At 38.0% G+C, this 55392-nt stretch carries 66 protein-coding genes and 1 riboswitch (1 of these 67 only partly in view); of the genes, 28 read left to right on the forward strand and 38 right to left on the reverse strand.

Going from position 1 to position 55392, the window contains the following annotated elements; all coding sequences use genetic code 11:
* Nucleotides 1-380: 380 nt before the first annotated feature.
* From AC1VNJ_RS18450 to AC1VNJ_RS18460, 3 genes are all read left to right on the forward strand, one after another.
* Nucleotides 381-575, forward strand: a complete 195-nt coding sequence (locus tag AC1VNJ_RS18450) for a hypothetical protein (RefSeq protein WP_432517732.1) — start codon at nucleotides 381-383, stop codon at nucleotides 573-575.
* Between the two features lie 243 nt (nucleotides 576-818).
* A complete protein-coding gene (locus AC1VNJ_RS18455) occupies nucleotides 819-2405 on the forward strand; it encodes an AMP-binding protein (RefSeq protein ID WP_482641169.1) in 1587 nt (528 codons plus the stop codon).
* A gap of 119 nt (nucleotides 2406-2524) precedes the next feature.
* A complete protein-coding gene (locus AC1VNJ_RS18460; RefSeq protein ID WP_013059577.1) occupies nucleotides 2525-3202 on the forward strand; it encodes an MgtC/SapB family protein in 678 nt (225 codons plus the stop codon).
* 27 nt (nucleotides 3203-3229) lie between these two features.
* Here AC1VNJ_RS18460 and AC1VNJ_RS18465 read toward each other — a convergent pair whose 3' ends face one another.
* From AC1VNJ_RS18465 to AC1VNJ_RS18495, 7 genes are all read right to left on the reverse strand, one after another.
* A complete protein-coding gene (locus tag AC1VNJ_RS18465) occupies nucleotides 3230-3838 on the reverse strand; it encodes an NAD(P)-binding protein (protein WP_047749626.1) in 609 nt (202 codons plus the stop codon).
* On the reverse strand, nucleotides 3819-4586 hold the full coding sequence (locus tag AC1VNJ_RS18470; RefSeq protein WP_033580478.1) for a sirohydrochlorin chelatase: 768 nt from the start codon (nucleotides 4584-4586) through the stop codon (nucleotides 3819-3821). Before AC1VNJ_RS18470 ends, AC1VNJ_RS18465 begins: the two co-directional genes overlap by 20 nt.
* Nucleotides 4587-4599: 13 nt before the next feature.
* Nucleotides 4600-5379, reverse strand: coding sequence for a uroporphyrinogen-III C-methyltransferase (gene cobA, locus AC1VNJ_RS18475; RefSeq protein ID WP_033580477.1), 780 nt, complete (start codon nucleotides 5377-5379; stop codon nucleotides 4600-4602).
* Nucleotides 5380-5470: 91 nt separating this feature from the next.
* Entirely contained in the window at nucleotides 5471-6070 is a 600-nt protein-coding gene (gene cysC, locus AC1VNJ_RS18480; RefSeq protein ID WP_028412601.1) for an adenylyl-sulfate kinase, read from the reverse strand.
* Between the two features lie 12 nt (nucleotides 6071-6082).
* Nucleotides 6083-7234: a sulfate adenylyltransferase gene (gene sat / locus AC1VNJ_RS18485; protein ID WP_014457931.1), complete on the reverse strand. Its 1152-nt coding sequence runs from the start codon at nucleotides 7232-7234 to the stop codon at nucleotides 6083-6085.
* Between the two features lie 52 nt (nucleotides 7235-7286).
* A complete protein-coding gene (locus tag AC1VNJ_RS18490) occupies nucleotides 7287-8366 on the reverse strand; it encodes an inorganic phosphate transporter (RefSeq protein WP_482641170.1) in 1080 nt (359 codons plus the stop codon).
* Between the two features lie 19 nt (nucleotides 8367-8385).
* Nucleotides 8386-9099: a phosphoadenylyl-sulfate reductase gene (locus AC1VNJ_RS18495; RefSeq protein WP_028412604.1), complete on the reverse strand. Its 714-nt coding sequence runs from the start codon at nucleotides 9097-9099 to the stop codon at nucleotides 8386-8388.
* Between the two features lie 254 nt (nucleotides 9100-9353).
* Nucleotides 9354-9456: riboswitch (SAM riboswitch) on the reverse strand.
* A 313-nt stretch (nucleotides 9457-9769) separates the two neighbouring features.
* On the opposite strand from AC1VNJ_RS18495, the gene cdaS reads away from it, so the two are divergent.
* The 3 genes from cdaS to AC1VNJ_RS18510 all read left to right on the forward strand — a co-directional run bounded on the left by cdaS (nucleotide 9770) and on the right by AC1VNJ_RS18510 (nucleotide 11733).
* The gene (cdaS, locus tag AC1VNJ_RS18500) at nucleotides 9770-10396 is read left to right on the forward strand and encodes a sporulation-specific diadenylate cyclase CdaS (RefSeq protein ID WP_028412605.1); all 627 of its coding nucleotides are present in this window, start codon (nucleotides 9770-9772) and stop codon (nucleotides 10394-10396) included.
* A gap of 97 nt (nucleotides 10397-10493) precedes the next feature.
* Entirely contained in the window at nucleotides 10494-10877 is a 384-nt protein-coding gene (locus AC1VNJ_RS18505; protein WP_482641171.1) for a VOC family protein, read from the forward strand.
* Nucleotides 10878-10944: 67 nt separating this feature from the next.
* Nucleotides 10945-11733 (forward strand): potassium channel family protein, encoded by a 789-nt coding sequence (locus AC1VNJ_RS18510; RefSeq protein ID WP_033580474.1) that lies wholly within the window; start codon nucleotides 10945-10947, stop codon nucleotides 11731-11733.
* Between the two features lie 9 nt (nucleotides 11734-11742).
* On the opposite strand, the gene AC1VNJ_RS18515 is transcribed toward AC1VNJ_RS18510, so the two are convergent.
* Nucleotides 11743-12147, reverse strand: a complete 405-nt coding sequence (locus AC1VNJ_RS18515) for a YugN-like family protein (protein WP_033580473.1) — start codon at nucleotides 12145-12147, stop codon at nucleotides 11743-11745.
* Nucleotides 12148-12247: 100 nt separating this feature from the next.
* Nucleotides 12248-13597 carry a glucose-6-phosphate isomerase gene (locus AC1VNJ_RS18520; RefSeq protein ID WP_013059589.1) on the reverse strand — a complete coding sequence of 450 codons (1350 nt, stop codon included), beginning with the start codon at nucleotides 13595-13597 and terminating at the stop codon, nucleotides 12248-12250.
* Between the two features lie 708 nt (nucleotides 13598-14305).
* Between AC1VNJ_RS18520 and AC1VNJ_RS18525 the strand changes: the two genes are divergently transcribed.
* From AC1VNJ_RS18525 to mnhG, 7 genes are read left to right on the forward strand one after another with little or no spacing between them, the layout of a single operon-like run.
* A complete protein-coding gene (locus AC1VNJ_RS18525) occupies nucleotides 14306-16711 on the forward strand; it encodes a Na+/H+ antiporter subunit A (protein WP_182028580.1) in 2406 nt (801 codons plus the stop codon).
* A complete protein-coding gene (locus AC1VNJ_RS18530; RefSeq protein ID WP_013085301.1) occupies nucleotides 16708-17130 on the forward strand; it encodes a Na(+)/H(+) antiporter subunit B in 423 nt (140 codons plus the stop codon). Before AC1VNJ_RS18525 ends, AC1VNJ_RS18530 begins: the two co-directional genes overlap by 4 nt.
* Nucleotides 17130-17471: a Na(+)/H(+) antiporter subunit C gene (locus AC1VNJ_RS18535; protein WP_033580470.1), complete on the forward strand. Its 342-nt coding sequence runs from the start codon at nucleotides 17130-17132 to the stop codon at nucleotides 17469-17471. The genes AC1VNJ_RS18530 and AC1VNJ_RS18535 overlap by 1 nt, the downstream gene beginning before the upstream one ends.
* Nucleotides 17461-18945: a Na+/H+ antiporter subunit D gene (locus AC1VNJ_RS18540; protein ID WP_115655021.1), complete on the forward strand. Its 1485-nt coding sequence runs from the start codon at nucleotides 17461-17463 to the stop codon at nucleotides 18943-18945. The genes AC1VNJ_RS18535 and AC1VNJ_RS18540 overlap by 11 nt, the downstream gene beginning before the upstream one ends.
* A gap of 6 nt (nucleotides 18946-18951) precedes the next feature.
* The gene (locus AC1VNJ_RS18545) at nucleotides 18952-19428 is read left to right on the forward strand and encodes a Na+/H+ antiporter subunit E (RefSeq protein ID WP_013059594.1); all 477 of its coding nucleotides are present in this window, start codon (nucleotides 18952-18954) and stop codon (nucleotides 19426-19428) included.
* Nucleotides 19429-19713: a Na(+)/H(+) antiporter subunit F1 gene (locus AC1VNJ_RS18550; protein ID WP_013059595.1), complete on the forward strand. Its 285-nt coding sequence runs from the start codon at nucleotides 19429-19431 to the stop codon at nucleotides 19711-19713.
* Nucleotides 19697-20059, forward strand: coding sequence for a monovalent cation/H(+) antiporter subunit G (gene mnhG / locus AC1VNJ_RS18555; protein WP_013085304.1), 363 nt, complete (start codon nucleotides 19697-19699; stop codon nucleotides 20057-20059). Before AC1VNJ_RS18550 ends, mnhG begins: the two co-directional genes overlap by 17 nt.
* Nucleotides 20060-20103: 44 nt before the next feature.
* On the opposite strand, the gene AC1VNJ_RS18560 is transcribed toward mnhG, so the two are convergent.
* Entirely contained in the window at nucleotides 20104-21267 is a 1164-nt protein-coding gene (locus AC1VNJ_RS18560; RefSeq protein ID WP_013085305.1) for an iron-containing alcohol dehydrogenase, read from the reverse strand.
* Between the two features lie 220 nt (nucleotides 21268-21487).
* On the opposite strand from AC1VNJ_RS18560, the gene AC1VNJ_RS18565 reads away from it, so the two are divergent.
* The gene (locus AC1VNJ_RS18565) at nucleotides 21488-21718 is read left to right on the forward strand and encodes a DUF378 domain-containing protein (RefSeq protein WP_013059598.1); all 231 of its coding nucleotides are present in this window, start codon (nucleotides 21488-21490) and stop codon (nucleotides 21716-21718) included.
* Between the two features lie 42 nt (nucleotides 21719-21760).
* Here the strand turns inward: AC1VNJ_RS18565 and yugI are convergent, their stop codons facing one another.
* From yugI to AC1VNJ_RS18580, 3 genes are all read right to left on the reverse strand, one after another.
* The gene (gene yugI / locus AC1VNJ_RS18570) at nucleotides 21761-22162 is read right to left on the reverse strand and encodes a S1 domain-containing post-transcriptional regulator GSP13 (RefSeq protein WP_013059599.1); all 402 of its coding nucleotides are present in this window, start codon (nucleotides 22160-22162) and stop codon (nucleotides 21761-21763) included.
* A 207-nt stretch (nucleotides 22163-22369) separates the two neighbouring features.
* Nucleotides 22370-23530, reverse strand: a complete 1161-nt coding sequence (locus tag AC1VNJ_RS18575) for an aminotransferase (RefSeq protein WP_482641172.1) — start codon at nucleotides 23528-23530, stop codon at nucleotides 22370-22372.
* Nucleotides 23530-24030, reverse strand: a complete 501-nt coding sequence (locus tag AC1VNJ_RS18580; RefSeq protein ID WP_013059601.1) for an Lrp/AsnC family transcriptional regulator — start codon at nucleotides 24028-24030, stop codon at nucleotides 23530-23532. Before AC1VNJ_RS18580 ends, AC1VNJ_RS18575 begins: the two co-directional genes overlap by 1 nt.
* A 158-nt stretch (nucleotides 24031-24188) precedes the next feature.
* Between AC1VNJ_RS18580 and AC1VNJ_RS18585 the strand changes: the two genes are divergently transcribed.
* Together AC1VNJ_RS18585 and AC1VNJ_RS18590 are read left to right on the forward strand one after the other, a co-directional pair.
* The gene (locus AC1VNJ_RS18585) at nucleotides 24189-25037 is read left to right on the forward strand and encodes an alpha/beta fold hydrolase (RefSeq protein ID WP_033580468.1); all 849 of its coding nucleotides are present in this window, start codon (nucleotides 24189-24191) and stop codon (nucleotides 25035-25037) included.
* Nucleotides 25038-25206: 169 nt separating this feature from the next.
* Nucleotides 25207-26379 (forward strand): MalY/PatB family protein, encoded by a 1173-nt coding sequence (locus AC1VNJ_RS18590; protein WP_033580467.1) that lies wholly within the window; start codon nucleotides 25207-25209, stop codon nucleotides 26377-26379.
* Between the two features lie 35 nt (nucleotides 26380-26414).
* Here the strand turns inward: AC1VNJ_RS18590 and AC1VNJ_RS18595 are convergent, their stop codons facing one another.
* Together AC1VNJ_RS18595 and AC1VNJ_RS18600 are read right to left on the reverse strand one after the other, a co-directional pair.
* On the reverse strand, nucleotides 26415-26939 hold the full coding sequence (locus tag AC1VNJ_RS18595; RefSeq protein ID WP_033580466.1) for a superoxide dismutase family protein: 525 nt from the start codon (nucleotides 26937-26939) through the stop codon (nucleotides 26415-26417).
* Nucleotides 26940-27042: 103 nt separating this feature from the next.
* A complete protein-coding gene (locus AC1VNJ_RS18600) occupies nucleotides 27043-27240 on the reverse strand; it encodes a hypothetical protein (RefSeq protein ID WP_033580465.1) in 198 nt (65 codons plus the stop codon).
* An 85-nt stretch (nucleotides 27241-27325) separates the two neighbouring features.
* Between AC1VNJ_RS18600 and kapB the strand changes: the two genes are divergently transcribed.
* Nucleotides 27326-27706, forward strand: coding sequence for a kinase-associated lipoprotein KapB (kapB, locus tag AC1VNJ_RS18605; protein WP_033580464.1), 381 nt, complete (start codon nucleotides 27326-27328; stop codon nucleotides 27704-27706).
* A 36-nt stretch (nucleotides 27707-27742) separates the two neighbouring features.
* On the opposite strand, the gene kapD is transcribed toward kapB, so the two are convergent.
* Together kapD and AC1VNJ_RS18615 are read right to left on the reverse strand one after the other, a co-directional pair.
* The gene (kapD, locus tag AC1VNJ_RS18610) at nucleotides 27743-28357 is read right to left on the reverse strand and encodes a 3'-5' exonuclease KapD (RefSeq protein ID WP_013085312.1); all 615 of its coding nucleotides are present in this window, start codon (nucleotides 28355-28357) and stop codon (nucleotides 27743-27745) included.
* 345 nt (nucleotides 28358-28702) lie between these two features.
* Nucleotides 28703-29086 (reverse strand): hotdog fold thioesterase, encoded by a 384-nt coding sequence (locus AC1VNJ_RS18615; RefSeq protein WP_033580463.1) that lies wholly within the window; start codon nucleotides 29084-29086, stop codon nucleotides 28703-28705.
* A gap of 106 nt (nucleotides 29087-29192) precedes the next feature.
* Between AC1VNJ_RS18615 and AC1VNJ_RS18620 the strand changes: the two genes are divergently transcribed.
* The 3 genes from AC1VNJ_RS18620 to AC1VNJ_RS18630 all read left to right on the forward strand — a co-directional run bounded on the left by AC1VNJ_RS18620 (nucleotide 29193) and on the right by AC1VNJ_RS18630 (nucleotide 30582).
* The gene (locus AC1VNJ_RS18620; protein WP_033580462.1) at nucleotides 29193-29561 is read left to right on the forward strand and encodes a YuzC family spore coat inner layer protein; all 369 of its coding nucleotides are present in this window, start codon (nucleotides 29193-29195) and stop codon (nucleotides 29559-29561) included.
* A 176-nt stretch (nucleotides 29562-29737) separates the two neighbouring features.
* Nucleotides 29738-30274 carry an HD domain-containing protein gene (locus AC1VNJ_RS18625; RefSeq protein ID WP_013059610.1) on the forward strand — a complete coding sequence of 179 codons (537 nt, stop codon included), beginning with the start codon at nucleotides 29738-29740 and terminating at the stop codon, nucleotides 30272-30274.
* 116 nt (nucleotides 30275-30390) lie between these two features.
* Nucleotides 30391-30582, forward strand: coding sequence for a hypothetical protein (locus AC1VNJ_RS18630; protein ID WP_033580461.1), 192 nt, complete (start codon nucleotides 30391-30393; stop codon nucleotides 30580-30582).
* A gap of 52 nt (nucleotides 30583-30634) precedes the next feature.
* Here AC1VNJ_RS18630 and AC1VNJ_RS18635 read toward each other — a convergent pair whose 3' ends face one another.
* Both AC1VNJ_RS18635 and AC1VNJ_RS18640 read right to left on the reverse strand, forming a co-directional pair.
* Nucleotides 30635-31954 carry a Na+/H+ antiporter family protein gene (locus tag AC1VNJ_RS18635; protein WP_033580460.1) on the reverse strand — a complete coding sequence of 440 codons (1320 nt, stop codon included), beginning with the start codon at nucleotides 31952-31954 and terminating at the stop codon, nucleotides 30635-30637.
* Nucleotides 31955-32222: 268 nt separating this feature from the next.
* Entirely contained in the window at nucleotides 32223-33716 is a 1494-nt protein-coding gene (locus AC1VNJ_RS18640) for a leucyl aminopeptidase (RefSeq protein WP_098627020.1), read from the reverse strand.
* A gap of 245 nt (nucleotides 33717-33961) precedes the next feature.
* Between AC1VNJ_RS18640 and AC1VNJ_RS18645 the strand changes: the two genes are divergently transcribed.
* Nucleotides 33962-34438, forward strand: a complete 477-nt coding sequence (locus AC1VNJ_RS18645; protein ID WP_013085319.1) for a divergent PAP2 family protein — start codon at nucleotides 33962-33964, stop codon at nucleotides 34436-34438.
* Nucleotides 34439-34480: 42 nt separating this feature from the next.
* Here the strand turns inward: AC1VNJ_RS18645 and AC1VNJ_RS18650 are convergent, their stop codons facing one another.
* From AC1VNJ_RS18650 to AC1VNJ_RS18660, 3 genes are all read right to left on the reverse strand, one after another.
* Nucleotides 34481-35128, reverse strand: a complete 648-nt coding sequence (locus tag AC1VNJ_RS18650) for a 3D domain-containing protein (RefSeq protein ID WP_034264182.1) — start codon at nucleotides 35126-35128, stop codon at nucleotides 34481-34483.
* Nucleotides 35129-35209: 81 nt separating this feature from the next.
* Nucleotides 35210-35533, reverse strand: a complete 324-nt coding sequence (locus tag AC1VNJ_RS18655) for a YuiB family protein (RefSeq protein ID WP_482641173.1) — start codon at nucleotides 35531-35533, stop codon at nucleotides 35210-35212.
* Nucleotides 35534-35656: 123 nt separating this feature from the next.
* Nucleotides 35657-36871: an NAD(P)/FAD-dependent oxidoreductase gene (locus AC1VNJ_RS18660; protein WP_367072201.1), complete on the reverse strand. Its 1215-nt coding sequence runs from the start codon at nucleotides 36869-36871 to the stop codon at nucleotides 35657-35659.
* 493 nt (nucleotides 36872-37364) lie between these two features.
* On the opposite strand from AC1VNJ_RS18660, the gene AC1VNJ_RS18665 reads away from it, so the two are divergent.
* Nucleotides 37365-38357, forward strand: a complete 993-nt coding sequence (locus tag AC1VNJ_RS18665; RefSeq protein ID WP_013059618.1) for an NAD(P)/FAD-dependent oxidoreductase — start codon at nucleotides 37365-37367, stop codon at nucleotides 38355-38357.
* Nucleotides 38358-38384: 27 nt separating this feature from the next.
* Here the strand turns inward: AC1VNJ_RS18665 and AC1VNJ_RS18670 are convergent, their stop codons facing one another.
* The 4 genes from AC1VNJ_RS18670 to AC1VNJ_RS18685 all read right to left on the reverse strand — a co-directional run bounded on the left by AC1VNJ_RS18670 (nucleotide 38385) and on the right by AC1VNJ_RS18685 (nucleotide 40889).
* On the reverse strand, nucleotides 38385-38903 hold the full coding sequence (locus tag AC1VNJ_RS18670; RefSeq protein ID WP_033580455.1) for a hypothetical protein: 519 nt from the start codon (nucleotides 38901-38903) through the stop codon (nucleotides 38385-38387).
* Between the two features lie 149 nt (nucleotides 38904-39052).
* Complete coding sequence (locus AC1VNJ_RS18675) at nucleotides 39053-39418, reverse strand: HesB/IscA family protein (protein WP_025752687.1); 366 nt, start codon at nucleotides 39416-39418, stop codon at nucleotides 39053-39055.
* 74 nt (nucleotides 39419-39492) lie between these two features.
* A complete protein-coding gene (gene dapF, locus AC1VNJ_RS18680; protein ID WP_098627080.1) occupies nucleotides 39493-40347 on the reverse strand; it encodes a diaminopimelate epimerase in 855 nt (284 codons plus the stop codon).
* 302 nt (nucleotides 40348-40649) lie between these two features.
* Nucleotides 40650-40889: a YuzB family protein gene (locus AC1VNJ_RS18685; RefSeq protein WP_033580454.1), complete on the reverse strand. Its 240-nt coding sequence runs from the start codon at nucleotides 40887-40889 to the stop codon at nucleotides 40650-40652.
* 381 nt (nucleotides 40890-41270) lie between these two features.
* On the opposite strand from AC1VNJ_RS18685, the gene AC1VNJ_RS18690 reads away from it, so the two are divergent.
* A complete protein-coding gene (locus tag AC1VNJ_RS18690; RefSeq protein WP_028412619.1) occupies nucleotides 41271-42335 on the forward strand; it encodes an NAD(P)/FAD-dependent oxidoreductase in 1065 nt (354 codons plus the stop codon).
* Nucleotides 42336-42378: 43 nt separating this feature from the next.
* Here AC1VNJ_RS18690 and AC1VNJ_RS18695 read toward each other — a convergent pair whose 3' ends face one another.
* Nucleotides 42379-42705 (reverse strand): YuzD family protein, encoded by a 327-nt coding sequence (locus tag AC1VNJ_RS18695; RefSeq protein WP_033580453.1) that lies wholly within the window; start codon nucleotides 42703-42705, stop codon nucleotides 42379-42381.
* 193 nt (nucleotides 42706-42898) lie between these two features.
* On the opposite strand from AC1VNJ_RS18695, the gene AC1VNJ_RS18700 reads away from it, so the two are divergent.
* Nucleotides 42899-43129, forward strand: coding sequence for a NifU family protein (locus tag AC1VNJ_RS18700; protein WP_013059625.1), 231 nt, complete (start codon nucleotides 42899-42901; stop codon nucleotides 43127-43129).
* 89 nt (nucleotides 43130-43218) lie between these two features.
* Here AC1VNJ_RS18700 and thrB read toward each other — a convergent pair whose 3' ends face one another.
* The 5 genes from thrB to yutH form a co-directional block, all read right to left on the reverse strand.
* Nucleotides 43219-44133 (reverse strand): homoserine kinase, encoded by a 915-nt coding sequence (thrB, locus tag AC1VNJ_RS18705; protein WP_047749611.1) that lies wholly within the window; start codon nucleotides 44131-44133, stop codon nucleotides 43219-43221.
* Nucleotides 44127-45188 (reverse strand): threonine synthase, encoded by a 1062-nt coding sequence (thrC, locus tag AC1VNJ_RS18710; RefSeq protein ID WP_025752680.1) that lies wholly within the window; start codon nucleotides 45186-45188, stop codon nucleotides 44127-44129. Before thrC ends, thrB begins: the two co-directional genes overlap by 7 nt.
* Entirely contained in the window at nucleotides 45188-46489 is a 1302-nt protein-coding gene (locus AC1VNJ_RS18715; RefSeq protein ID WP_482641174.1) for a homoserine dehydrogenase, read from the reverse strand. Before AC1VNJ_RS18715 ends, thrC begins: the two co-directional genes overlap by 1 nt.
* A gap of 241 nt (nucleotides 46490-46730) precedes the next feature.
* A complete protein-coding gene (locus tag AC1VNJ_RS18720) occupies nucleotides 46731-47720 on the reverse strand; it encodes a 2-hydroxyacid dehydrogenase (RefSeq protein WP_033580451.1) in 990 nt (329 codons plus the stop codon).
* A 117-nt stretch (nucleotides 47721-47837) separates the two neighbouring features.
* Entirely contained in the window at nucleotides 47838-48839 is a 1002-nt protein-coding gene (gene yutH / locus AC1VNJ_RS18725) for a spore coat putative kinase YutH (RefSeq protein ID WP_028412623.1), read from the reverse strand.
* A gap of 176 nt (nucleotides 48840-49015) precedes the next feature.
* On the opposite strand from yutH, the gene AC1VNJ_RS18730 reads away from it, so the two are divergent.
* Nucleotides 49016-49516, forward strand: coding sequence for a phosphatidylglycerophosphatase A family protein (locus tag AC1VNJ_RS18730; RefSeq protein ID WP_013059631.1), 501 nt, complete (start codon nucleotides 49016-49018; stop codon nucleotides 49514-49516).
* A gap of 37 nt (nucleotides 49517-49553) precedes the next feature.
* Here AC1VNJ_RS18730 and AC1VNJ_RS18735 read toward each other — a convergent pair whose 3' ends face one another.
* Nucleotides 49554-50324, reverse strand: coding sequence for a TIGR01457 family HAD-type hydrolase (locus AC1VNJ_RS18735; RefSeq protein ID WP_013059632.1), 771 nt, complete (start codon nucleotides 50322-50324; stop codon nucleotides 49554-49556).
* Between the two features lie 74 nt (nucleotides 50325-50398).
* The gene (locus tag AC1VNJ_RS18740) at nucleotides 50399-50836 is read right to left on the reverse strand and encodes a DUF86 domain-containing protein (protein ID WP_013085332.1); all 438 of its coding nucleotides are present in this window, start codon (nucleotides 50834-50836) and stop codon (nucleotides 50399-50401) included.
* A 162-nt stretch (nucleotides 50837-50998) separates the two neighbouring features.
* On the opposite strand from AC1VNJ_RS18740, the gene AC1VNJ_RS18745 reads away from it, so the two are divergent.
* Nucleotides 50999-51265, forward strand: coding sequence for a DUF3055 domain-containing protein (locus tag AC1VNJ_RS18745; RefSeq protein WP_033580450.1), 267 nt, complete (start codon nucleotides 50999-51001; stop codon nucleotides 51263-51265).
* A gap of 48 nt (nucleotides 51266-51313) precedes the next feature.
* Here AC1VNJ_RS18745 and AC1VNJ_RS18750 read toward each other — a convergent pair whose 3' ends face one another.
* Nucleotides 51314-51589, reverse strand: a complete 276-nt coding sequence (locus tag AC1VNJ_RS18750) for a YutD family protein (protein ID WP_013059635.1) — start codon at nucleotides 51587-51589, stop codon at nucleotides 51314-51316.
* Nucleotides 51590-51785: 196 nt separating this feature from the next.
* On the opposite strand from AC1VNJ_RS18750, the gene AC1VNJ_RS18755 reads away from it, so the two are divergent.
* Nucleotides 51786-52427, forward strand: coding sequence for a YhcN/YlaJ family sporulation lipoprotein (locus tag AC1VNJ_RS18755; RefSeq protein ID WP_033580449.1), 642 nt, complete (start codon nucleotides 51786-51788; stop codon nucleotides 52425-52427).
* A 120-nt stretch (nucleotides 52428-52547) separates the two neighbouring features.
* Here AC1VNJ_RS18755 and lipA read toward each other — a convergent pair whose 3' ends face one another.
* Nucleotides 52548-53447, reverse strand: coding sequence for a lipoyl synthase (lipA, locus tag AC1VNJ_RS18760; protein WP_013059637.1), 900 nt, complete (start codon nucleotides 53445-53447; stop codon nucleotides 52548-52550).
* A gap of 316 nt (nucleotides 53448-53763) precedes the next feature.
* Between lipA and AC1VNJ_RS18765 the strand changes: the two genes are divergently transcribed.
* Nucleotides 53764-54765 (forward strand): M23 family metallopeptidase, encoded by a 1002-nt coding sequence (locus AC1VNJ_RS18765; protein ID WP_028412626.1) that lies wholly within the window; start codon nucleotides 53764-53766, stop codon nucleotides 54763-54765.
* Nucleotides 54766-54795: 30 nt separating this feature from the next.
* Here the strand turns inward: AC1VNJ_RS18765 and AC1VNJ_RS18770 are convergent, their stop codons facing one another.
* Together AC1VNJ_RS18770 and AC1VNJ_RS18775 are read right to left on the reverse strand one after the other, a co-directional pair.
* Nucleotides 54796-54912: a methionine/alanine import family NSS transporter small subunit gene (locus AC1VNJ_RS18770; RefSeq protein WP_141483520.1), complete on the reverse strand. Its 117-nt coding sequence runs from the start codon at nucleotides 54910-54912 to the stop codon at nucleotides 54796-54798.
* Nucleotides 54912-55392, reverse strand: the 3' end of a protein-coding gene (locus AC1VNJ_RS18775) for a sodium-dependent transporter (protein WP_482641175.1). 1034 nt of this gene lie beyond the right edge of the window; 481 of the gene's 1515 nt are visible here — the last part of the coding sequence; the start codon falls outside the window, past its right edge — the gene reads right to left on this strand; it ends in the stop codon at nucleotides 54912-54914. Before AC1VNJ_RS18775 ends, AC1VNJ_RS18770 begins: the two co-directional genes overlap by 1 nt.

Genomic DNA, 55392 nt, shown 5'->3' on the forward strand with positions numbered 1-55392 from the left:
CCTGAGCCAGGATCAAACTCTCCGAAGAAGTGTTTGACTTGCTCATTTAAAAAATAAAAATTAACGTTGACGTTTGTCGCTTTGTTCAGTTTTCAAAGTTCAACCGCCGCTCTTAGGCGACTTTACTATCATAACAAGTTGCAATCTAGTTGTCAACAAGTTTTTTATTTGTTTATCACTTCGATGTTTGCTTTAGCAGTTCATCTTAGCGACATTTAATAATATACCATGCCTTCTTTTATTGTGCAATAGTTTTTCGATATATTTTTAAAAACTATTTTCTTGTACACGAAACGTTAGCCAATTAATAGATACTAGCATATCTAGACCTAAGCTAGCATAATGTCTATTAAATCATTATCCGCCAAGGAGGCGTTCACTTGGATACCTTAATTGCAGCTGCACTCTATTTGTCCTTTTGTATGTCTATTCTCTTAATTTCACTTGCTTATTGGGAATCAATTGAAATGTCTAATAAAGAAGGCAAAGTCAACGGCCTTTCATTTATTTCACTTTCAACATTCAGCATAATTTTTTGTTTGTTTACTTCATATTTTTATACCATTCTTTATTAACATGATGCTACGTTGTCTTCTTATAATAAGGAGACATTTCTTTATTTTATTACAATATTCGCATTCGGTATACTTACTTATTGAAATCAATACGATAAACTCAGCTCCCCCCTTCTTCATACGTGCGATGGACAGTGAAGGAATTTGTCGAATGATTTTTTGGAACACTTTCTTTAAATTTGATAAACTACTTTTAGAAAGCGCTTTCATATATACTTTAACATTATTCAAGGAGGAAACCAAATGAAACCATTGCTTGAAGTAACGGTTGGAGAACTTTTAAAAGAAAGTACAAAAAAGTTTGGGCATCAAGAAGCGGTTATCTACTCTGAACAAAATATTCGCTATACGTACGCAGAGTTTTATCAAGAAACCTCTCGAGTTGCAAAGGCACTTCTAGCCACCGGTCTCAACAAAGGCGATCATATCGCTATCTGGGCTACAAATGTGCCGGAATGGTTACTTCTGCAATTCGCAGCAGCTAGAATAGGCGCTGTTTTGGTTACCCTTAATACAAGCTACCAATCCTCTGAATTAGAGTATGTATTGAGGCATTCTGATACAGCAGCGCTATTTTTCATTGATGAATTTAAAAGCACTTCTTATACGTCTATTATCACCGGTATTGAACATAATCTTCCCAATCTAAAACATCTTATAAACTTAAGTGAATCAAGCGAACATACTTCTTGGAACGAGTTCTTAATGAGTAGCTCAACGGTATCGGATGAGGTGCTCGATAAGTATGAGCAATCCCTACATATCCATGAAGTTATCAATATGCAATATACTTCCGGAACAACAGGTTTTCCAAAAGGAGTTATGCTAAGTCACCATAATATAGTAAATAACGGCTTTTTAGTTGCTCAGTCTATGAAACTGACTAACGAAGACCGCTTATGCATCCCAGTTCCTTTCTTTCATTGTTTTGGATGTGTACTGGGCGTTCTAGCATGCGTATCCGTAGGTGCTACTATGCTACCGATTATTGAATTTCAGCCTTCCTCTGTTTTACGCACCGTAGAGAAAGAAAAATGTACAGCGCTTCACGGTGTACCAACTATGTTTATTGCGGAATTAAATGCACTTGAGTTTAATCAATATGACTTATCTACTCTTCGCACAGGAATCATGGCTGGTTCTAATTGTCCAGCAGAAGTAATGAAACGAGTCATAAATGACATGGGTATCAGCGAAATTACCATCGCCTATGGTCAAACCGAAACATCTCCTGTAATCACCCAAACAACCCCAACTGATTCTATCGAGCGGCGAGTACAAACGGTTGGCAAAGTACATGATCATGTACAGATTCAAATTATTAATCCAATTACAGGTAAACAAGCTTCTTTTGGAGAACAAGGAGAACTTTGTGCAAAAGGATATTTAACAATGAAAGGATATTACAAAATGCCGGAAGAAACAGAAAAAACAATTGTAGAGGGCTGGCTACATACAGGAGATTTAGCTACCATCGATAAAGATGGCTATGTAAAAATTACAGGACGTCTAAAAGATATGATTATTAGAGGTGGAGAAAACATTTACCCAAGAGAAATTGAAGAGTTTTTATATAGATTACCCGAGGTAGAAGATGTGCAAATTGTCGGTATTCCTGATCCAAAGTATGGAGAACGAGTTGCTGCATGCATTAAACTCAAGCAAGATTCTTTTCTTACCGCTCAAGAAATCAAAGACTTTTGCAAAGGTAAGCTTGCTCATTTCAAAATTCCCGAACATATTTATTTTATAGACGACTTTCCCATGACGGCATCCGGCAAGATTCAAAAATATAAATTAAAAGAAACGATCGTAGCGCTTTATAAATAATCAGATTTTTTCGAATTTCACCTGTCATTATGAAGAAAAGTTTACTATACTGATACATATCTGTTTTTCTTCTTTCATACAGATATAAACAACAATGTCTATTGAAATAGGTGAAAATAATGGAAAATGAAATGTTGCTCAAATTAGGTATTTCTGCTGTACTTGGTCTTATTATTGGAATTGAAAGGGAACTAAAACGAAAGCCTGTTGGTTTAAAAACATCTCTCGTAATTTCCATTATTAGCTGTTTACTCACGATTGTTTCGATTGAGTCTTCTCAAATTTTTAATAAAGGTGATCATATCACAATGGACCCGCTTCGTCTGGCTGCTCAAATTGTTTCTGGAATTGGTTTTTTAGGAGCGGGTGTTATTTTACGAAAAGAAAATGACAGCATCTCTGGGCTTACAACAGCCGCTATTATCTGGGGGGCAGCAGGTATAGGTATTGCTGTAGGTGCAGGGTTTTATCCCGAAGCTATTACCGGAGTTGTACTGCTCATCATCAGCGTTGAACTTCTCCCTTTCCTTATTACTATTCTAGGGCCTAGGCAACTGCGCGAGAAAGAGCTTATTCTTCAACTTAAGCTGGCTGATAAGCACAATATTTTTGATACAACTAACAGCATTAGAGAAAAGAATATTACAATAAAAAATATTCGAATCAAAGATTTAGACACCAATGAATTATATATACGTATGAAAGTGTCAGTTAATAATCAGCGTCCTACTACAGAAGTGTATTACGAGATTCAAAAAATCAGCGGTATTCGTAGCATTGAAGTTGAAAATGTATAAATGAAAAACGGCCAATTGGCCGTTTTTTTATTTATATTTTTCAATCTGTTGTAAAAATTCCCTCTGTTTTACTAGAGACAGCCGGTATTGATCATCGATAATTTCTGTTAACAACTCATGTTTACGGCTCTTTGACACATTCAATCTGTGGATAAGAACTCTGCATTCGTACAAAAACTGTGTATACTGTGTGTAACTCTCATCATAATTCGAAGATAATTCTTCTTTTATTCGTTTTGTCAACAAAGGACTAGCGCCATCTGTGGATATTGCTAGCGATAATCTCCCTCTAGAAAACTGTGCAGGAATTTGAATATTTCCATCGGAAAAACCGCTGGCCATATTAACCAACTGATCATTTTTAATATGCTGCTTAACGAACTTATTCACAGCTTTATCATTTGTAGCTACAACAATAAAAAAAACATTAAGTAAGTCTTCTTCTCCTACTTTTTTTCTTTTTACACACAGCTGATTCTTAGCTTCCCACTCATTTATTTCAGCTGAAACAGTTGGAGCAACCACTGTAATGGCTGCTCCTTCTTGTAAAAAACCTTTAATTCTACGAGTTGCGATTGTTCCGCCTCCAACTACTAAGACCGAACGATCCTTTAAATCAAGCATAACGGTATACATCGTATTGATTTCCTCTACTCGATAATAACGTTTTTACTTGATGACTTAAAATGTGTGCAAGTCCATCATGATAACCTAGGTAGTTTGCTAAGATAAACTGCTGGTCATCTGTTGATAACTGCTCCAATTCTTCCTTAATTTCGTTCATTAAAATACCGGTAAATAAAAGGTACGGGAGAACGAATACTTGCTTATACGAAGTTTGTTTAGCAAGGTGCAGGCCTTCTTTTAAATTAGGGGCAGCGGCAGCTAAATAGCATGTGCTCACTTCTTTAAAAGCTCCTTTACCTTTTAGCAGTTGAGCTATTTCGTTAAAATCTTTTTTTACAGCAGGATCACTGCTTCCTCTGCCGACCAGCAATACCATCGAATCTTCATGCTTATCCACATTGGTTTCATTGATTCTCTCTACTAAGATATCAACAATTCGTTCGTCTACGCCGAACGGTTCTCCGTACAGTACTTCTACTTGTGGATAGCGTTCATATACTTTGTGTATTTCTTCAGGTATATCATGTTTTGCATGGGCAGCTGTTAATAACAGCAGCGGCACAATGGCAATACGAGTAGCACCTTGTTCAATACACGCTTCAAATCCTTGTTCAATAGTAGGGTAAGCTAGCTCTAGGAAACAAACTTCTTGAATCGGTACATCTAGATTTTTTTTACATCTTTCAATAAAAGCAACTGCCTGATCAGCGCCTTCTTTTACGCGGCTGCCATGGCAAACATATAAAACTGCATCCATATAATCAACCTCTTTAGTAAGCTTCTTGTGCATACGAATAGTAATGCTGTCCAGTCTTCTCAAACCAATTCAATCGGTCATGAAAATTTACAACTTCACCAACGATAATCATACTGGGATTTTCAATTTGTTCTTCTTTAACAATATCAACAATTGTACCAAGAGTTCCAGTTACAGTGCGCTGGTCCGCACATGTGCCCCAGTGAATCAATGCAATTGGCGTAGCTGAGGTTTTTCCATGTTCCATTAACTGTTGGCAAATGTACGGTAAGTTCCTCACTCCCATATAAATGGCAAGAGTATCTACACCTTTGGCTAGGCTATCCCATTTGATTGCATCATGCTCGCTGTCTTTACGGTGTCCTGCTACAAAAGCAAAGCTTGCGCTGTATTCCCGGTGAGTGACAGGGATTCCTGCATAAGCAGCAGCTGCGATACCTGATGTAATTCCTGGAACAATTTCAAATGAAATGCCCTGTTGCACGAGAGCTTCTGCTTCTTCCCCTCCGCGTCCGAAAACAAATGGATCTCCGCCTTTTAAGCGCGTTACAATTTTCCCCTTTTTAGCGAATTTCACTAAAAAGTTATTGATTGTTTCTTGCTTGAGGGTATGGTAGTTTGGAAGCTTTCCGCAGTAAATAATATCAGCATCACTTTTAGCATACTCCAGCAGGTCCTTATTCACTAAACGATCATATAAGATAACATCTGCTTGCTGAATTGCTTTCAACCCTTTTAATGTAATTAAATCTGGATCTCCTGGTCCTGCACCGACTAGATATACTTTCCCCATGAATGCCTTTCACCCTTCCATCATTTCCACGTCTCCGCAGCGCTCCCAAATTTTAATTTGAATTAGAACAGCGGACAAAGTCCGCTGTCATTTAGATGAATTTTCGGTTAGATAAATATTCAATAACAGTTTGTACACATTCTTCTACAGACTGTGTGCTTGTATTAATTGTTACTTCAGGATTAGCAGGTGACTCATAGGGAGAATCAATTCCTGTAAAATCACGGATTTCTCCGCTTCTTGCTTTTTTGTAAAGGCCTTTTGGATCTCTTTTTTCACATTCTTCTAACGGACACTCTACGTATACTTCCAAAAATTCATTCCCCTCTAAGATCTCACGCACTTGAGCGCGATCTTCTTGGAATGGAGAGATAAATGCTGTTAGTACCACTTGACCGCTGTCTACGAACAGCTTAGAAACCTCACCGATACGGCGAATATTTTCTGTACGATCTTCAGCAGAAAACCCTAAATTCTTGTTTAAGCCAAAACGAACATTGTCACCATCTAATACATAATTGCGAATATTTTTATCAAAAAGCGCTTTTGCCACTGCGTTTGCTACGGTAGATTTACCTGAACCCGAAAGGCCCGTAAACCATAATACAAAACTGTGATGATTATTTTGCTCGCGTCTTTCCTGTTTTGTAATTCCAGCATCATGCCACGTAATGTTTGTTGATTTACTCACTTCAACCGCTCCTTATTTTGAAGATACTTTTTGTTTTGCTAATCCCTTAATTAACACTTCAATTACTTCTTTACGGCTGAATGTGCTTGGTGGCACTTCTCCGTTACGAAGCATTTCACGTACCTTGGTACCAGATAGAATCATATGATCTTCCTTGCTGTGAGGGCATGTTTTCGTTGATGCCATCGCTTCACACTTCTTGCAGTAGAAGCTGTGTTCAAAAAATAAAGGTGTAATTCCTAATTCATCTGCCGTAAAGTTACTGAAGATTTTTTGTGCATCATATGTTCCGTAGTAGTCACCAACACCAGCGTGGTCACGGCCTACAATGAAATGCGTGCATCCAAAGTTTTTTCGAACCATTGCATGGAAAATAGCTTCTCTAGGTCCAGCATAGCGCATTGCAGCAGGGAAAACTGCCAAAGCTACACGATCGCTAGGATAATAGTTCTCTAAAAGTACTTCATAACTTTCCATACGGATATCTGCTGGGATATCATCTGACTTTGTTTCTCCTACAAGTGGATTTAAAAACAGGCCGTCTACAATTTCTAATGCTGTTTTTTGAATATACTCATGCGCACGGTGAACAGGGTTACGAGTTTGGAATCCAACAACCGTTTTCCAACCGCGCTCTTCAAATGCTGCTCTTGTTTCAGTTGGATCTAGGTAATACTTTTCAAAACGCGTTTTAGGTGTACGTTCTACAAGTACGATTGGACCTGCTACATATACATTTGGGCGTTCCATCATTTTCTTCACACCAGGGTGGGCAAGTTCTGCTGTGCGGTACACATTTTCCGCTTCTTTTTCTTTATTTGGCGTATATACTTCAGAAACTTCTAAAACACCATATGTCACACCGCTTTGAACTAGTTTTACTTTGTCGCCAATGTTTAATTCTTTAGCCTGCTCTTCTGTTACGGGAAGAGTAATAGGAATACTCCATACAGTTCCATCTGCTAGACGCATATTTTCAACAACTGATTGATAATCTTTTTCTCCTAAAAACCCCGTAATTGGGCTATAAGCACCAATTCCAATTAGTTCTAAATCGCTTAGAGCCATGTTGTCTACTTCAATTTCTTTTGTTAGTGACGTGTAGTCATATGTTGGTTGATATAAATTAATTAATTCTCCACCGTGTGCTTGAATTGTTGTCATTTTGTAAAATCCTCCTTAAGTAATTAACACAATATAATAAAAAGCACTTGAATCACGCAGTCATTTTTTCTTTTTCCGACTGCAGGCTTGCTCTTTTTCTTCTAGTCGTTCTAGCTAAGCTTAGAATACCTCCTGTAGCAATACATCCACTAGCTAGCACCACAAATGAATATAAGTCGCTTTCAAGTACTAATTTCACAAGAACATATGAGATTACGAGTGAAAATACAGGGGATACCACCCAAACCTTTAACATTTGAATGACCACTTCTCGCTGTTCTTTCGTAAATCCCGTTTTCGCTGCGCCTATTCCAATAATAGAAGACGTAGTGACCTGTGTAAGCGGTACTGGCAAACCAAACAGTGAAGCGACTGTAACAAGAGAAGCACCAGTACCCGAGATAATACAGCCTTCTCCTACAGAATAGCGAGTAATTTTTTTTCCGTTTGTTTCAATAACTCGGCCTCCTAGTAAAAGAGCTCCGAGCGCCACCGCCAATCCTCCTGCTATGACACCCGTTGTAGCATCCATTAATCCAGCTCCTACTAGAGGACCGACAGCATTTGCCACATTGTTCATTCCAGCTGAGAAGGCTTCAAAGAATCCCGTTGCAATAACTAAAATCGTTAAAACTCTTTTCCACTTTCCCTCTGCTTCTTTTTTATGCGCTCTGCGCTTTATCAATTTCCCAATCAAAAAAGCAATAACAAATGAAACTAGCGGAACAATAATCCAAAAAGACATGACAATTAAAAGTTTTTCTACATACAGAGATTGATAAGCTACCCCTACTCCAACAACTGAGCCAACTGTTACTTCACTTGTTGATAAAGGGATACCAATCAAATTCGCGAAAAAGAGTGACAGCGTTGCAGCAGCCAGAATGATAATAACTAATTCTACTGACAGCAGTTTTTCAGGTATGATACCTGAACTGATGGTTTTTACCACCTCACCGCCTCCGGTAACAGCTCCGAGCACAATTCCTACAGCACAGATGAACAGGGCCACTCTTCGCTTTTTAATTGCACCGGAGCCGTATGAAACGCCCATAGCAGCTGCTGCACCGCTTGCCCCAATATTCATTGCAAAAAAAAGCGCAATGATAAAGGCAACATATAAAAGCATCATTTATTCAGCTCTTTCGTATTTAAGATTCGTGTAATCCGCACTCCACTTTTTGTGTACCTGCCCATCTTCCTGAACGTAAATCGTCTACATTATAGGCAGGTGCGGTACAGGGCTCACAGCCGATACTTGGGTAGCCTTGATCATGAAGTTTGTTGTATGGCAAATCATGCTTATACACATAACGCCAAATTTCTTTCCATGACCAATGAATTAACGGACAAACTTTCACCTTCTTGAATTTCTCATCTTTATTAAAATAATTCGTGTTGGCACGAGACTCAGACTGCTCACGTCTCAAACCGGAAATCCACGCATCATAAGGAGCAAGGGATTCTCTTAGCGGAATGATTTTTCGAATTTGACAGCATAGGTTAGGCTGACTCTTCCAAAGCTCATCTCCATGTTTTTCAGCTTGTTCTGCAAGAGTTAAATCCGGCTTTTTCATATGAATACGTAAATCAGGGAAGCGTTCTTTAATTGCATCAATCACTTCATATGTTTCTTTAAAATGAACCCCTGTATCTAAAAAGACAATTTCAGCATCTTTTTTCACTTTTGAAATTAAATCAATTAACACGATTCCTTCGATCCCAAAGCTTGACGCATAAATAATTGAATCTCCATAGGTATCATACGCCCACTGCAATGCTGAAAGGGCTCCTTTTGTTTCATCTTTACTGTCGAACTCTGGAAATGTATCGCTCCAGTTTTCGTACGTATATAAGTCTGCCATTTTCTCCACTCCAATTCTTAGTTATCCGCGTTATCCAATAAAAAAAGACGGTTTTACCCACTAGAATTGGATAAAACCGCCTCTAGTGTGTCTAGTCAGCGAAACTATTTAATTCTTACTTTGCTTCGGCGTGTTCAAAGGTTTGTTTTAAGTCGGGGGTTTACAGTCATCGTTGTCCCTCCTCAAAATATCTCTTGCGCTATATCAAAATAAAAAGTCTTCCGTATTGAAAGACTGGGTAGGCAATAATTTTCACCTTATCTTTCAAAATGATACACACTTTGCTGGAATTAGCACCTTGCTAAGCAGGTTGCCGGGGTTCAGCGGGCCAGATCCCTCCACCACTCTTGATAAGCATTTTTTAAAAATTTTAGCATATTTAGAATATTTGTCAACATTAAAAATTATATATCCGATAAGAAAACTATACTTTAAATTCACAGAAATATCTATACTTTTATTTAAAACAACATATGTAAATTTAACCCAAATGTGAACATATCAGTTTATAAAACGCTTTCTTTTTTCCCCGACTTTTTATGTTCTCTTGCTAAATAAAATGCAAAATCTCTCTATAAAATTAATAACGGATTTATGAGCTTTACGGATAATTCACCCACATTAGCACACATTACAGATAACACTGACTGACAGATAGGAGCTATATAAGATGGAGAGACAACCCTTTCAATTAGACGATACAATTAAAAATAATGTGCGAACATATTTACAGCAGATTTCAACTGAAGCCTCTAATTTAATTAAACATTTAGACACGAGTGATCATTGTATTTTATGTGATTTTGAGGAGATGAGAAGGTTATTTCAAGATGTTCAAGCTACGGCCGCCTCTTATTACTTGCGTCATTACTTATCGCCTTATACATTTGAATACGCTGCTCTGTCCCTAGCTATTCATAACCTCTCTGAGAAACGTCACGGCGCTTTAATTGTCATTGAACGGGAACAAAATGTTGATCCTCTTATTCAAAAAGGAATGCCTATTCAAGCTCCTGTCAGCGCTACGCTAGTTGAGACACTGTTCTATCCAGGGACACCCTTACATGACGGAGCCGTCCTAATTAGAAATAATCAGCTTATTTCAGCTGCTAATGTTTTACCTCTCTCGTCTATTATTTCAACGAACAAAAAGTTGGGAACACGTCACCGTGCAGCAATTGGAATGTCGGAAAAATCGGATGCATTAATTTTAGTTGTATCTGAAGAAACAGGTAAAATTTCGTTTGCTCTTGATGGAAGCCTCTACCCTATTCACTCCAGCAAAAATATGATTTAAGAGCCCTTTCCTGATAAGCAGCCCTATCTTGACTTATCTATCCTTTCTCTTTAATATATTTCATAGTTTTTACATACTATAGATACGGGTGATGCATATGGCAATTTTAAAATTTGAACATGTAGGCGTTCAAGTAAAGGATATAGAAGAATCTATTGAGTTCTATACACAAAAAGTGGGATTGGAGCTCATCGAAACACTACCACATACCGATCCGTCTTTGAAGCTAGCTTTTCTAGGTTTAGAAGGCAATGTAATCGTAGAGTTAATTCAAGGGTATAACTCAAGCTTACCTAGTGAAGGTAAAGTTCATCATTTTGCGCTGGCAGTAGATGGAATTGAAGAGGAGTTTGAGCGTTTAAAATCAGCAGGCGTTTCATTTGTGGAAGAAAACATTGTAACTTTGCCAAATGAAGCAAGATACTTATTTTTCTACGGTCCAGACAAAGAATGGATTGAATATTACGAAGTAAAAAGATAAAGATATCTTATACCTTCAGTGAAAAATGGTCATACTGTGGCTATGACTAATCACTGGAGGTTTTTTTATGATGGAATGGCTATTATTCCGACTTTTTCGTCGTTCTATTTTAGTGCGGCTTCTTTTTATTATCGGCTGCCTTGTTTTACTTTTCGGCATGCTTATACATTTCCTAGAGCCGCAAACGTTTGGGAATGTGTTTGAAGGAATTTGGTGGGTTATTATTACAATCTCTACTATAGGATACGGTGATTTTGCTCCCACCACTACGATTGGAAGGTTAGCTGCAATTATTTTAGTCCTGGTTGGAACGGGATTTATTACTACTTATTTTGTCACGCTTTCTAAAATTGCTGTTTCCGCTGAGAGCGCTTATTTGGAAGGGAATTTAAAGTTTTATGGAAAAGATCACTTCATCGTTGTGGGGTGGAATGAGCGCGCCAAACTCGTGCTAGAGTCTTATCGCGACGCATTTCATAAAGAAGACATTGTTCTTATCGACGACTCTCTGACTAAAAACCCCATGATCTGTGATCGCGTTCATTTTATTAAAGGAAGTCCCTCTCACTATGAGGTATTAGAACTTGCCAATGCTCGGTGCGCAAAAAAAGTGCTGATTACTGCCGATCAGCATAAGACAGAAGAATATGCAGACATGAATACGATTGTTACGCTAGTCGCTCTGCAAGGATTGAACCCTTCTATTTACAGCATCGTTGAACTGTTAACAAAAAAGCATATTCAAAATGCGCAAAATTTGGGGGTAAATGAAATGATTAAAACAAACGAGTTGATTAGTCAGGTCATGTACGAACATATTTTTGTGAAAAAATTAGAGAGTTTAAGAAAAGAATAATCCTTTCAATTATTGAAGCAGCGCCTCTTCTGCCTCTCTAATTAGCTCTTCTCCTAAGCTGATATACTTTTCTGGAAATGAAGCGTCTGCGTCTTGGGGTTCTGCAAACTGGTTAAATGAAGCACCCACGTTTCCATTGTGAACATTGTCATCTAAGCCAATTTGATACTTATGTGAAAGTAAAAATGGCGTACCAATCTGTACGGTTGTTCCTTTAGAATCCAGTTCTCCATTCGTAGCTGTAAACGGGATGCGTAAAAACTGATAGCCGACTTCATCATTCATCTTATAGTCGAATGAACCATGATCATAATCCCAATTTCCTCCAATGTTATACCCAAGCGGCTTAAGCGTTTTTTCTAATTCATAAAGCTTGAATAATGTGCCGTCTAATCTTGAAGATAATTCAATCATCTTATCCCTCCTCTGTTTTAACATGTCCTTTTTCCAGCTTTTTATCCTTTATCTCAAAAGCAAAAAAGTTCACCTTCTAACAAGAAGGTGAACTTTTTATTTATTTCAAACGCTTTTCTAATTCTGCTTTTTTCTCTTCAAAACCAGGTTTTCCAAGAAGAGCAAACATATTTACTTTGTATGCTTCTACTCCCGGCTGATCAAATGGGTTTACGCCTAATAAATAGCCGCTGATTGCGCATGCTTTTTCGAAGAAATATACAACATATCCAAATGTATACTCATCTAGCGCTGGAATGTTCACAACTAAGTTTGGAACGCCTCCGTCTGTGTGAGCAAGCATTGTACCTTGGAACGCTTTTTTATTTACAAAGTCAACTGTTTCACCAGCTAAGTAATTTAGTCCATCTAAGTCCGCTGCATCTTCTTCAATTGTTAGCTCATGACGAGAATCTTGAACTTGTACAATTGTTTCAAAAATATCGCGACGACCTTCTTGTACATATTGACCTAAAGAATGAAGATCCGTTGAGAAGTTAGCAGATGAAGGGTAAATACCTTTTTGGTCTTTTCCTTCACTTTCACCAAATAACTGTTTCCACCACTCAGCAAAGTACTGAAGAGCTGGCTCATAGTTAATCAGCATTTCAATTGTTTTTCCTTTATTATAAAGAACATTACGAGCTACAGCATATTGATAAGCTGGGTTCTCTTCTAGCTCTGATGATGAAAATGCTTCTTGAGCATCAGCTGCCCCTTTCATCATTTGTTCGATATCAAGACCTGCAGCGGCGATTGGTAATAAGCCAACCGCTGTTAATACAGAATAACGGCCGCCTACATCATCTGGAATAACAAATGTTTCATAGCCTTCTTCGTCCGCTAATGTTTTTAATGCGCCGCGCGCTTTATCTGTTGTTGCATAAATACGCTTGCGTGCTTCTTCTTTCCCGTATTTCTCTTCTAATAATTTACGGAAGATACGGAAAGCAATCGCCGGTTCTGTTGTTGTACCAGATTTTGAAATAACATTAATAGAGAAATCTTTATCTTGTAAAACATCCATTAGGTCTTTCATGTATGTTGAGCTGATGTTGTTACCAGCAAAAATAACTTGCGGAGTTTTACGCTGTTCTTTTGATAATGTGTTATAGAATGAATGCTGAAGCATTTCAATAGCAGCACGAGCACCTAAGTAAGATCCTCCAATACCAATAACAATCAATACATCTGAATCCGATTTAATTTTTTCTGCACTTTTTTGAATGCGTGCAAATTCTTCTTTGTCATACTCCGTAGGAAGGTCTACCCATCCTAAAAAGTCGTTCCCAGCACCTGTTTTTTCATGAATTGAATGGTGAGCTACTTTCACGGCATCACGTAAGTATGTAAGTTCATGTTCACCAAAAAATGATAACGCGTTTGAATAATCAAAACGAACATGTGTCATAGTCTGTTCCTCCATTAAAATATCTTTATTTTCCACTTTATCGAAACTGTTAGCTGAATTCAAGGGAATCCACTTACAATTTGACACAATCATTATAGTTTGTTGAAACTGCAATCATTGTATGTACCCTTTTATTTAACGATAAATTCAGTTATGAAGTCAACTAATGTTCTTTGATTAAAAAACGTAATTCATGCACGATTACGCAAATAATAAGCAAATAAAAAACGACTAAAGAGTGGTCTTCAATCGTTTTTCATTTACTTACCGGATGGTGCAATATAGTTCATTTCACCTATCTTTACATATTGTCTCGGTTTATAAGAGGCTTTTAACAGGGAAGAGTCTATTGATATAGAATTTTCAGCTTCGTTTTTAGAAGTGAGTAGCATCCTGTTTTCTTCTTTCATTTCTAAGTGATTATTCAGTACAAATCCGCTCATACATAATGCGCTAAAAATGAGAAAACTGATGGTTATTTGTTTCCTATACATTTCCATCACCTCACTCTTAGAGTGACAATTTCACCTGATTTTTATACGTCTAAAAAAATTTTTTTATGTTTTTTTTATGGATTTTGTGACGAGTTTCTATTTATTTAATAAGGTTTGAAAAATCCGCTGATACTAAGAATTAGCATGGATGCATGCATAATTAAATTATTATATAATCGGTTACAGAATTGAATATCACAAGGAGGTTTGTCTTTTGTCGTGGTTGCACTTGGTGATTTTATCGCCTTTTTTATTAGCCTTTTTTGTCCCGCTTCTGTATAGGAAATTCCAGCGTATTCATACAGGGTGGTTCGTTTTACCTCTCCCACTTGTGTTGTTCATTTATTTCACACAATATATCAGTGGTGTTTCTAAAGGGGAAACCTACCTACATTCAATGAAATGGATACCTAGTCTGGGTATTAACTTTGATGCTTATGTGGATGGACTCGGTCTTCTATTTTCTCTGTTAATCACTGGAATTGGGACACTTGTTATTCTTTACTCCATTTATTATCTTTCTAAGACAAAAGAAGCGCTGCATTCGTTTTATGTCTATTTGCTTCTTTTTATGGGGTCTATGCTAGGAGTTGTATTATCAGACAACTTAATGAGTCTTTACAGCTTTTGGGAATTAACAAGCCTTTCATCTTTTTTATTGATTGGTTATTGGTACAAACGAGAGAAATCTCAATACGGAGCCTTAAAATCTATGCTCATTACCGTATTCGGAGGACTTTCCCTATTAGCAGGAATTGTACTTTTATATGTCATGACAGGTACTTTCAGCATACGCGAAATTATCTCAAACGTAGATGTGGTTACATCAAGTCATCTATTTATTCCAGCTCTAGTCCTCATTTTATTAGGGGCCTTTACAAAATCTGCTCAGTTTCCTTTTCATATTTGGCTGCCAGATGCAATGGAAGCTCCAACCCCAGTGAGTGCATACCTTCATTCAGCTACAATGGTAAAAGCGGGAATTTATCTTTTAGCAAGACTCAGCCCTGTTTTTGCTATAAGCGCCACTTGGTTTTTTGTTATTTCAACCATAGGACTAATTACACTGTTTTGGGGCTCGTTTTCAGCAGTAAAGCAACAAGACTTGAAAGGGATTTTAGCTTTTTCAACAATTAGTCAGCTTGGGATGATTATGTCACTTATAGGAGTAGGTAGCGCAGCTATTCACTATGATTTTTTAGACGATAATATCTACTTAGTGGCTCTTACTGCAGCAGTTTTCCATTTGATTAACCACGCTACCTTCAAAGGCAGCTTGTTTATGGTAGTAGGCATTGTCGATCATGAAACAGGCACGCGTGACATTAGAAAGTTAGGCGGGTTAATGAGCTTCATGCCTGTCACATTTACCATTGCTATCATTGGGGGATTTTCAATGGCAGGTCTCCCTCCCTTTAACGGATTTTTAAGTAAAGAGATGTTTTTTACAGGCATGGTAAACGTGACAAAAATGGATATGTATAGCATGCAGACGTGGGGAATTTTGCTGCCTATCATCGCTTGGGTGGGAAGTATTTTTACGTTCGTCTATAGTATGATTCTTGTCTTTAAAACCTTTACAGGCAAATACCAGCCCGAAAAGTTGGAGAAGAAGCCGCATGAAGCACCCGTAGGCATGCTGATTTCACCGGTTATTTTAGCATCATTGGTTGTTATTTTTGGCTTTGCTCCTAATTTATTAGAATCAACTCTTATTGAGCCAACAATGGCCTCTATCGCACCTAGCCTGCTAGAGGCAGGTAAAGAATATCAAGTGCATATTAAATTTTGGCACGGCTTTACGCCAGAATTATTTATGACGCTAGGGGTCATCACATTTGGTATTTTGTTATTTATGACGCTTCAAAAGTGGTCAAAAATTTATACACGATTCCCTTCTTCTTTAACGCTTAACAACGGATATAATTATGGCATTAAAGGGATGGAAAAAGGCTCAACGCGCATCATGAAAACATTAATGACAGGATTTATTAGAGACTATCTTTTAATCATTTTTACTTTCATAGGCATTTTACTTCTCGTAACGCTCTTTTCTCAGAATGCCTTTGCGATTGATCTAAAAGATACTGCTTCTATCGGCGTTTATGAAGCCATACTAGCAGTTGTAATGGTTGCGGCTACTATTACAACTTTATTGGCAAAATCACGCCTCACAGCCATTATTTCGCTCGGAGTTGTCGGGTATACACTTTCTTTATTTTTCGTATTATTCCGCGCTCCTGACTTAGCTTTGACTCAATTAGTTATTGAGACTGTATCCGTATCACTGTTTTTACTATGTTTCTACTACTTGCCGGAGTTTCGGAAGCGAAAAGTAAGGGTGAAGTTTCAACTGCCAAATTTACTGGTTGCCCTTCTTGTAGGAACGACCGTTACATTGCTTGGCATATCAGCAAACAGTACAAAACTATTTGAATCCATTTCACATTACTTTATTGAAAACAGTTATGAAAAAGCAGGCGGCGAAAACATGGTGAACGTGATCCTTGTTGATTTCCGCGGATTTGATACATTATTTGAAATTACCGTACTTTGTATAGCAGCTCTTGCTATCTATGGCATGATTCGTCTTCGGTTAACAAAGGAGGAAGAAGAGTGAAAAAAAATGATTTGATACTACAAACAACAACGAAAGTAGTCACATTCATTATTATCATTTTTGCCATTCATCTTTTCTTTGCAGGTCATTATACACCTGGAGGAGGGTTTGTTGGGGGACTTACTACCTCAGCTGCCCTTGTATTACTACTGCTGGCTTTCGATATAAAAACCGTATCGAAAGTCATCCCATTTGATTATAAGAAGGTTGCGGCTTCCGGTCTGCTGCTAGCTATTTTAACCGGGCTGGGATCATTTATTTTCAAAGTTCCCTTTCTCACTCACACGTACAGCTACTTTAACCTTCCCCTTCTCGGGAAAACATCTTTAGCTACCGTTGTACTGTTTGATTTAGGCGTATATCTAGTAGTTGTTGGTGTTACGATGACCATTATTCAAACGATTGGAGAGAGTGAATAGTGGAAATATTAATGTCCGTAGTGGCAGGGATTCTATTCACTGCCGCTGTATATCTCATGTTATCCCGCAGTTTACTGCGAATTATTATTGGAACAGGCTTATTAAGCCACGGTGTTCACCTGTTGATTTTAACGATGGGCGGATTAAAAGGGGGGAGTGTTCCCCTTCTGGGAGAAAAGGCTTCTTCTTATACAGATCCTTTACCTCAAGCCCTCATTTTAACTGCCATTGTCATAAGCTTTGGCGTCACTTCTTTTTTCCTTGTACTAGCTTACAGGGCTTATCAAGAACTCGGAACAGACGATATGGACAAGTTAAGGGGAAATGAACATGACGAGTAATTTTGTAATCATCCCACTGCTTATCCCGTTTGTTGTAGGTGTTGTGCTCATTTTTTTCAAAGACAATATTAAACTTCAAAGGATAATCAGTGTTTTATCATTAATCACCACCACTGCTTTTGCTGCATATTTGGTACAGTTGGTTCAATCAAAAGGTGTTTTAACTCACGAGCTTGGGAACTGGAAACCTCCTTTTGGAATTATTCTAGTAGCGGACATGTTCGCTTCCCTTCTCGTGCTTACTGCTAGTATCGTAACACTATGCTGCGTTCTTTTTGCTTTTCATACAATTGGCGAAAGACGTGAACGCTTTTACTTTTATTCGTTTGTACAGTTTTTATTAGTAGGCGTATTTGGCGCTTTCTTGACAGGTGATATCTTTAACTTATTTGTCTTTTTTGAAGTCATGCTTATGTCTTCGTACGCTCTTATTGTAATTGGCGGTACAAAAGCACAGCTTCGAGAGTCTCTTAAGTATATTTTAGTCAATGTCATTTCATCTGCTTTGTTTGTAATTGCTGTTGCTTATTTGTACGCCGTAACAGGAACTCTCAACATGGCAGACCTTTCGCAGCGAATTGCAGAGGCTAATCAGCCGGGAATTTTAACAACCATTGGCATGCTTTTATTTATTGTATTTGCATTAAAAGCAGCTTTATTCCCAATGTATTTTTGGCTTCCAGGTTCGTACAGTGCGCCTCCACCCGTTATCATCGGGTTGTTTGGTGCGTTGCTCACAAAAGTAGGCGTTTATTCGATTTTCAGGACTTTCACTTTACTGTTTTACCATCATCCTGAATTCACTCATCAAATTATCGGCTACGTTGCGCTTTTGACTATCGTTGTTGGTGCAGTAGGCGCCATTGCTTATTCGGATGTGAATAAAATTTTAATTTATAATATTATTATTGCTGTCGGAGTCATTGTCTACGGTGTAACTTTAACAACAAAAGCAGGTTTTGAAGGAGCCATTTATTATTTAATTCACGACATGATTATTAAAGCAGCTCTCTTCCTTCTTGCTGGAAGCATCATTCGAATAACTGGAACAACAAAATTAAAGAAAATGGGTGGGTTAATTAAAGACTATCCGCTGCTTGGCTGGATGTTTTTTATCGCTACTATTTCGTTGGCAGGAATTCCTCCCCTAAGCGGCTTTATTGGAAAATTCCTTTTAGTTCAGGGCGGCTTAGAATCAGAGAGCTACACGTTTGTAGGAGTTTTACTCGTTTCAAGCCTGCTCGTTTTATATTCTGCCATTAAGATTTTCATGAGCTGCTTCTGGGGTGAACCTAAGCTTTCTTCTGAGCATGAAAAAGTATCCCTTAAAGGTATTCTATACCCATCCGCTATCTTACTTGCTGTTTCTGTCTTTTTAGGACTAGGTGCAGAAGCTGTTATTCCTTATGTGTCAACAGCCGCTCAAACGCTTATGGATCCTTCAATTTATATCCAATCGGTGTTAAAGGAGTAGATCTGCATGTCATTTCAACTATTATTAAACGTAATCATTGCATTCACATGGATGTTTTTGAGAGGGATTTGGACACTACCTTCCTTTATTATAGGATTTTTCTGGGGAGCGGTACTGCTGTTTGTTTTCCGCCGTTTTTTTCACAGACGTTTTTACCTGCATAAAGTATATGCGATCATTAAGCTGCTGTTTATTTTCATACGAGAATTATTCAAAGCCAATATTGCAGTGACGAAAGACGTATTGCGCCCTAAATTAAATATTCAGCCAGCCATCTTTGCAATGCCAACCCGTCTGGAGAGTGAATGGGAAATTACCATTCTTTCTCTTTTAATTACGCTAACGCCAGGCACACTGGTAATGGATGTGTCAGATGACAATTCTACTATCTATATTCATGCAATCAATACCGACGATATTGATGACATTATTACAGATATTCAGCAAACATTCGAAAAAGCTATTATGGAGGTGAGTCGTTAAATGCTCGATATTTTTCTAAACGTTTCGCTCATTCTCATTTCTGCTTCAACTATTGGGTTTGTTTACCGAGTGGTAAAAGGTCCGTCAACTGCTGACCGAGCAATGGCCCTTGATGCTATTGGAATTAACATCATTGCTATCACGGCCATCATCTCGATTATTTTTCGAACTCAGGCTTTTTTCGAAGTCATTTTACTGCTAGGCATCATAGCCTTTGTAGGTACCGTTGCTTTTTCTAAGTTTTTAGAGAAAGGAGAAGTGATTGAATATGAACGTGATCAGTGAAATCATTGTAGGAGCTTTGGTACTCATAGGGTCTCTTCTGACAGTTGTGACCATGATTGGGCTTATTCGTTTGCCTGATACGTACACAAGAAGTCATGCTGCCTCCAAAAGTGCTACCTTAGGCGTCCTGTTTATATTAGTGGGCTGCTTACTCTACTTTTGGATTGACACTGGCCATATTAGTGCACGGTTAATTTTAGCGATTGTCTTTGTGTTTATCACCTCTCCTATTGCTGGGCATTTACTAGGAAGAGCAGCTTATTACAGCGGAGTTCCTCTTTCTGATAAAACCGTTCGGGATGATTTGAAAACCAAACAGCAGAAAAAGCTTACCCATCATGAATAAAAAAAAACGCCGTGCGGTTTGCACGGCGTTTTTTATCGAGAATCTTATAAAGAAGCGCGTAGGATTGCTAGTACATCTTCTTTGTTTAATTTTTTAAATTTACCAAATTCACCTTTGGCCATTGCACGATCAGCCATAAGATCTAATTTGTCTTCGCCAATATCATAATCAGCTAAGCGAGTTGGTGCACCTAGGCTTGACCAGAATTCACGAAGCTTATCCACACCTTCAAGTGCTACTTCTTTATCTGTCTTACCTTCCGTATCTACGTTAAATACGCGTACAGCTACTTGCTTGAAGCGATCTACGTTCTCATCCATTACGTGTTTCATCCAGTTCGGGAATAAAATTGCGAGTCCACCCGCATGTGGAATATCATATACAGCTGATACCGCATGCTCAATATTATGAGTAGCCCAATCGCCTTGGTGTCCCATTTGTAACATACCGTTTAATGCGATGGTACCATTGTATAAAATCGTTTCACGTAACTCGTAGTTTTCTAAGTCGTTTAATAATTTTGGTCCCGTTTCAATAACCGTTTGTAGCACACCTTCACACATACGATCTTGAAGCGGCGTATTTGTTGCAGCATGGAAATATTGTTCAAATACGTGGCTCATCATGTCAACCATGCCATAAACTGTTTGATTTTTTGGTACAGTAAATGTATTAACCGGATCTAAAATAGAGAATTGAGGGAATGTTGCCGGACTGCCCCAGCCGTATTTTTCTTGTGTTTCCCAATTTGTAATAACAGAACCAGCATTCATTTCTGAACCTGTTGCTGCTAATGTTAGCACTGTTCCAAATGGAAGAGCTTCAGCTGCGAATACGTCGCGGTTAATGATGTCCCATACGTCGCCATCATATTTTGCGCCAGCTGCGATTGCTTTTGTACAATCGATTACGCTTCCTCCACCTACTGCAAGTAAAAATTCAATACCGTTTTCTTTACAAATATCGATTCCTTTGCGAACAGTTGTCAGACGAGGATTCGGTTCTACTCCCGCTAACTCATGTACTTCTGCATTCATGTCATTCAGTACATCCATTACTTGATCGTATAAACCGCTGCGTTTTACACTTCCTCCGCCGTATACTAATAATATCTTTTTACCAAAGCGACTTGCTTCTGTTTTTAATTGCTCTAATTGACCTTTACCAAAAATTAATTTTGTAGGATTATAAAATGTAAAATTGTTCACTATAAACTCCTCCTTACGAGCTTGATTACATGCATCATTATGAAGAACAACTTTTTGATTGTAAAGAAAATTGACTTCCTAAAGATTATTCCCTGTTGGCTAGATGCTCACCCCATCCAAATGAACGTTTATTTGTCTGTATCTTCCAAAAGCAAATATGCATATTTCCCTCTAAAAAAAGCAGGCTAATAAGTGAACTACAAAACAAGGAGGGTTCATCATGAGTGGTATTCAACGTATTGCGCTCGTATTAACGATTATTGGAGCAATTAACTGGGGACTTATTGGCTTTTTTCAATTTGATTTAGTAGCAGCAATCTTCGGCGGTCAAACATCTGCTTTCTCCCGCATTATTTATGGATTGGTTGGAATCGCAGGACTGATTAACCTAGGTCTATTATTTAAACCTTCTGCTGAAGTAGAGCGTACAGAACCTAGAACGGAACATTAAAAAAGAAGGATAGCTAAGCTATCCTTCTTTTTTTCTTATTTCTTATTTCTTAATTAGATCTTCGCGGTTTGATTGCTCAATCCACTCTTCTAATTTTTCTTTTAATGTGTTGAATCCTTGAGTAGATTCAGTATGAACTGTTGCTTGACCTTGACGCTTTTTAGCAGGTTTTTTAGGTGCAGAAGCTTCAGTTTTTTCTGGAGCTGGCTCAGTTGCACGAATAGATAAACCAATTTTACCAGTTGACTCATCAACAGATAAAACTTTAACGTTTACTTCGTCTCCTACTGATAAATGTTCGTTAATATCTTTAACGAAGCCATGTTTTACTTCTGAGATATGAACTAATCCTTGAGTTTCTTCATTTAATGCAACGAATGCACCGTATGGTTGAATTCCTGTTACTTTACCTTTTGTAACAGTACCGATTTCAAATTTTGACATATAAACACTCCTAGATACCTTATTATTTTCACCATTATAGCCAATTTAAAATTATAGCACAGTTCATAGATTGAATCAAAAAGTAGTTATACTATATTTATTATTTACCAATTTCGTCACAAATATAAACTAACACTACATTTCATCATAGCAAAAAAGATATTATATCAAACCGTCTATACGATATGACATAATATCTTATTTTTATTATAACTTATTTTCAACAAAACGGCTAATCCGTTTTATGGATTCTTCTAATGATTCCATTGAAGAGGCGTATGAACAGCGAATATGTCCCTCTCCGCCTTTTCCAAATACATTGCCTGGTACGACGGCTACTCGTTCTTCAAGCAAAAGCTGCTCAGCGAATTCTTCCGATGACAATCCCGTTTTCTTGATAGACGGGAATACATAAAACGCTCCTCCGGGAGAATGGCATTCCAGACCAATTTGATTTAATGACTTCACCATATAGTTCCGTCTTCTGCGATAGCTTTTTCTCATCTCTTCTACGTCATGCTGCCCGTTTTGTAGTGCTTCAATTGCTCCATACTGGGCCATGGTAGGCGCGCACATCATTGTATACTGATGAATTTTCAGCATTGCTTTAGCAATCTCAGTTGGTGCACATATGTACCCAAGACGCCATCCAGTCATAGCAAACCCTTTAGAAAAGCCTGAAATAATAATAGTTCGTTCTTTCATTCCTTCTAAAGAAGCAATAGATGTAAATTCTTCATCATATGTTAATTCTGCATATATTTCATCCGTGATAACAAGCAAGTCATGCTTGATTACAATATCCGCAATAGCCTTCAACTCTTCTTTAGATAGCGAACTTCCTGTTGGATTATTAGGAGAACATAAAAGAAGGGCTTTCGTGTTACTTGTAATGACTTCTTCAATCTGTCTAGGCTGTAGTTTAAACTCTGTTTCCGCCGTTGTTTCAATTGCCACAGGAACTCCTCCTGCTAGCGAAATTAACGGGCTGTAAGACACAAAGTTTGGCTCCACGACAATAATCTCATCTTCAGGGTTAATCAAAGCTCGCATTGTAATGTCTAAAGCCTGACTTCCTCCAACGGTCACAATAATATCATCTTTATAATCATACGAGACGTTAAAATTTCTTTTCATATACTTCATAATTTCAAAGCGGAGCTCTAAAAGCCCCGCATTTGCTGTATAAGAGGTATATCCTCTTTCCAACGATAAAATACTCGCTTCTCGAACAGCCCAAGATGTGACAAAATCAGGTTCACCTACTCCAAGAGAGATGACGTTATCCATACTTGCTGCTAAATCAAAAAAGCGGCGAATACCTGAAGGTTTCAGCTGTTGTACAGTTGTTGACAAGCGCTCTTTCATTACGGAGACACCACGATTCTGCGATCTTCATCGCCTTGGTCGTAGATGGTACCATCGTGCTTGTATTTTTTCATAATAAAGTGAGTCGTTGTAGATAAAACAGAGTCTAGCGTAGAAAGCTTTTCAGAAACGAAAAATGCTACTTCAGACATTGATTTTTCTTCAATAATAACAGACAAATCATATGCTCCTGACATTAGGTACACGGATTTTACTTCTTGAAAACGATAGATGCGCTCCGCAATCTCGTCAAAGCCTACTCCTCGCTTTGGTGCAACTTTTACATCTATCATAGCTGTGACGCCCTCATGTCCATCTACTCGTCTCCAGTTAATATCAGCTGAATATTGCACAATTACTTTTTCTCTCTCTAACTTTTTAACAATATTAGAGGTTTCTTCAAACGTTAAATCCACCATTTTTGAAATACTATCTATTGAAATACGGCTATTTTTTTCTAGAATTTCTAAAATTTCTAACTCTTTTTCTTCTAAGAACACCGCGTTCCCCTCCTACACCGATTAAATTTTTTCACTTTTTCCATTATATCAAATTTAAACACATCTTTAATGTGAAATCTATACCGGTAATTGAGTTTCATTTTATAGATTGCTGGAAATTAGGACAGACTAGAAAGAAAAAGATGGAGTGAAACAAATTGACTGACTCTAAAATTACTTGCCACCAGCGTACTTTTAATGGCGTCAATGTTTACTACGAATGCCATAACTATCACCCTGATAAACCAGCTATTGTATTTATTCACGGCTTTTTATCATCCAGTTTTAGCTTTCGGCGTTTAATTCCTTTATTTGAAGATACGTTTTCTATCATTACGCTGGACCTTCCGCCATTTGGGCGAAGTGAAAAATCGTTAACCTTTCAATACTCGTATAAAAACTTAGCCAAAATTGTCATCGAGTTGATTGAATACTTAAAATTGAAAGATGTTGTACTATCGGGACACTCAATGGGAGGACAGGTTTGTTTAAACGTAGCAAAATTAAAGCCTTCTTGTGTATCAAAACTCGTTCTTCTGTGCAGCTCAGCTTATTTAGGCCCTTCACATTATGGGTTGGTCATGTCTTCTTATGTTCCCTTCTTTTATCTGTGGGTAAAAACGTGGCTGTCTCGCAAAGGTGTATTAGGTAACTTGCAAAATGTCGTATTTGATCATCAGTTAATCGACGAAGAAATGATTGATGGCTATACTGAACCCTTTTTGGATGACCGTACGTTTATGGCTTTGACAAGAATGATTCGTGATCGAGAAGGAGACCTCTCCTCAAAGGATTTGCAGCACATAAAAAAACCAAGTTTACTCATTTGGGGAGAAGAAGACCGAGTTGTCCCTTTACATCTCGGACGTAAATTAAAAGATGATTTGACAGACTCTACCTTTATCTCGTTAAAGGAAATTGGACATCTTTTACCAGAAGAGTGTCCCGACATTGTGCAGTCTCATATGGTCGATTTCTTGTACAGTGAAAAAGCCCTGTCTCAATAATGACGGAGCTAGTTCATATATTTCACACGAGGCGCTAACTTTAATAAAAAATTTATTAGTGGTGCTTCAGCCAATTTTCCCACTTTCTTTATTGACTTCACAAGTTAACTTCGTTGACAAACGTATTAAAAATAAGCAAACTATTATATTAAAAAAGGGGGTACTTTTATTGTCTACTTTTTCTTTTGATCAATTAATTAATCGTACAGGTACGCAGTCCGTAAAGTGGGACAAAACGGATCTCGTTTTTGGAGCAAAAGATGTTCTGCCTTTTTGGGTAGCTGATATGGATTTCCAAGCGCCGCCTAATGTTCTTCAAACCATTAATGAGCGTGTCAAACACGGTATTTTCGGCTACACTTCCCCTACTGAATCTACGGCAAATGCTTTATCATCTTGGGTAAAAAACAAGCATCAGTGGACCATTGATCATGAATGGATTACATACAGTCCAGGAGTTGTATTTGCCCTGAGTATGGCTATTCAAGCATTTACGGAACCTGGAGATTCAATTTTAATTCAACCGCCAGTTTATACTCCGTTTTTCAACATGATAGAGGTAAATGATCGAGAAGTTGTTGAAAATCCGTTAAAACTTGCGGGCGATAAATACGAAATTGATTTTGCAGATTTAGAGAAAAAATTTGCAGAAGGCGTAAAATTAATGATTCTTTGCAGTCCTCATAATCCAGTAGGACGCGTGTGGACAAAAGAAGAACTGAAGAAGCTTGCCGATCTTTGTCAAAAATACAATGTATTAATTGTTTCAGATGAAATTCATTCTGATCTAATTTACCATCCTTATAAACACATTCCCATCAGCATGGTGAGTGAAGATGCAGCCAATCGAACCATTACGTGTATGGCCCCTAGCAAAACATTCAATATACCAGGACTTCAAGCTTCAGCTATTATTATTCCAAATGAGAAGCTGCGCACACAGTATGTTCAGCAGCAGCAAAAACAAGGTTTCTCTAATTTAAATACATTTGGAATCATTGGTTTAGAAGCAGCTTACAGCGAAGGTGGCGAATGGCTAGAAGCACTGCTTGTGTATCTGAAGAAAAATGTAGATCTCGTGACAGGGTTTATAAGTGAACACTTACCTGAACTGCGAGTCATTCAGCCGGAAGGAACTTATCTACTATGGATTGACTGCAACAAGCTGCACTTATCAGAAGAAGAATTACATGAACGTTTATTAGAAAAAGGCAAAATCGCCGTAGAAAAAGGCGAAAAATACAGTTCCACATATGGAAAAGGTTTTATTCGCTTGAACATTGGCTGTTCACATGAACAACTTCAAGAAGGATTAAATCGCTTAAAAATAGCTTTAACGTAAAAAACAGCGTTCTTTCTCACGAAAGAACGCTGTTTTTAATGTTTTTTTGAAATAACTCCGCACGCGATTCGCTTGCCAGAATTACCTGATGGCTCTGTCATTCCATCATCACCTTGTTCAGTAATGACAAGAGAGGAACCATCCATACGCTTAACGAGAGACGTCTTTCCTTCTTTTAACGTGACTTGAGGAACCATATCCGTTCCTTTATACGTCTGATCGTCTTCTACCACAATATTTTTCATATCGCCTAAATGTGGTCCTTTTGGATTTAACAGTCCGTGTTTCTTTTTATCAGGATCAAGGTGATTTCCTGCACTTTTAAAGTTAGGAGCTTTGCAAATCCCCATTTCATGAATATGTACGCCGTGTTCGCCAGGTGGAAGTCCGCTTAAATCGTACGTAAACTCAATTCCATCAGCCTGCTCTTTCAATTTGACTGTACCGATGCTATCTCCATCTGCGTTATAGACTTTGACTTCTTTATTGGATATTTCTTTTTCCATACACCCCGTTAACAAGAAAAAAGGCACGGTTCCAATGAGTAGTAGTTTTTTCATGTTGCCCTCCAATCGCATACGCACTAGCGAAAGTTTTAGATGTCTTTCCATAGATTGTCCAGCAACATATCATTTTAAACGCTTACATTTTATTTGCATTTCATTAGAGTGACTTCTTATTTTCTTGTTCTTTCAACTTTGCTTCTAATTCCTTCGTTTTTTCTTCTTCTTTTTTAGACACCTTGATGATGAACCGCCAGACTGCAACTGCTGCTAGTACAAAAATCGCCATTGTAGCAAAAGCAGGAATATATTCTGTTTTATCTTCCGGAAAATAAAGCAAAAACATTAAATACATCATGTACAACATCCTTTCATAGAAACGGTAGTAGGTTTTGATTTATACTGTTTATAACAAACACTTTACTTAAAGGAGATCTGGCAATATGACATTTACAATTGGTCAAACCGTTACAGCACTTTATAAAACCGGGAAATACATCGGTGAAATTACACAAGTTCGAGATCTGCATTATGTTGTACGAATTCAAGCTGTGTTGAAGCATCCAGAACAAGGTGACTTACATAATCCTGGACAAGTGGACGTACCTTTTTTTCACGAGCGAAAAGCACTTGCGTTTCGAGAGCAGGCCAACATTCCTCAAAAAATGGTTCATCTCTATGAAGACAGCGTTCCTGATTATAAGCATTCACTAAAAAAAGCCCTTGAATTAAAGATAGCTGAACAACAAGCCAAAGATAGCGCTTTTGCTCAAGCAAGTATTGACTGTTTAGAAGAGTTAAAAAAAGAGTACGGTATTCATTAAGCAAAAAGCCAAATTCACATAGAAGTGATTTGGCTTTTATAATGCAAATTTATTTAATACTTTTGAAAAATCGATTCGATCTCCTATGGTCGTTGGCTCCGGCTTTTGAAGGTACCGCTTATCTTTTTCTACAAGCTTAAAGATGTTGAGTGTCGTCATCGCATCATCAAGCGCGCAGTGGTGCTTTCCAGTTCCTTCTTTACCATACTCTTGCACAGCTTTCCAAAGGCCGGTTTGATTTTGATCTCCAAAAAAGCGCTTATACTCCATTGAAAGATCAATTTCTTTACCTGTAAAAGGAAACGGCACCTTATTTTTTTGACAGCACTGCCTTAATACTTTCATATCCATGTTTCCCCATGTAATAATCGTGCTGTTTTTATACATGCCCAGTCGCTGTACAAGCTGCTCTAGCGTAATTCCTTCATTTACTTGATTTTGTTCGATATGGAGAAATGATTTACAGCGCTCAGTTAATTTTGTAAAGTGTGTAGGCTGTACGTAAGAGGAGAAACGATCAATGATTTCTTGATTTTTAACAAACACCAAACCAACTTCAATGATTTCCGGAAAAAAGCCTTTTGGAAAACCTTTATACTCTGGCATTGTAAATTCAAAATCAATGAATAAATACTGAGAGTTCTTATCCAATATTATCACCCCTTTGTAAAATAAACCGCCCTACTATATTAATGCTATTATAGCACGATTGAACAATCGGAAGGTCTATTTTCTGTTCTTATTTTTAATATTATGAATATTCTAGTTGCTGAATAAAAAGAATACTTTACTACTACTATATTCTAGAGCATGTCTCTATGCGCAGGGTAACTGTCACGAATAGACATAATTTCGCTTCTTTTTTTTACCTATTTTTTCACTTTTTTATGTATCCGCTCTTCCAAATTCTCTTTAAGCTCTCACATCAGTGTGTGAGGTGCTCCTCCTGACTTCAAAAGCATACCTCACACCTTTTAGACTAAGCCTTTCTTATATTTAAGCTTTAGGCAGAATAGCAAGCGTGCACCGGGATATACAGATTAAATTCTCTTCTTCATCTTGAATTTTCACTTCCCAAACCGCTGTTTTTTTTCCTTTATGTAAAGGAACGCCTATAGCTGTAACTGTTCCATCTTTTTTCCCTTTGATATGATTAGCATTAATCTCTAGACCCACGCAGATTTCTTTTTCAATATCTACACTTTTAATAGCACCTAGACTAGCCACAGTTTCGGCTAACGCCACCGATGCTCCTCCGTGCAAAAGCCCGAATGGCTGACGCGTTCGCTCATCAACAGGCATCGTCGCTTCCACTCTTTGTTCACTTGCGCTAATAATCTCAATTCCTAATGCTTCTAACAGCGTATCTTTTGTTTTCATATACATACCTCCCTTTGTATCTAGTATACAATAACGGTTTTGCTACAACATATACGAACCCTCTACATATACATAATAAAAATCCGTTTTTTAGGAGGATTCTTATATGAAACCATTTGCTCCCTTGTCTTACTACTGGCCATCGTACTACATGCCTCACCCTTATACATACAGGGTACCTAGCTTACCTGAGGCGGACATAGCGACTTTCCAGCAATCTCTTAAAGTGATTCCCTCTACCATGCAAAGCGCTACCATATTTATTCAAAGAGCTAACGCTTCGCCAGCTTTAATAAAAAAAATAAAAGCTGCTGCTCAAGAATCTAAAATGAGTGAAGTAAAAAGACTCATTCTTTCAACAGGCGTTAAGGCCAAAATTGATGTTTTTTATACGCCAGACTATATTAAAATTACGTTTATTCATCCCGATAACCAATTTGACTGCTGTCACGTTTCGTTAAATATTAAATGGTAAAACACAAGGAAAAAAGTCTTATTTTCTTTTGAAAAAGATGTACATGTTGTTTTGTTTCGAATATTATAATATATGCCGTTTTTGGATGTAAAAACAAATTACACGATAATTGTATTTAGGAAATAAATATGATATTGTATTTGGAAATATATTTTTTCTTTAGGAGGGATGACATGATGAGACATGTTACGCTAGTAGAAATTTTCACGCATCCTATCGCTCAAAAATATTTAACACGATCTGGCGTTGCGCATGCTGTATCGGTCGCCTATCATGCGTTTCGTCTATCTGTACAGCATAATGTAAACCCTGATTTAGCTACAAAAGCAGCGCTGCTTCATGATATTGGCCACTACGAATGGTACACAAATGGTCAGTGGGATTATGAGAAGTATCGTCAAAATGATATTCACGCTATTAAAGGTGCTGAACGTGCACATAAATTACTCATTCGTTTAGGCGAGGAACCTCAGGCGGCAAAAGAAATTGCCTTAGCTATTTTACTACACACAGACTCCTATTTGCCTGAAGGAACCATTCAGCAACGCCCTCTTCAAAAAGTAGTCAAACTAGCTGATGAAGCTGATGAAGAGCCAGGCGGCAAACATCATTACCGTGAAATGGAATACAATTTGGCTGTAAAGAAAATTAAGGAGCTTGATAAGAAAGTGCTTGAACTTCTACATTCCAACCAATTTAAACAGTTAGGCTGACAGGATTAACTCCTTTCATAAGAGTTAATCCTTTTTATTATTTCTCCTCATAATTCCCTGCAAATTACTCATACTACTTATTGATTCTCATTTTTGGTTAGTTAGGAGGAAGAAGAATGTCTAAAAACGCTAGAGGTTACGTGCAGGATTCTTGTACGTCATTAAATCAGGCAAAAGCAAGCCTTGAACAAGCTCTTCAAACAGTAGAGAAAGATTCAAATCGCGAACATATTGAACAATCTCTTCAGGCTGTAGAGCAAGCATTAGGAGCTTGTGACAGCACTGCTTCTACTCTTTCTCAAGCATGAAAAAAAGCAGCCGGTTTTGATTGGCTGCTTTTTTTCATTAGAGACCCTCTATTTACAAGATAACTGAGGCAACCCACCCAAAAATAATGAGTGGAATGTTATAGTGAAGAAAAGTTGGTACACACGTATCCCAGATATGATCATGTTGACGATCGACTGCTAGTCCAGATGTTGGTCCAAGCGTACTGTCTGAAGCTGGTGAACCAGCGTCTCCAAGCGCTCCCGCTGTACCAACAATACAAATCGTTGCCATTGGACTCATACCAAGTTCTAAGCAAAGAGGAACAAAAATCGTCGCGATAATTGGAATGGTAGAGAAAGAAGAACCAATGCCCATTGTGACTAAAAGCCCGATGACAAGCATAAGAAATGCACCCAGCATTTGGTTTCCGCCAATAAGAGCAACAGAGCCTTTTACAAGTGCTTCTACATCTCCAGTTTCTTGAAGAACTTTTGCAAAACCAGAGGCTGACAGCATAACAAATCCGATGAAAGCCATCATTCTCATTCCGTTCGTTAATACTGGATCTGCTTCATTCCACTTCAAAGCCCCGCTGAAATAAACGACCACAATTCCTGCAAGCGCTCCGAAAATCATAGAATCTACTAAGAGCTGCACAGTTAAAGCCGCTACAATCGCAAGTAACGCTACTATAATCCCTCTTGTTGTGTAACCTGTACGCTCCTCTGCGCCTTGATCAATGTCAATGTCTTTATAACTGCGCGGCTTACGGTACGAAATAAACACAGCAAACAATAAGCCCGCTACCATTCCTAAAGCTGGAAGAGCCATCGCCGTGGTAATATCTCCTTTATCAATCGTTAATCCACTTTCTTTGATGTTAGTAAATAAAATGTCGTGATAAATCTTACCGAATCCTGCCGGCAAATACATATAAGGTGTAACCAATCCAAATGTAATAACTGTTGCGACTAATCGGCGATCTATTTTCAACTGATTAAATACTTTTAATAGCGGTGGAATTAAAAGCGGAATAAATGCAATGTGAACCGGAATAACATTTTGAGAAAAACACGAAATAATAAGGATGATCAATAAAATTAGTACTTTTGACAGTGACTTCTTTTTCGTTTCTCCTTCTTTTCCTACTATTTTCAACGCTAGCTGAACAACGGCATCAGGCAGCCCTGTCCGCGAAACAGCCATTGCAAATCCTCCAAGCAAAGCATAGCTTAATGCAACAGAAGCACTGTTTCCAAGACCATCTGTGTATATACTTACTGTATCTGTGAGGCTGATACCGCCAACAAGTCCTCCAATTAGCGCTCCGACCGCTAAAGAAAAGACAACGTTGATACGCAATAAGCTCAAAATCAGCATCACGAGCACAGCTATTAATACTGCATTCATTTTGAAACCTCCATTTTTCTTTTTACTTTATCTCATTAAAACATTAGAGAGATAAACAACATGTTCATTATATTAGGTATAGAAAAAAAGTCAATCATCTTACTAAATAAACGTTTGTTTAACTTCTCTACATCCTTAACAATATAAGGATTTTTTTAAACATTTTTTTCTTCCTAAAAAGAAAAAAATGTTATGTAAACATATTAAAAAAGAAGCATCTTCGATGCTTCTTTTTACGTTTCTTTCTATCACTGCTATGTTCTTTTTATTAATTGGCTTCAAATGAACAAACCATCGCAGCTAGTGTTCGCACCATCACGCCTGTTGCACCTGAAGGTCCTAACTCATGAGAAGCAGCGGATGTTGCAGTTCCAGCAATATCCAAGTGAACCCATGGTGTTTGCTCTGCAAACTCACCAATAAAGGTTCCTGCCATAATTGCGTGTCCCTCCCGTCCAGGAGAGTTATTTAAATCTGCTACTTTACTTCCCCGAACACGCTTTTTGTCTCGTTCTGTAATAGGCAGCTCCCAAATCGGTTCGCCTGTCTCAATGCTCGCTTTCGCTATTTGCTGCAATAAAGCAGAATCATTCGTCATTGCCCCAGTTGTGTGTGTACCAAGAGCTACAATTACACCACCCGTTAATGTCGCCACGTCTACTAAATAATTTGCTCCATGATGCTTGGCATATGAAATACCATCAGCTAGTGCTAAACGCCCTTCAGCATCTGTGTTCAGCACTTCTATTGTCTTTCCATTCATTGCTGTAATAACATCATCTGGTTTAAAGGCACGCGCGCTAATAACGTTGTCAGTTGATGGAATGACCGCTACTACGTTTTGATGAGGTTTTAATTCTCCAATCGCTTCCATTGCACCAAGAACAGATGCAGCGCCACCCATATCTGTTTTCATGCCTACAATCCCGTCTTTAGATTTGATAGAGTAACCACCTGTGTCAAAGGTAATTCCTTTTCCTACCAACCCAATAACGTCTTCCCATTTTTCTTTACCTTGATATTTCAGCACAATCATTTTAGGAGGCTCTGCGGAACCTTGATTGACTGCGAGCAACGCGCCCATTCCTAGCGTTTCCATCTCTTCTTTTTCTAAAATTTCATATTCAAAACCATATGTATGTGCCATTTCTACTGCATAATTAGCTAAATCTGTAGCCGTTAGCATATTGCTTGGTAAGTTAACGAGGGTGCGGGCTGAGTTTGTTGCTTTCCCGTACGTATATCCAACCAACGCAGATTGTAAAACGTCTTTATAACAAGAAAACAGTTCAATTTTCTCAAGCTGCTTGTCAGGCTCATTTGATTTCTTTTTGTAGTTTTCAAACTCATACATAGCAAGCTGTTGAGCTTCTCCTAGTAAAGCTGCAGTTTCTTGCTCTGACCACTCTCCTGTATCAAATGTAGGAAGGACGACCGATGCGTTTGAAATTTTTGCTTCTTTTAACTTTTTAAATAAAAGGCCAAAGCTTTCTTTGAGCCCATTTTTAGTTAACGCTTGCTTTCGTCCGAGCCCTACAAAATAAAGACGTTTTGCTCCTAATTTTCCTAGTGTATGAATCGTTGATATACGCTTTTCCTGTACGCGAATATCTCCTTCCTTAATCAAATGAATGAGCTGTCCACCTAAAGCATCATCAATTTCTTTTAGAAAGCCTTCAAACTGTTGGTTTTGATTAAATAACCCGATTACGAGCGATTCTGTTTGATGATCAACACCATATGTTTCTACGTGCGAAAACATAAAATTCCTCCCTTTTACGTATAGATATTTTATTTTTATTTATCATCTGCTTTGTTTAATCTATTCAGCAAGTGGAATATATATCATATTCACCACTGTTTTCATCTATATACATATGATAGCAGAAATACAATTTTTAATCACAGTTCAAAAACCTTAGTTTCACACATATACTTTCATCTACCACTGTTTTCATCATACGGATTTATCTTTTTAGACATTTTAAGTTGAGGGAGGACATCTCAATGGAGTTATTCTCAAATTTTCCACTTTGGAGTTCATTAATCGCTATTTTCTTTGCTCAATTTATTAAGATTCCCCTTTCTTTTGTAGCTACTAAAAAAATAGACGGCAGCTTATTTTTTAGTACGGGGGGCATGCCAAGCTCTCACTCCGCAGCCGTAACTTCCTTAGCAACTGCCATTGGGCTAGCAGAAGGTCTTAAATCCCCTATTTTTGCTCTATCCGCTATTTTTGCCATCATTGTCATGTTTGATGCTAAAGGAGTAAGAAGACACGCAGGAGAGCAAGCAACAGTTTTAAATCGTTTGGTTGAAGACTTTCAGCGCGCAGTAAAAGAGGCAAAGCTGTGGACGACCAATGAAGAGGACGAAAAACAAGTGAAGCTAAAAGAACTGCTTGGACATAAGCCTATTGAAGTTTTCTTTGGAGCCTTAACAGGAATAGCAGTTGCTTTTGTAACGTATTATGTATGGCCATAAAACATAAGAAAACACATGAAGAATGCTTCATGTGTTTATCGTTTATTTCACCTGCTGACGAAAAACTTGCATCGATTTCTTTTCATTCAGCATTGTTAACTCTTCTTCAGTTAAACGGCCGTCTCCTGATTTGACTACATAGACGTTTAATTCTTTCTTACCCCATATGTTATACACATCAGAAACAGTTTCAAAGTATAAATCAAGATGATTGCCTTTAATAGCCCCACCTTTATCTGCTACCACTCCGTACCCATAGCCCGGAATGAACAAGATCGTGCCGATTGGAAATATAGTTAAATCAGCAGCGATGGTTGAATACAAGTCACGTTTTACTTTAACGCCCGAATATGTAATACCATACCCTGGATGATTGGGATTTTTCCCAGTTGATTCGTAACCAGCTGTGTAACCCGTAGCCAATACATTCTTAGTTGGATAACGCGACCAATCAAATGCTTCTTCAATTGTCAGACGCTCTCTGTCATTGCTAGCTGCTTCAGCTCTTAGTGGTTTTAGAAATGATGGTAAGAGCCTTTCATTCATTAGAGGATGCCCTGTACTGTTTATAAAAGGCATATATTTGATGACCGTGTTTATTGGGACGCCAGTAATTGCTTCATATGTTGTAAACAGCGCTCCGACCAGTAGTAGGCACATAATGAATCGCTTTGCTATTTTTCCAATCATTGTGATTTCCACAACTCCTCTCACGAATCTATTTGTTTCCAACATAAAAACAAATTATTCGTTCGCGAGAAGAATTTACATTCAAAACATTTGGTACCCTCTTGTTCGTAAAGATTTAATGGTAATACCTGAAGCTAGTGCACCTATAAAACCAGCCATTAAAATCGCAATGTCAGCTGTGGCTAAAGATAGCACTTTTGTACCTAGCTGCTGAAAGGAGTGAGCGGGATGGTGAATGTAATCAACCGCTCTTACATCATCAATAATAAGAATAAAAATTACGGGATAAATAATGGCCATAATCCAAGACATGCGAAGCAGCATATTCAACAAGAAACCGATTCCAAAAAACAACACAAAAAACAACAAGATGGAGATAATTAGGACAGGCACACTCATTTCCATTGCTTTTCGCCTCCGTTACTCTTTATACTTTCAGTTTACTTAAGAGTAATCAAGGCGTCAATCACAGAAAAGTAAGTTAATACCAAAAAAAGCAAAAGGTTTGAAGACCTTTTGCTTTTTGTTTTAAAAGAAATTAAATTTTCCCTTTTTCAATACAAGACCTGCTCCGCCTTGAAGGAAAAGCGAGCGATTATCAACAACTTTTTTCATAAAAGATGCGCTTGAACCAAATAATTTTCGACCGTATACAACGCCAATTGCGTCATCATGCCCTAACGAACATACCGTTCCTTTAATATCTGGTTTGAACTCGCTTAATTCTTTTTGCCCTTTCATCAAACGGATAATATTTTCAGCGCAGGTACCGCCTTGTTGCATAGCGATTTGAGCTGTTGGCGGATAAGGACGTTCTGTTTCTGGATTAATCATTAGTGAACAATCTCCAATAACAAACACATCTTCATGCCCTGGTGCCAGCAAGCTATTGCTTACTTTTACACGTCCGCGCATGTTCTCAAATCCAGCTTTTTCAATTAAATGACTGCCTCGAACACCTGCAGCCCATACAACTGTTGCTGATTTGATTTCTTCCACTTGGTCATCTTTTGATACAATAATTCCTTCTTCTGTACACTCTTTAATCGCTGTTCCGATCTTGAACTCGATTCCTTTTCGTTCTAGCTGTGTTACCGCATATTCTACAAGTTCCGGATCAAAACCTGGCAAGGCCGTAGGCGCTGCTTCTACACAAATAACGCGTACTTTTTCACGCGGGATATCAAACTCTTTGCAAAGCTGAGGGACTCGATTTGCTAATTCTCCCACAAATTCAATGCCGGTAAAGCCAGCACCTCCAACAATGATTGTCAGAAGTTCGTCTCTTTTTTCCACTTCATTGTTGTACGTCGCAAACACATAATCAATATGCTCACGAATTTGACGTGCTGCATTAATGCTCGTAATGGTAAATGCATGTTCTTTTAAACCTTTAATTCCGAAAGTTTCTGCTTCATACCCTAAAGCAACAACTAAATAATCGTACGTTAGCTCACTGTTTTCAAGAAGAACACGCTTTTCATCTAACTTAATATCTACGACCGTGTCTTTAATAAATGTAACCTTATTCGTGTTAATTAAATTTTTAACAGGAACACGAGAGCGATCTTGATGAATTGTACCTGCCGATACTTCATGAAGCCATGTCGTTTCGTAATGGTAATCGTTTTTATTTACCAAAACAATTTCCGCATCACTAGCACCCAGTTTCTTTTGTAAATTAACAATTGTCATAATGCCGCCATACCCGGCACCCAAAATGACGATTTTAGGCTTTTTCATAGGAATGTCATCCACCTTTTTTAGTTATAGTCACAAGTATGTCTTACAAATATAATGATAAGAGCAATTTTATTTGGTTTGCTTTTTTATGTTAGTTTGAGCAAGAACGATCATCGCTATCCATTTATTATTCATATACGAAAAATAATGTGAATCACTTCACGTTCTTTTTTAAAAAAATACATTTTTTCTTTTTCAAAAAAATGTAAGCATAAGCCCTAGGTTGATTTACACCAACATCTTATGCTTTTTTCATCGGTTTTTCAACCCTTCACTTTGTATTTACAAGCTTTTAAATTTTCAATTACTTTCCTGTATACCCAGTTTTATATTTGACCAAAACGTGTGGTTATGTTAATGATTGCAAATACTGATCTTTAAGTTGAGAAAGTTTCTCAAACATTCCAGCGTGTTTTAATGATATTTTATAATTTACTATGCTATCATAAAGTAGAATATGCATTGGCACAGAACAATCTAGAGGTGATTATAAATGAAAGAAGATAAACAAGTATACGATATTACCATCATCGGAGGCGGCCCTACAGGCTTATTTACAGCATTTTATGGCGGTATGCGTCAGGCGAGCGTAAAAATTATTGAAAGCTTACCACAGCTCGGTGGACAGCTTTCTGCTTTATATCCTGAAAAATATATTTATGACGTAGCTGGGTTTCCAAAAGTACGTGCTCAAGAATTAGTCAATAACCTAAAAGAGCAAATGGATCAATTTAAACCTGCAGTTGCACTAGAGCAAGCAGTAGAAAAGGTAGAAAAACAAGCGGACGGTGTATTCCGATTAACTACTAATTCTGAAGTCCACTATTCAAAAACAATTATTATTACGGCTGGAAACGGTGCATTTAAGCCCCGTAAAATTGAGCTAGAAAACGCAGAACAATTCGAGCAAACGAACCTTCATTATTTTGTGGATGATATGAATAAATTCAAAGGCCGCAAAGTATTAGTATGCGGGGGTGGGGATTCTGCTGTAGACTGGTCTCTTATGTTAGAGCCGATCGCAGAAAAAGTAACGTTAACGCATCGCCGAGACAAGTTCCGCGCTCATGAACATAGCGTAGAAAACTTGCATAATTCATCAGTTGATATTAAAACACCATATGTACCAGTTGAATTTATTGGAGATGACCGTATTACACAAGTTGTGTTAGAAAATACAAAAGGTGAAGAAAAGACAGTAGTAGACGTAGATGATGTTATTGTAAACTTTGGATTTGTTTCTTCTCTAGGTCCAATTAAAGAATGGGACTTAGATTTAGAGAAAAATGCAATTGTTGTTAATTCAAAGCAAGAAACAAATATTCCTGGCATCTATGCAGCAGGTGATGTCTGCACATATGATGGAAAAGTAAAACTCATCGTGGCAGGATTTGGCGAAGGTCCGACTGCCGTTAATAACGCTAAAGCATACATTGACCCAAAGGCTCGCTTACAGCCTATGCACAGTACGTCAATGTTCTCATAAAAAAAGCAGGCTCTCGCCTGCTTTTTTTCATTGCTGGATTGGTGTAACCATTCGATGAATGATTTCACTCATCATTTCTGCATCACTGCTTATTAAACAGATTTCATAAAAGGAATGGTTTCCTTCTTGACTAGTTACGCTCATTCTGTAGGCCTTCAAGCCTTCGAGCTTGCTTAAATATTTTACTACCTCTGATTGACCGACAATACGTTCAATCAGCAGAATATGCTCTCCTTCCACTGCTCCATAGCTTTCGGCCAGAGATGCATTAGCATTTTCATAATAGCGAATGTAAGGTTCAGAATGGTTAAGAGGCGCAGAGGACGAGTTTTGATGACAGACTTCACCTGAGGAAAAAGGCAAATGTTGAACAAATAAATGCGATTCACTGAAGTGAATACTTTTTGCATCCTTAGACTCCATTTTCCTATTTTCAAGTTTTAACCAGTTTATAAACCCCTTCCATAGAATAGGCAGGGTATTTTTTTTACGAAAACTTCCATAACCTCCTACTTGTTCCGCGTCGTAACGAGTCGCATCTATCAAATCCGTTCATCTCCTCTTTTTTATTGAGTATAAAAAAGACTGATTATTCGGTCAATAAGTTTGGTAGATGATGTAACATACAAAAATTTCTCACTAAAAAAGCTTTCTTCACCTCATCTGGTGAAGAAAGCTTTTTTATAAAAATATACTTAGCACTCTTCAGGAGCACCTGCGTTGCTTGCTGTACGGAAAGAAGAGCCGCAGCCGCATGCTGCAATGGCGTTCGGGTTATCAATTGTAAACCCTCCGCCTAGCATAGATTGCTTGTAATCAATTTTTACATCTTTTAAAATTGGAGCACTTTCGCTATCTACAAGAATCTTAATGCCATGTTGTTCAAACAGCGTATCGTTTTCATTTACTTCGTGTGCAAAACCCATGCCGTAAGAAAGACCTGAGCAGCCTCCTCCGTTTACAGTAACACGTAAATAAGCATTTTCTTCTTCATGTTCTTTCATCATATCTTTTATTTGAAAGCTTGCAGCTTCTGTAATTGTTAGGATATCTTGACTCATTTTTAAACAGACCTCCTTTTTTGTTTAGTATACGACGAAATGTCTGTGACGACAAATCGTCTGCTTCTTCATTTTTAATAATAATACGTGCCGTCGCAAATCACATTGGCTGGACCTGTCATTAACACATTGCCTTTATTTTGCCAAACAATCGTTAAATCTCCTCCAGCGAGGTGTACAACAGTAGGCACATCTTTTTTCGTCTTCTCATTTAACACAGAAGAAACAACAGCAGCGCATGCTCCTGTCCCGCATGCTTGAGTGATACCCGAACCTCTTTCCCATACGCGAAAGTTCAGCTCTCTTTCGTTCACTACCTCGACAAATTCAACGTTCACTCCTTCTGGAAAACGCGCATCTTTTTCAACTACCGGACCTAGTGTAGTAAGAGGCGCTTGTTCAATATCATTTACATAAAAGACGACGTGAGGATTTCCCATTGATACAGCCGTCCCTTTTAACCGTTCTTTTCCAAATTCCATCTCTTCATCAACAACTTGGTATTGGCTTGCTCCCGTCATTGGAATTTGTTCTCTAGCTAAAATAGGCTCTCCCATATCGATTGTTACTTCTGGAACTTCATTTCCCTGCGGATGTACCGTTGCTTCTACAACTCCAGAAAGCGTTTCGATAAAAAACCTTTCGCTTGTTACTAAATTATGTTCGTATGCATATTTAGCTACACATCTTAAACCGTTTCCGCAGTTTTTTGCTTCCGAGCCGTCATTATTAAATACGCGCATTTTCACATCTGCGCGTTCAGATGGACAAATAAGAATCATTCCATCCGATCCGATTCCCGTATAAACATTTGAGACTTTTACAGCAAGCGGTGCTAACTCTTGCTCTTCTATATGTTCTTCAAACATATTTACATAGATATAGTTGTTGCCAAGTGCATGCATTTTTGTAAACTGAAATTTTTTCATATTATCACCCATTATTTTTTTATGTAGCTCTAGTATAAAGTGATTCTCTTTTGTACACAATAATATCATCCCCCGTTTTTTTAGCTCCTTAATCATAAAGATTAAGGAGTTTTTTATTTTGTCCTCCTTTAGAGTATTAAAAATCAAAAGAAGCTTTATGATTACAAAGAGGATGGTTAAAGCGCATATATTTGCGCAAAAACGCATAAAAAAGCACGGCAAGACTAGCCGTGCTTACATCATCTATTCTATTAGCCTCATGTCCCTCTCCTGCTAAAAAGAGATACGACAGCGGGGATAGTTTAAAACATTGGGTTTTCTTCTAAATGAATGTAGATATTATCTACTAACTGTTCAGGTGTTTCCGCCGTAACAATCTCTCCATTTACCAAGGCAAATAAAGATTGTGAACATTTCCCGCAATAACCTAAACATCCGTATTCAATAATATCTAGATTTGGATCTTTTTCAAGCTTTTCTAAAGCTGCTTGAGAACCGCTGGCTAAATTGCTAACGCAAAATTCAATAATTGGCTGTATCACGTTTTTTCACCTCTCTACTATTAGTTTATCCTATCTCCTTTCATTTTCAACGTCAACTTTAGAAATTCACGTTCATTTCGCGCGCGCTTTTTAGATTTATAGACTTTTTTCAAAAACGCATAAATAAGCTTTATTACGTGGATAGCTTGAAATTATGTTGAAACATATTGTGGTTTTTTATTAATTTAGTTATACTTTTATGTATAGAAAACCAAACGAGGTTATATTAAATTATTATTTAAGTAAAATATGTTATCTTATATAGCCTTTCATATCTTTTTGGCAACCATCCTTATTAACGGTAATTTGTACCCTCCTATTCTTAAAAGCAAGAATAATAGAGAGAAAACAAAAATGCATGAAGCTAAAGGGGAAATTCACATGAAGAACCTTGTCATACTGGGCGGCGGATACGGTGGTATGCGCATTTTGCAGCGCCTTTTTCCGAATCAATTGCCTAACGATGTAGAAGTAACGCTTATTGACAAAGCACCTTATCACTCACTAAAAACTGAATTCTATGCACTTGCAGCTGGAACAATCTCTGATCAACATGTCCGTGTTGCTTTTCCTGAACACCCTCGCTTAAAAATCCGCTACGGCTGTGTAAAACGAATAGACCTGAAAGAGAAATGCGTCTATGTGGATGATCAAATGATCGCTTACGATGACCTGATTGTAGGACTCGGATGCGAAGATAAATATCATGGAGTTCCCGGAGCTCTTGAGCATACATACAGCATTCAATCCATTGATGCTTCACGAGCAACTTATCAGACATTAAACAACTTACCGGCCCACGCTACTGTTTCAATTGTCGGAGCTGGATTAAGCGGAGTAGAACTGGCAAGTGAGCTAAGAGAAAGCCGCCCGGATTTAAAAATCATCTTATTTGACCGCGGTAAATTAATTTTATCTGCTTTCCCAGAACGTTTAAGCAATTACGTTCAAACTTGGTTTACTTCAAACGGTGTCGAAATTGTAAATAGTGCTAATATTACAAAAGTAGAACCGAACATTCTTTATAATCATGATGAGCCCGTTCAAAGCGATGCAATCGTGTGGACAGCAGGCATTCAGCCAAATAAAGTGGTACGCGATTTAGACGTGGAAAAAGATCCTCAAGGACGCGTCGTATTGACAAAATACCATAACTTGCCTGACGATGAAAATGTCTACATTTTGGGTGACTGTGCAAGCCTACCGCACGCCCCAAGTGCTCAGCTTGCAGAAGGTCAGGCTGAACAAATTGTGCAAGTGCTTCTTCACCGCTGGAAAGGCGAAGCGCTTCCTGATGAATTGCCAACTATTAAATTAAAAGGCATACTTGGTTCATTAGGCAAAAAGCATGGGTTTGGCTTAGTTGCCGAACGTCCGATTACAGGACGCGTAGCTCGATTATTGAAATCAGGTATTCTTTGGATGTATAAACACCACAGTGGATAAAACAAAAGCCGTTAGATGACTGACAATCTAACGGCTTTTTTCGTTATGATGCGCGGAAACCATACTTCTCCATTTCCTCAAATACGCGCTTTAATTTCGGATTGCCTTCCCCAACAACCTCTCCATTAATGACCACTACAGGATAGAATAAATCTTCTTCAATTACACGCTTGGCAAAAGCTGCTTTTTCCGGATCCGTATGCGGCTCGTTTATATCTACATACGTGATAGCAAACGGTTGGTTCGGATATTTACGAGAAATAGCTGCCTCTAGCCAATCATAGGTGTCTTTTGAAGACGGCAGGTTAACACAGCTTGCACAAACAATTTCAGCTCCATAAATACACACTTCTACCTCAGTTGACTGCATAGCACATCCCCCTTGAATCTTTACATATAAACTGTACGATTATTCACACTTTTACTTCATTATGAATACTATTTTACACAAAACTGATTCATTGCACATCTTTTTCTTTTAAGGTAACATTACGATGTATACTCCAATAGATTTTTCATGAAAGACCGTTTATAATAAGAGTAGAAGAAAGGAGTCGATAGTTATGTCAGAAATGCACGAGCAAGTTCAAGAAGTATTAGAAAAACTTCGTCCGTTTTTACTTCGCGACGGTGGAGACTGTGAGCTAGTAGACGTAGAGGATGGTATTGTAAAATTACGTCTTTTAGGCGCTTGCGGAAGCTGCCCAAGTTCAACAATTACACTAAAAGCTGGTATCGAACGTGCCCTTTTAGAAGAAGTACCTGGTGTAGTTGAAGTAGAACAAGTATTCTAATCTCTTTGATTTTATTATAAAAGCAACCTCCCATTTTATTGGGGCTTGCAAATGAAAAATCCTCATTCAAATGAATGAGGATTTTTTTATTAGCTCGTTGTGACTTCAGCTTCTACAAATACACCTTTGCGGTCAATTTGTAAAACATCTATTTCACAGTTCGGCAGTAAAGCATACATATGTTCAGCAATCGCTTTTCCTTTTCCTTTTGGTGCTAAACATAATACACTCGGACCGGCTCCGCTTAGTGACACACCGTATGCGCCGAGAGCTTTTGCTTCTTTTCGCACAAGAGAAAGTTCTGGCACGAGTCTCATGCGATATGGTTCGTGATATAAATCTTTCTCCATAAATTCGCCTACCAGAGGCAAATCTTTATTTAACAAGGCTGCTACTAGCATGTTGCCTATTGCTCCAGCTTCTACTGCATGGCGATAATTAATATCGGAAGGCAGCACATCACGGGCATCCGTTGTTTTTAATTCATATTCTGGAATAGCCATCACAATATCGACATCAAATTCAGGTATTTGAGCAATATATGTTTCCTTTTCATGATGGTAACCAACAACGATGCCGCCGTAAATAGACGGGCTGACGTTATCGGGATGTCCTTCCATTAAGCTGCTGATGCGAAGCTTTTCTCTTTTTGATAAACGCAAGTCACACAGTACATTGGCCAGCTCGATTCCAGCTACGATAGCCGATGCACTGCTTCCAAGTCCCCTTGCTAATGGAATGTTGCTCCAAACATTGACCTTCCCACTTGGAAGATCAATGTTAAATTGACGAGCCACGTCTTGTGCCACTTCATACATTAAGTTATCTGTACCTGTAGGAATACTTTGCACTTCTTTCGTTTCAGGGATAAAAACCCATTCGTCATGACGCTCTACTGTTAATCTTAAGTAGCGGGATAAAGCCACTCCAATGGAATCAAATCCTGGCCCTAAATTAGCAGAGCTAGCTGGGACCGTAATGACAAAACGCTCATTTTCTAGCATGAAGCAACGACACCTTGGATATACTCAAATACCTTTTCTTCATCATTTGGTAAAACCACTGGCTTTACGTTATGAGCATCGATTGCTACATTTGGATCTTTTAATCCATTACCTGTTAGTACAGCTACAACCGTTGAACCTTTTGCAATTTTACCAGAAGCTACATCTTTAAACACACCAGCAATTGAAGCGCAAGAACCTGGCTCTGCAAATACGCCTTCTTTGCGTGCAATTGTACGATATGCTTCTAAGATTTGTTCATCTGTCACTTCATCAATTTTTCCGTTTGATTCTTTTGCTGCGTTTACAGCATAATCCCAGCTTGCTGGATTTCCGATTCGAATAGCCGTTGCAATTGTTTCTGGATTTTCGATAACTTGATTACGCACGATCGCCGCTGCACCCTCTGCTTCAAAACCATGCATGTGAGGAAGAGACGTTTGGTGACGCTCACTGTATTCTTTGAATCCTTTCCAGTAAGCTGTAATATTCCCTGCATTCCCCACTGGGATAGCTAAAACGTCCGGCGCTTTTCCAAGCTGTTCACAAATCTCGAAAGAAGCTGTTTTTTGCCCTTCAATACGGTATGGGTTCACAGAGTTTACAAGTGCAACCGGTGATGTTTCACTTAGCTTACGAACCATAGAAAGCGCTTGGTCAAAGTTTCCTTCAATTGCTACAATTTCTGCACCATACATAACAGCTTGAGCTAATTTCCCCATCGCAATTTTCCCATTTGGAATAACAACGATACAGCGCATGCCAGCGCGTGATGCATAAGCTGCGGCAGCTGCGGATGTGTTACCTGTAGATGCACAAATAACCGTATTGCTTCCTTCTTCTTTTGCTTTTGCTACAGCCATTACCATTCCGCGGTCTTTAAATGACCCCGTTGGATTTAACCCTTCTACTTTCACATGTAAATCAATGCCTAGCTCTTTTGATAAATGAGCAAGATGAATTAAAGGCGTATTTCCTTCATGTAGCGTAAGCATAGGTGTTTTCTCTGTTACAGGTAAAAATTCTTTATATTCAGCTAATAGACCTTTCCACATCATACTGTGCCAACTCCCTCTACGCGGTAACTGCTTTTTACATTTTCTACAATTGGTAAATCCCGAAGCTGCTGAAGGATTTCCTCATAATCTTTTTGAGACGTTTTGTGTGTAACAACAACAATCTCAGCTAATTCGCTTCCTTTCACAGGAAGTTGGATAATTTTTTCGAAGCTCACGTCACGCTCTGAAAACAGTGTTGTTAATTTTGCAAATGCGCCAACTTGATCTTTAACGTGAATACGTAAGAAATGTTTTGAAAACATTTCATCTTCTGCTTTTAACTGTTTTGGATACTGAGGTGTTACCGCACTTTTACCATTTACACCTAAACGCATGTTTTTCATAACGCCTACTAAATCGGATACGACAGCAGTGGCAGTTGGCAGGCTTCCTGCCCCCGGTCCATAAAACATCGTCTCTCCGACAGCTTCTCCGTATACATACACAGCATTGTACTCATCGCTTACTGAAGCAAGAGGATGTGTATCTGCTAAAAGAGTTGGCTGAACACTCACTTCTACATTGTCACCGTCACGATGTGCATATCCAATCAGTTTCATCGTATAACCTAGTTGTTTACTATATTGCAAGTCTTCTTCCGTTACTTCTGTAATACCTTGAACACGAACATCATCCAAATCAATTTTCATTGAAAACCCTAGTGTAGCCAAGATTGCCATTTTACGAGCAGCATCTAAACCACCTACGTCAGAAGTTGGATCCGCTTCAGCATATCCTAAATCCTGCGCTTCTTTTAACACTTCATCATAGGCGCTTCCTTCTTTTGTCATTTTCGTTAAAATGAAGTTTGTTGTTCCATTGACAATTCCCATCATCTTCGTAATACGATCAGATGCTAACCCATCTGCTAATCCGCGAAGGATTGGAATACCGCCAGCTACACTTGCTTCATAAAATAAATCACAATTATTTTCAGAAGCTACTGTTAACAATTCTGAGCCGTAAACCGCCATTAAATCTTTGTTTGCCGTTACCACATGCTTTTTATTACGAAGGGCTGTTAAGATATAGTCTCTTGTTTCTTCAACGCCACCCATTACTTCAATGACAACGTCAATCTCCGCGTTATGTAAAACGTCTTCAACATTCGTTGTTAATTTATCTTCACTGATCTCCACGTCACGTTTCTTATCAATATCTTTAACTACTACTTTTTTAACTTCTACAGGACATCCGACTTGATGACTTAATTTATCCTGATGATTTTCAATAATTTTGACTACTCCGCTTCCTACCGTTCCTAACCCTAATAATCCTACTGAAATACTTTTTGTCATATTCCTCACCTCTGTGTTCTTTCTACGTATACATTTGTTCTCTTATAGAGGACATTATAGACCTTATTTTTCTTTTTTACAAGGTTTACTGGCCATCTTTTCTCGTAAACTTGTTAAAAAAATTGGTATATAAAGATAAATGTAAATTTTTAAAATATTTCATTTTATTATCATAACATGGCTACCACTGTTTTTTAATAAAAAAAAGACAATTTCACTGAAATGAAATTGCCTTTTTCCATTATGATTTTTTCGCAAACGCTTCTTTATTTACAATTGTAATAGGAGACTCGTTTGTGAGCACTGCTTTAATGTTTTTTACGCATAAAGAAATCATTTCCGTGCGCGTTTCGATACTCGCACTGCCGATGTGAGGAAGCGCTACAACATTAGGCAATTGAAGAAGAGGGTGAGAAGCAGAAATAGGCTCTTGATCGAATACATCCAAGCCAGCTCCGGCAATTTCACCTGATTGAATTGCATGTAACAGTGCTTGCTCATCAACCACTGCTCCTCTTGAAGCATTAATAAAAATCGCTGTTGTTTTCATCTGTTTAAATGCTTCAGCATTAAATAAATGTTTGGTTTCGTCCGTTAACGGTGTCAAACAAACAATAAAATCAGATCGCTCAAGCAGCTCATTTAACTCACAGTAAACTGCATCGAGCTTTTGTTCTGCTTGGAGGTTGCGGCTCCGATTGTGATACAAGATTTCCATATCAAAACCTGTAGCACGTTTCGCAAGCGTCTCTCCAATTTTCCCCATTCCAACAATACCTAATGTTTTATGATGAACATCTCTACCCGCTAACAAAAATGGGCTCCAGCTTTTCCACTGATTTTCTTTCACGTATTCAGCAGCTTCTACTAAACGTCTAGCTACACTCATTAACAAACCAAACGTTAAATCCGCTGTTGTATCAGATAAAACATCGGGTGTATTAGAAACGATAACTCCGCGTTCAGTTGCCGCTTCTATGTCAATATTATCGAATCCGACCGCTAAGTTAGCTACAAGCTTTAAATGAGGAGCTTGCGTAAGCAATTCACTGTCAATACGGTCTGAAAGCATTGTTAATAGAGCATGTGCGTGCTTAGCTTTTTCACAAAGCAGCTCATGAGGAACTGCCTCATCTTCTTTATCCCACATTTCCACATTCGCTACTGCCTTTAAAGGTTCAATTAATTCATTCGGTATTTTTCTCGTAATAAATACAAACGGCTTGTCCATATGTACGCCACCTCTTTATCCTTTTTAAACTGCATGCACAAAAACAAAATAGAAAAACGGGTTTGGATTATCCAACACCTATTTTTCTATTTTATCATATTCTATAGTAATCGCTTTTTAATGAATCCATGTTAATTCAGGAATGTGATAACGAGACGTTGAAATGCCTACCGACTGGTAAAAGCGCTTCAGAAAAGCTTCGTAGTGAGAAGAATGAGCTAATACTCCTTCAAGCTTCTCATAATACTTTTGTTTTTCCCGCTCATCTTGTACACTGTAGTATCCTTCAATGACCTCAAAATAATGAACGGGAAAAAGAAGTCTAGCATATAACAGTCTCCATGAAAAAGAAGAAAGTGGATTTACCTTTTCGTATTCACTTAAAAACTGATGCATGTGCCTTTCATCGACAGCGTATGTTAATAAATATTGTTCCCTTATATATTCAGCTATATCTCTGCTAGGGTGATCGAAAACCCAGTCTGCCGGGAGCTTGTAAACGTGGTCTTCCCCCCATGTTTTTTGGCCGAACCGATGATGACAAATCGTCGCAGCGTCAACTGACCGGGGCAAATCGTCAATTTCCGTGTCTACTAGGTATTGAATAGCATTTTCCGTTAATCCTAGGTAATAAGGAAAAGTTTCTAAAAAACGTTTTTCCATCTCTTGATTAGGTAAAGCACGTAATCTTCCATACCAAAATTGCTCCATCTGGTCGAGACGCTTCTCCCACATGGACTTCCATTGCCCTAGCCGGTTTGCTTTTTCCACTTCATAAGGAAACAGCCTCCCTTTTTGATGAAAAACAGCTAGCTCGTGCCCAGGTGAAAAATTGGGGTTTTTCTCTTCCGCAAGACATCGGCAAATGATAAATTTTTCAGTTTCAGTTTCTGTAATCATTTCTCCATTTAAATTAGGCATAAATGTTGCCACATGGCGATCACCTTGGCCCATCAGAAATTGACTCATTTGATATAGTTCATTTAACTCGTCTTGTTCCATTTGCTTTACATTAATGATTGTATATAAAATATCTCGATACTGAAAACCTTCAAATTTACCAACGGGCATAAATTCATTTGGACGTAATCCGTAATGCTCATAAATGGTTTGTATCATTTTAATCCCTCTCTTCATTCATTCAAGAAATTATATGATGGAAAACAACATTACTTGTCATAATATTTACGGAGGAATGAATAGATTAGAAATACACCATTTATAGTTATTTACTCCGGGTTAGTAGTATGAAACAACTTTAGACTTAAAAATATATAGAAAACAGGTGATGATACTTGGAGAAAAAACATACACAAAGTGAATTAGAAAAAAAAGCAAGAGAATGGTTAATAGAACGCGGCGTGGCTCTTACAGACATTGCTGAACTGGTCTATTACTTGCAAAAAAAGTATCACCCAAACTTAACAATCGAAGACTGTCTATATAACGTTGAGCGCGTCATTTCTAAACGAGAAGTTCAAAATGCTATTTTAACGGGTATTCAACTAGATGTCCTCACTGAAAAAAAAGTGATTGAGCCGCCTCTGTTGGATATTCTTGAGAAAGATGAAGGTTTATACGGTATCGACGAAATTTTAGCATTATCGATTGTAAATGTGTACGGATCAATCGGCTTTACCAATTACGGGTATATTGATAAACAAAAGCCGGGTATTTTAGAAAGATTAAACGATAAATCTACTGGAGAGTGCCACACTTTCTTAGATGATTTAGTAGGCGCAATTGCTGCCGCTGCTTCTAGCCGGTTAGCGCATCGGGCTGCCAGTCAAGAATAGGTTTTAAAAACAAAAAAAGCTGTCAATTGACAGCTTTTTAAATTCGCTCCATCCACTCTTTTAGTGAATCTACCGTATAAGTTGGCTTTTTCTCATATCCTTCTAGTAACTCTCTTGTTGTTACCCCTGTATGGACTAATAATGTATCTAAGCCTGCATTCATCCCTGCTAAAATATCTGTATCATAGTAATCACCAATCATGATTGTTTCTTCTTTTGGCGTACCGATGACTTCAAGGGCTTGCTCCATAATAATACTTTCTGGTTTACCAATAAATACTGGATTTGTTTGAGTAGAAACCGTAATAACGGACGTGATAGATCCATTACCAGGCAGTAAGCCTCTTTCAGTAGGAATCGCAATATCTCCGTTCGTCGAAACAAAAAAGGCCCCGTTTCGAACGTTTAAACATGCTTTTGCTAATTTTTCATATGTAATTTCCTGATCCAAACCAACAACTACGAAATCCGTATCTTCCTCTTCAATGGTAAATCCTTTTTCAAGCAACGCATGTCGGATTCCTTCTCCACCAATTACATAAGCTGAAGCGTTTGCTTTGCGTTCATGCAAATAATTAGCTGTTGCCTGGCTCGTTGTAAAAACTTGCTCTTCTGTTGCAGGAATGCCAAATGCCTCTAGCTTTTCAGCTACTTTATCGGGCGTTTTTGTTGAGTTGTTTGTTACAAATAAATAAGGAATTCCTTTTTCCTTTAATTTAATAACAAAATCACGCGCCTCGGCAATTAGCTCTGTTCCTTTGTACATGGTTCCATCTAAATCAATCAAATATCCTTTATATTCCTTCATGTTGTGTGATCTCCTTTCAAGTCTCATACTTGAAATCATAGCTTATTTTTTATACAACTACAAATTGCTTGCCTTTAGTTACGAAAAGCAGACACAGGTCCTAACTCTGTCTCTAAATATGTCCTTACGCGCTCTGAAAATGCCGCCAGTACGTCTTTATGCTGCATCACTTTTTGATAAATATCCTGATGATTAACATCCACATATTCTTGAACAAGGCTTTTACGCAATTGAACAATCTCTTTTAATGGTGTTTCTTCCTCTTTTTTAACCACTTTCTCATCAACTAAAATGTCAATGATATCATCGTAACTGCCTGGGTCTCTCATAATAAAACCATCAATCATTGCATTTCCTACATCTAAAACGTTTTCAATTAAAAGATGTACAATTCTCTCTAATGCCTTTTTCTCTATTTCTGTGTTCCAGCTCGAATGCTCAGCAAACAAACGAACGTGTTCATCAAAAAAAACAAGCGTGGCTTCTATTTTTTCACGATCTACAAAGTACATATTATTTCCTCCCTAGTTGTCAGCTCTGTATAAATCTTCTTTCATAAACAAACGGGGTTCCTGTTCTATTTTATCATGACCCATTATCCATTTGATAAATTCATTTTTGTTTTTGACCTTATTTGATATGATACAAATACAACCTATGAAAGGAGTATACCTATGAGCGAACGCTTTTATCTATATGACGATGTCGTCTCTACAAAGACCCGGTTTGTCAGCTTTATGGGCGAAAATCAACGATTTGATTTAGCCATTATCCAAACCGACCGTTATTATGGCAAACAAGTTGTTCTTGATATTCAAGGAGGACGCTTTGCCATCATTGGACAAGACGACCTTGAAGAACCCCACTATCTTGAAGAAGTATTTAAACTAAACAGCGAAGATGGTCAGGAACTTCGCGAATTTTTATATGAAATCATCTAAAAAAAAAGGCAGCGTGAAGGACAATTAGTGTCTTCGGCTTGCCTTTTTTTACTTATGGACTTTTTTTAAGACAAAATACGCACAGCCAAAATTACAATATTCATGTAAATAATCTTGAAGCGTACTAATCTTCGTATCATATGTTGCCTTCTGGTTACGATCATCAAAAAAGCCTCGCAGTCGAAGCTGATTGTATCCCCAATCTCCCACAATATAGTCATAGCGGCTCAGCACGTCGATAAAGCGACCTCTAAACGCCTCTTCATTAAATGCCTCGCGCTCATCTTTTAATACTTCATAACAAATATTATTGATACAGACCATTGCTCACACCTCTTCTCTTAAAATTTACCATACCATAATTATGATGATGAAACCATCAATTAACATGAAATTTTTCACGTATAAGCAGCACTCTAATCCTGTAGGAGTTTTATCGGTATACCTACTGATCTTTTATGCTCCACATGAAGGTTCGCCGGTTTACCTGGCGTACGATATTTAACTACAGGAGGTGGAAATGGTGAAGAAATCTATTCTTGGAATCGCTTTAATAACAAGTATTTTAACCATTGGCTGTCAAAATAAAAACACAGCTGAAAATGAAAATTTATCACCAAACAACCCAGATGCCATTAATGTAAACGAGCCTAATCATTATTATAATCCAAATAATAATAGCGGCACAAATTATGGATATGTCCGATACACTAAAAACACAAATGAACAAAGTTCCAATATGAACCAAGTAGGAACATTTAACCGAGAGGAAGCAGCCGACAATATTAGTAAACTGAGCACCGCTATCCCAAATATTAAACAAGCCGCTACGCTAGTAACGGATAAAGATGTGCTTGTTGCTTATAAAACAGATGCTAAAAACAGGAATAACGCAGCCGATCAGGTAAAACGTACAGCTATGTCTGTAGTCCCTCGTTATTATCATGTATACGTCTCAGATAATCCGAAACAGATGGACCAAATCGAAAATATCAGTGAAATGAATACACAAACAAATGATGCTAGAAAACGAATCGATGCTGTTATTCAACAAATGCTAAAATCTCCCCAAGGGCGTAAAATGAACGGCGGAGAAGATGCAAATGGAAGAGAGAAAAACGAATTGAATGAACCGATGACTGACAAAGATATGGTGGAATAAACAACACAGATAAATTTTACGTTAACCGTAACAAAAAAAACGAACCACTAATCAAACAATTTGATTAATGGTTCGTTTTTCACTTCGGCTAAACTACTTTCGTCCCAGCCTCTTTTTACCTTATTTACTTTCTTGTGCTTTATTTTTGGCAGCAGCGTTAACTTGCTCATCTGCATGGTAAGAAGAACGTACAAGAGGACCTGCTTCGACATGGCTGAATCCTTTTGATAATGCAATTTCTTTTAGCTCTTCAAACTCATTTGGATGGTAATATTTCTGAACTTTTATGTGCTTTTTAGTTGGCTGTAGATATTGGCCTAGCGTCATAATATCTACATTGTTCGCACGCAAATCATCCATCGTTTCAATAATTTCTTCTTTTGTTTCTCCTAGACCAAGCATGATACTTGATTTTGTAGGGATATCCGGCTGCATTTCTTTTGCACGGCGAAGGAACTCAAGAGAACGCTCATATTTAGCACGAGCACGAACACGAGGCGTAAGGCTGCGTACTGTTTCAATATTATGGTTTAAAATATCAGGACGTGCGTCCATTACAATACGTAAGTTCTCTTCCACACCGCCCATATCAGAAGGCAATACTTCAATTGTTGTGAATGGATTTTTACGACGAATCGCACGAATTGTTTCAGCTAATACGCTTGCTCCTCCGTCTTTTAAATCATCGCGAGCTACTACTGTGATAACCGCATGTTTTAAGTTCATTAGCTGAACAGAATCTGCTACGCGTTCTGGCTCTTCTAAATCTAATTCTGTTGGTAAACCTGTCTTAACCGCGCAAAAACGACAGGCACGTGTACATACTTCTCCTAAAATCATAAAAGTTGCCGTACGACGAACAGCCCAACACTCATGAATATTCGGACATCTTGCTTCTTCACAAACTGTATGAAGGTTTTTCTCACGCATCATTTTCTTTAAGCCTGTGTAATTTTCGTTTGTGTTTAGCTTAATCTTCAGCCACTCGGGTTTGCGGACATGCTCTTCTTTTGTTGCCATATTATCAACTCCACCAATCTAGAAAATGTCTATAACCTATATGCTTAATTTTAACTACATATTAAAAACATAACTATATGTCACTTTATCATAAAAAAGTGAGATTCGACAAGTTGTCTGCTCTTTATTTTCCTCAGTTTTCTTCTATTTTCCATCCAAATGTGTGCGTTTTCATCCTCCGTATAATTTCCATTTATCTTCTGAATAAAATTCTTTTAAAAAGTTTTGAAGCGATTTCCATTAATTAATATTTATGAAATCTTTTTTCTCGCTGCAAACTAGTGTTACACACTATTTTTAGAAAGGGGGAAACACGATGCGCAAAACGATTATCTTACTTTTTATGTTCATGTCTATATTCACAGGATGGCACCACGTAACAGCTGAATCTTCAGCAGATCAAGAAAAAATGCTTATTCAAAAGAGATTAGAGCTGTATAACCAAATGGAAGCCGCTACTACAATTCCTTGGTATTACTTTGCTGGGATTGACCAGTATGAACGAAATATTCGACGCTCTCATAAAGATATTCCAAGAGAAAAAGGTGCGATCGCCATTTATTATCCTCCAGAAAAATGGTCAGGTTCTTTAAATCCAAATTTGGAAGATACAAACCCACTTACTATTTCTCTTCTCGGGGGAATGGGTAAAGATGGGAACGGAGACAAAAAAGCAGACCAATTTAATGATGAAGATATGCTTTTTACCATGGCAGATTATATTCGGACGTTCGGGGTGTCCGAAGACTATATTAAAATTGCGCTTTGGAACTATTATCACCGGGCTAAAGCGGTTGATATTATTTTAGGGAATGCTAAAATTTTTCGCCATTACGGTCGCATTGATTTAAAAGGTTCTTCATTTCCTGTCCCTCTCCGTGCGAACTACAGTTATCGCAGTACATGGGGAGATGCGCGCGGCTGGGGTGGAAAACGAATCCATGAAGGAACAGACATTTTTGCAGATTATGGAGTTCCAGTAAAATCCCCTTGCTATGGCATTATTGAGCTTAAAGGATGGAATAAATATGGAGGCTGGCGAATCGGTATTCGTGACCTTCATAATAACTATCACTATTTAGCTCATTTAAGCGGATTTGCAAAAAATTTAAAAGTAGGACAAATTGTAGAACCAGGAACACTTATTGGCGGAGTAGGAAGTTCAGGTTATGGACCTCCTGGAACTTCTGGGAAATTCCCTCCTCACTTGCATTACGGAATGTATAAAGATAACGGCAAAAATGAGTGGTCGTTTGACCCATATCCTCAGTTAAGAACGTGGGAAAGAAATGATCGTTTAGAACTAAAGAAAAAATAAAAAAACAGGAAGCTAATGCTTCCTGTTTTTTTATCCTGATGGTTTACTTTCTTTTGCTTTTTTCACAGCATGAGCAATACTCGCGGCCAAGCCGCCCCATATGATGACCATCCCTACAACCATCATTGTAATTGAACTTCCATCCATTATTTAGAAACCCCCTTCTCTTTAACTGACAAACGAGTCGCCCCATCTTTCCATCGTGCAAAAGAAAAAGCAATTCCTAAAATAACAGCCAGAGCTGCCACGCCCCAACCAAAAGGACCTACAAAAGTCGTTGCATACTGCTCGTAATTTTCTGAAATATTTTTTCGGAAGTTATCAAACATCATATACCCAAGTACAAGCGGTGTAACTACTCCTAAACATATCTTCCACCATGAACCGATTCGAATATCAGAAACTTCGTTTGCATGCTGCTGAAGGCTGCTCAGCTTTTTAAATACCCAAGCAACTAATACAACTTCTACTAAGCCTGCTAAAGCAACTCCGAAGTTATTAATGAAATAATCGACCACATCTAAGAAATAAAGTCCGCCCTGTGTTGCAAATAATAGGGAGCAAATTGAAGCGATTCCTCCGCCTATTAATACGGATTTTGTACGTGAGATAGTAAATTTATCTTGA

The organism is Priestia sp. 3CA3, from assembly GCF_056836725.1.

What these genes read in the sequence shown, in the direction of transcription:
- AC1VNJ_RS18455 (WP_482641169.1), top strand. Translation starts at nt 819, where the DNA reads ATGAAACCATTGCTTGAAGTAACGGTTGGAGAACTTTTAAAAGAAAGT.
- AC1VNJ_RS18460 (WP_013059577.1), top strand. Translation starts at nt 2,525, where the DNA reads ATGGAAAATGAAATGTTGCTCAAATTAGGTATTTCTGCTGTACTTGGT.
- AC1VNJ_RS18465 (WP_047749626.1), bottom strand. Translation starts at nt 3,838, where the DNA reads ATGTATACCGTTATGCTTGATTTAAAGGATCGTTCGGTCTTAGTAGTT.
- AC1VNJ_RS18470 (WP_033580478.1), bottom strand. Translation starts at nt 4,586, where the DNA reads ATGGATGCAGTTTTATATGTTTGCCATGGCAGCCGCGTAAAAGAAGGC.
- cobA (WP_033580477.1), bottom strand. Translation starts at nt 5,379, where the DNA reads ATGGGGAAAGTATATCTAGTCGGTGCAGGACCAGGAGATCCAGATTTA.
- sat (WP_014457931.1), bottom strand. Translation starts at nt 7,234, where the DNA reads ATGACAACAATTCAAGCACACGGTGGAGAATTAATTAATTTATATCAA.
- AC1VNJ_RS18490 (WP_482641170.1), bottom strand. Translation starts at nt 8,366, where the DNA reads ATGATGCTTTTATATGTTGCCTTTATCATTGCGCTTTTTTTTGCAATG.
- AC1VNJ_RS18495 (WP_028412604.1), bottom strand. Translation starts at nt 9,099, where the DNA reads ATGGCAGACTTATATACGTACGAAAACTGGAGCGATACATTTCCAGAG.
- cdaS (WP_028412605.1), top strand. Translation starts at nt 9,770, where the DNA reads ATGGAGAGACAACCCTTTCAATTAGACGATACAATTAAAAATAATGTG.
- AC1VNJ_RS18505 (WP_482641171.1), top strand. Translation starts at nt 10,494, where the DNA reads ATGGCAATTTTAAAATTTGAACATGTAGGCGTTCAAGTAAAGGATATA.
- AC1VNJ_RS18510 (WP_033580474.1), top strand. Translation starts at nt 10,945, where the DNA reads ATGATGGAATGGCTATTATTCCGACTTTTTCGTCGTTCTATTTTAGTG.
- AC1VNJ_RS18515 (WP_033580473.1), bottom strand. Translation starts at nt 12,147, where the DNA reads ATGATTGAATTATCTTCAAGATTAGACGGCACATTATTCAAGCTTTAT.
- AC1VNJ_RS18520 (WP_013059589.1), bottom strand. Translation starts at nt 13,597, where the DNA reads ATGACACATGTTCGTTTTGATTATTCAAACGCGTTATCATTTTTTGGT.
- AC1VNJ_RS18540 (WP_115655021.1), top strand. Translation starts at nt 17,461, where the DNA reads ATGACGAGTAATTTTGTAATCATCCCACTGCTTATCCCGTTTGTTGTA.
- AC1VNJ_RS18545 (WP_013059594.1), top strand. Translation starts at nt 18,952, where the DNA reads ATGTCATTTCAACTATTATTAAACGTAATCATTGCATTCACATGGATG.
- AC1VNJ_RS18550 (WP_013059595.1), top strand. Translation starts at nt 19,429, where the DNA reads ATGCTCGATATTTTTCTAAACGTTTCGCTCATTCTCATTTCTGCTTCA.
- mnhG (WP_013085304.1), top strand. Translation starts at nt 19,697, where the DNA reads ATGAACGTGATCAGTGAAATCATTGTAGGAGCTTTGGTACTCATAGGG.
- AC1VNJ_RS18565 (WP_013059598.1), top strand. Translation starts at nt 21,488, where the DNA reads ATGAGTGGTATTCAACGTATTGCGCTCGTATTAACGATTATTGGAGCA.
- yugI (WP_013059599.1), bottom strand. Translation starts at nt 22,162, where the DNA reads ATGTCAAAATTTGAAATCGGTACTGTTACAAAAGGTAAAGTAACAGGA.
- AC1VNJ_RS18575 (WP_482641172.1), bottom strand. Translation starts at nt 23,530, where the DNA reads ATGAAAGAGCGCTTGTCAACAACTGTACAACAGCTGAAACCTTCAGGT.
- AC1VNJ_RS18595 (WP_033580466.1), bottom strand. Translation starts at nt 26,939, where the DNA reads ATGAAAAAACTACTACTCATTGGAACCGTGCCTTTTTTCTTGTTAACG.
- AC1VNJ_RS18600 (WP_033580465.1), bottom strand. Translation starts at nt 27,240, where the DNA reads ATGATGTATTTAATGTTTTTGCTTTATTTTCCGGAAGATAAAACAGAA.
- kapB (WP_033580464.1), top strand. Translation starts at nt 27,326, where the DNA reads ATGACATTTACAATTGGTCAAACCGTTACAGCACTTTATAAAACCGGG.
- AC1VNJ_RS18615 (WP_033580463.1), bottom strand. Translation starts at nt 29,086, where the DNA reads ATGAAAACAAAAGATACGCTGTTAGAAGCATTAGGAATTGAGATTATT.
- AC1VNJ_RS18620 (WP_033580462.1), top strand. Translation starts at nt 29,193, where the DNA reads ATGAAACCATTTGCTCCCTTGTCTTACTACTGGCCATCGTACTACATG.
- AC1VNJ_RS18625 (WP_013059610.1), top strand. Translation starts at nt 29,738, where the DNA reads ATGAGACATGTTACGCTAGTAGAAATTTTCACGCATCCTATCGCTCAA.
- AC1VNJ_RS18630 (WP_033580461.1), top strand. Translation starts at nt 30,391, where the DNA reads ATGTCTAAAAACGCTAGAGGTTACGTGCAGGATTCTTGTACGTCATTA.
- AC1VNJ_RS18635 (WP_033580460.1), bottom strand. Translation starts at nt 31,954, where the DNA reads ATGAATGCAGTATTAATAGCTGTGCTCGTGATGCTGATTTTGAGCTTA.
- AC1VNJ_RS18640 (WP_098627020.1), bottom strand. Translation starts at nt 33,716, where the DNA reads ATGTTTTCGCACGTAGAAACATATGGTGTTGATCATCAAACAGAATCG.
- AC1VNJ_RS18645 (WP_013085319.1), top strand. Translation starts at nt 33,962, where the DNA reads ATGGAGTTATTCTCAAATTTTCCACTTTGGAGTTCATTAATCGCTATT.
- AC1VNJ_RS18650 (WP_034264182.1), bottom strand. Translation starts at nt 35,128, where the DNA reads ATGATTGGAAAAATAGCAAAGCGATTCATTATGTGCCTACTACTGGTC.
- AC1VNJ_RS18655 (WP_482641173.1), bottom strand. Translation starts at nt 35,533, where the DNA reads ATGGAAATGAGTGTGCCTGTCCTAATTATCTCCATCTTGTTGTTTTTT.
- AC1VNJ_RS18660 (WP_367072201.1), bottom strand. Translation starts at nt 36,871, where the DNA reads ATGAAAAAGCCTAAAATCGTCATTTTGGGTGCCGGGTATGGCGGCATT.
- AC1VNJ_RS18665 (WP_013059618.1), top strand. Translation starts at nt 37,365, where the DNA reads ATGAAAGAAGATAAACAAGTATACGATATTACCATCATCGGAGGCGGC.
- AC1VNJ_RS18675 (WP_025752687.1), bottom strand. Translation starts at nt 39,418, where the DNA reads ATGAGTCAAGATATCCTAACAATTACAGAAGCTGCAAGCTTTCAAATA.
- dapF (WP_098627080.1), bottom strand. Translation starts at nt 40,347, where the DNA reads ATGAAAAAATTTCAGTTTACAAAAATGCATGCACTTGGCAACAACTAT.
- AC1VNJ_RS18690 (WP_028412619.1), top strand. Translation starts at nt 41,271, where the DNA reads ATGAAGAACCTTGTCATACTGGGCGGCGGATACGGTGGTATGCGCATT.
- AC1VNJ_RS18695 (WP_033580453.1), bottom strand. Translation starts at nt 42,705, where the DNA reads ATGCAGTCAACTGAGGTAGAAGTGTGTATTTATGGAGCTGAAATTGTT.
- AC1VNJ_RS18700 (WP_013059625.1), top strand. Translation starts at nt 42,899, where the DNA reads ATGTCAGAAATGCACGAGCAAGTTCAAGAAGTATTAGAAAAACTTCGT.
- thrB (WP_047749611.1), bottom strand. Translation starts at nt 44,133, where the DNA reads ATGCTAGAAAATGAGCGTTTTGTCATTACGGTCCCAGCTAGCTCTGCT.
- thrC (WP_025752680.1), bottom strand. Translation starts at nt 45,188, where the DNA reads ATGTGGAAAGGTCTATTAGCTGAATATAAAGAATTTTTACCTGTAACA.
- AC1VNJ_RS18715 (WP_482641174.1), bottom strand. Translation starts at nt 46,489, where the DNA reads ATGACAAAAAGTATTTCAGTAGGATTATTAGGGTTAGGAACGGTAGGA.
- AC1VNJ_RS18720 (WP_033580451.1), bottom strand. Translation starts at nt 47,720, where the DNA reads ATGGACAAGCCGTTTGTATTTATTACGAGAAAAATACCGAATGAATTA.
- yutH (WP_028412623.1), bottom strand. Translation starts at nt 48,839, where the DNA reads ATGATACAAACCATTTATGAGCATTACGGATTACGTCCAAATGAATTT.
- AC1VNJ_RS18735 (WP_013059632.1), bottom strand. Translation starts at nt 50,324, where the DNA reads ATGAAGGAATATAAAGGATATTTGATTGATTTAGATGGAACCATGTAC.
- AC1VNJ_RS18740 (WP_013085332.1), bottom strand. Translation starts at nt 50,836, where the DNA reads ATGTACTTTGTAGATCGTGAAAAAATAGAAGCCACGCTTGTTTTTTTT.
- AC1VNJ_RS18745 (WP_033580450.1), top strand. Translation starts at nt 50,999, where the DNA reads ATGAGCGAACGCTTTTATCTATATGACGATGTCGTCTCTACAAAGACC.
- AC1VNJ_RS18750 (WP_013059635.1), bottom strand. Translation starts at nt 51,589, where the DNA reads ATGGTCTGTATCAATAATATTTGTTATGAAGTATTAAAAGATGAGCGC.
- AC1VNJ_RS18755 (WP_033580449.1), top strand. Translation starts at nt 51,786, where the DNA reads ATGGTGAAGAAATCTATTCTTGGAATCGCTTTAATAACAAGTATTTTA.
- lipA (WP_013059637.1), bottom strand. Translation starts at nt 53,447, where the DNA reads ATGGCAACAAAAGAAGAGCATGTCCGCAAACCCGAGTGGCTGAAGATT.
- AC1VNJ_RS18765 (WP_028412626.1), top strand. Translation starts at nt 53,764, where the DNA reads ATGCGCAAAACGATTATCTTACTTTTTATGTTCATGTCTATATTCACA.
- AC1VNJ_RS18770 (WP_141483520.1), bottom strand. Translation starts at nt 54,912, where the DNA reads ATGGATGGAAGTTCAATTACAATGATGGTTGTAGGGATGGTCATCATA.